Source organism: Mycobacterium asiaticum (assembly GCF_001673635.1).
Taxonomy (GTDB): domain Bacteria; phylum Actinomycetota; class Actinomycetes; order Mycobacteriales; family Mycobacteriaceae; genus Mycobacterium; species Mycobacterium asiaticum_C.
This window is the reverse complement of the sequence record NZ_LZMH01000025.1, coordinates 1-55,539: the sequence shown is the minus strand read 5'-3', so window position 1 is coordinate 55,539 and position 55,539 is coordinate 1. Positions and strand designations below refer to the sequence as shown.

Below are 55,539 nucleotides of genomic sequence, written 5' to 3'. Positions count from 1 at the left end.
TCGGTGCCGGTCTTCGCCGGGCTGTCGTCGAACACCAGCGGCGCCGAGGGCAACCCGGGGACCGCCAGGATCGCGATGTCCACCGCGGGGTCGTAGGACACCACGGTGGCTTCGAACTGCTTGCCGCTGGACTGGATTGAGACACTGCTGGAACCCGCGACCACGTGGGCGTTGGTCATCACCCGCTCCGGCGAGATCACGAAGCCGCTGCCTTCGAGCACTTTCTGGCAGCTCGGCGCCAGGCTGCGGATCTTAACGACGCTGGGCGCGGCTGCCGCGACCACCGGGTTGTTGGCCAGCGCCGGGTCCGGCGAGGCGACCGGAATGACCGGGGTGCGGCTGAACGGCTCCAGCACCGCCGGCAGGCCGGACGTGTTCAGCAGCGCCGAAAGCCGTTTGGGTACCGACTTCAGCCAGGTGGGCGCCACCTCGTTCACCTCGGCCAGCACCCGTGAGCCGCGGACGGCGGCGGCCAGTTCGGGCTGGTCCTTGGACTGGGTCAGTGGCGTCGCCAGCAGCCACGCCGCGGTCAGCACCACCATCAGCTGTACACCGACGCCGATGATCGAGTCGACCATTCGGATCGGGCGGTTACGGATCGCCCCACGTACCGCCCGCCCCAGCACCACGCCGGCGACCTCGCCGACCACCACCAGCGCGAGGATCAGGAACAGCGCCGCGAACAGCTTGGCCCGGGGCGCGGCGATCTGGCTGACGATGTGCGGGGCCAGCAATACCCCGGCAACCGCGCCCAGCAGCACGCCGGCGAACGACAGCATCGAGCCCAGGGCGCCAGAACGCCAGCCGGAGATCGCGGCGATGAAGGCAACCGCCAATACGGCGATGTCCAGCCACTGCGACGGGTTCATCGAGTTCACAGCCCGCCCCGCAATCCGTCCGCGCTGCCCACGCGCACCATCGCGTCGTCCAGTTCACGGATGTCGTCGGTGTCCCAGGGCTGCGCCCAGCCGGCGACGTCGAGAACCGCAGAGATCACCTGGCCAGTGAAGCCCCACACCAGCATCTGGTTCAACAGAAACGCCGGTCCGGCCCAGCGGCGCCCCAGGGTGCCGCGGTACACCATCAGCCGATTGGCCGGGTTGATGAACGCGCGAACCGGAACGCGCGCCACCAGCGCCGTTTCGGCGTCGTTGACGACGTCCACCGGTCCGGGATCCGGCGAGTAGGCCAACACCGGCACCACGTGGAAGCGTGACGGCGCGATGAAGGTGCGTTCCATGGTCGCCAGCGGATGCAGCCTGGTCACGTCGATGCCGGTCTCCTCGCGCGCCTCGCGGAGGGCGGTCGCGACGGGGCCGGCGTCGCCCGGATCGGAGGCGCCGCCAGGGAAGGCGGCCTGGCCGGCGTGGTGGCGCAGGGTAGAGGCTCGCACCGTGAGTAGCAGGTCGGCGTCGTCGGGGACGCCGCCGCCGGCCGGCCCGGATTGTGGACCCGAGAAAAGCACCAGCACCGCGGCCTCGCGGCTGCCCTTGCTCAGCGCCGACACCGATTTCGCGGCGGTCACCATCGCCAGCACATCCGCCGGCAGTCGGCGCCGGTACGCATCGGGAATCTGGTCGAGGTTGTCGACGAGCGGGCGCAACCAGGCCGGGCCGGCGTCAGGCGTCAACGCGAACGTGTCCCGTTCGCGCGCGGCGCCCCCAGCACTCACCGGTACCTCACTTGCATGCATCGGCCCATCGACCGCCCCGATCGCTCACCCCGCCCCGTTTCCGACCGCCTCGGCGATCTCGTCGGCGCTGCCGAACGCCCGCGGCAGGGTCTGCGCAACGCTACCGTCCGGCCGCAGTACCACCGTCGCGGGCATCACGTTAACCACTCGCAGGGCGCCGGCGATTCGACGCCGGCCGTCCTGCAGCGTGGGTAACCGGACTCCGAGGTCGGCCAACCGCAGCAATGCGGCCGTCTCGTTCTCGTCCTGATGCACCGTCACCACCGTCACGTCGGATCCCACCCGACGTTGATACTCGGCCATCGCCGGCAGTTCGGCAGCGCAAGGCGCGCACCAATACGCCCAGAAGTTGAGCAGGACCCTGCGTCCGGCCAGCGCCCTGGCCACGTCGACCGGCGTGCCGTCCGCCGCACATTCCACGACGAGCCCCTGCAGGGCCGCCGCGCCCGGCAGCGCGCCCGCGCCGGGGCAGGGCGGCAGGCCGGCCCGCTGCCGGGGTGCGGCCAGCGCCTGCGGGGTGTCGGCGTCGCGGTGTTCGCGCGGCAACGGCGACTGGTTCGTCGTCTGAGGGGCCGCGTCGTCGTCGCGCAGTTGTGCTACCAGCGCCACGATCAGCGCGAGCACCACCGCCAGGACCGCAATGGTCCAGCGGGCCGTGCCGGAGAGCGCCTTCATCGCCGGCGCGGCTAGGCCTGTGGTTCGAGGCCGGCCAGCGCGAGCAGGTGATCGGTTTCCGGGCCCTGGACCAGGGCGGCGGCCAGCATCGGTTCGGTTGGACCCAGGCCGAAGGAGGGGCAGTCCTTCGCAAGCACGCAGACCCCGCAGGCCGGCTTGCGGGCGTGGCAGACCCGGCGGCCGTGGAAGATCACCCGGTGGCTGAGCAGCGTCCACTCCTTGCGCTCGATCAGTTCGCCGACGGCGTGCTCGACCTTGACCGGGTCCTCCTCGGCCGTCCAGCGCCAGCGTCGCACCAGCCGCCCGAAATGGGTGTCGACCGTGATGCCGGGGATGTCGAAGGCGTTGCCGAGGATGACGTTGGCGGTCTTGCGGCCGACGCCGGGCAGTGTCACCAGTTCGTCCATGGTTTTGGGCACCTCGCCGCCGAACCGCTCGACCAGCGCCTGCCCGAGGCCGATAAGCGAGGACGCCTTGTTGCGGTAGAAGCCGGTGGGCCGGATCAGGGCTTCCAGCTCTTCACGATCGGCCTGCGCGTAATCCAGTGCCGTGCGGTACTTCACGAACAACGCCGGCGTGGTCAGGTTCACCCGTTTGTCGGTGCTCTGCGCCGAGAGGATGGTGGCGACCGCGAGTTCGAGCGGCGTGGTGAAGTCCAGTTCGCAGTAGACGTGCGGAAACGCCTGCGCCAGTAGGCGGTTCATTCTGCGCGCCCGACGCACCAGACCGGTGCGGGTCTCGCCGGCGAAACGCTTGGCGACGGCACTCGCGACAGGGGTTTCAGCTGGTACCGGCTTCGATTTCGCACGTCCGGACGACTTGGCCGCTGTCACCTACGACAGAGTACTGATTTCGTGATCTGGCTGAGACCTTGTCCATGTTTACTCTTTCTGTGTTGTGGTTGCTGGTGGCCTGCATTCCCGGGTTGCTGATGCTGGCGACGCTCGGGCTCGGGCGGCTGGAAACGGCGCTTGCCTACGACACGGTGACGGCCGGCGACGTCGCGGAGTTTTTGGAGCAGGCCGGGCCGGTAGACGTTCGCACGCTGGCGCGCGAGGGCATGCCCGAGGCGCTGGAATATCTACACCGTCGCCAGGCCCAGGAATTGGCGGCCGTCCCGCCGCCCAAGGAGCTGACCGGCCGGCACCACGCCGATACGGTCTTTGCCACTGATGTGGTCGGCCGAATGGAAAAAGGTTTGCCGACCCGCGTCCGAATGCGGTCCCGCTCCAACACGCAATTTACGGTGACTCGACACATCAATCGTGTGTAGCGTTGGCAGGTCGCACCGATTGGCCTACCTTTAGACTCGTGTCGGCCGTCACACCTGACTGCCGGTAATCCTTCTTTGGAAAGTTGAAGAGGCAACGTGGACGAGATCCTGGCAAGGGCAGGAATCTTCCAAGGGGTTGAGCCTAGTGCCGTCGCCGCGCTGACCAAGCAATTACAGCCCGTCGATTTTCCCCGCGGTCATACAGTTTTTGCCGAAGGCGAACCGGGTGACCGGCTTTACATCATCGTCGCCGGCAAGGTGAAGATCGGCCGCCGGTCCCCGGACGGCCGGGAGAACCTGCTGACGATCATGGGTCCGTCGGACATGTTCGGCGAGCTGTCGATCTTCGACCCGGGCCCGCGCACGTCCAGCGCGACCACGATCACCGAGGTCAGAGCGGTTTCGATGGACCGCGATGCGCTGCGTGCGTGGATCGCCGACCGTCCGGAGATCGCCGAGCAGTTGCTGCGGGTGCTCGCCCGACGACTGCGCCGCACCAACAACAACCTGGCCGACCTGATCTTCACCGACGTGCCCGGCCGGGTGGCCAAGCAGCTGCTTCAGCTCGCTCAGCGGTTCGGCACCCAGGAGGGCGGGGCGATGCGGGTCACCCACGACCTGACCCAGGAGGAGATCGCTCAGCTGGTCGGCGCGTCCCGGGAGACGGTGAACAAGGCCCTGGCCGACTTTGCCCACCGCGGCTGGATCCGGCTCGAGGGCAAGAGTGTGCTGATCTCGGACTCCGAACGCTTGGCGCGCCGCGCGAGGTAAGCGCGGCTTGACGCCGACCTTCACGAACCGAACGTGGCTGCGGTTTTTGGCCGGAGATTTCGCGGTGTGGTTTGGTTCGGGGAGGTATACGCGAAGCGCGGGCGACGTCTCCAACATCTGAGTTCGCCGAATCCACGCCTACTGTGGCTGCAGAGCGGGTACCGACAGGTGGAAACCTCGAAGGCAGCTTGCAGAAGGTGGCTTACGTAGCGAATGAATGTCCCCACCTGGGTTTGGGCCCTGACCATGCTCGCCATCGCGGGCCTGCTGGCGTTCGATTTCTTCTTTCATGTCCGCAAGGCGCATACCCCCAAACTGCGGGAGGCCGCCGTCTGGTCGGCGCTGTACGTCGGCATCGCCTTGCTGTTCGGCGTCGGCGTACTGGTATTCGCCGGTAGTGACGTCGGCTCGGAGTATTTCGCCGGATACGTCACCGAGAAGGCGCTGTCCGTCGACAACTTGTTCGTCTTCCTGGTGATCATCGCCAGCTTCCGGGTACCGCGCGAAGACCAGCAGAAAGTGCTGTTGTTCGGCATCACGTTCGCGCTGATCGCCCGCACCGGCTTCATCTTCCTCGGTGCCGCCCTGATCAACGCGTTCGCCTGGATCTTCTACCTGTTCGGATTGATCCTGTTGCTTACGGCCGGGAGCATCCTCAAGAAGGACGACGACGACTCCCGCAAAGCCGACAACTTCGTGATCCGGGGGGCGAAAAAGGTCATCCGCACCACCGAGCACTACGACGGGGACAAGCTGTTCACCAAGGTCGACGGCAAGCGGGCGATGACACCGATGCTGTTGGTGATGGTCGCCCTCGGCGGCACCGACATCCTGTTCGCGCTCGACTCGATTCCCGCGATCTTCGGTCTCACCCAGCACGTCTACATCGTCTTCACCGCCACGGCGTTCTCGCTGCTGGGCCTACGGCAGCTGTACTTCCTGATCGACGGTTTGCTGGACCGGCTCGTTTACCTGTCCTACGGATTGGCGACCATCCTGGGCTTCATCGGTGTGAAGCTGATCCTGCATGCCCTGCACGAGAACAACGTTCCGTTCGTCAATGACGGGGAGCCGGTGCGGGTGGCCGAGATCAGCACCACGCTCTCGCTGGTGGTGATCATCGGTGTGTTGCTGGTGACGGTCATCGCGTCGCTGCTCAGCAAGCGCGGCAAGGCGGAGACGGCGATCGCCAATGCCCGCCGGCACGCAACCGCCTACCTGGACTCGGAATACACCCATGACCCCGACGAACGCGAACGCATCTTCAAGAAGCTGCTCGCCGAACGCGACCAGATCATGGCGCTCGGCCCCAAGTATCAGCAGAAGGTCCGCGGTGAGCCGGCCCTGATCGAGTTGCTCGAACGCGCCGCGGACAGCCACGACGAGGCGGTGGATCGCGGGGAAGCCGAGCAGTTCACCCGCAAGGGGCTGACCTAGTGAGCCCGGTGATGCGCCGTGTTTGATTCGCTGCTCGACGCGCTCGGGCACTCTTGGTGGGCGTATCCGCTTATCTTCGGGTTCTGCACCCTCGACGCCGTCCTGCCGATGTTGCCGAGCGAGACGATACTGCTCACGGGCGGCATCTTGGCCGCCGACCACTCGATGATCTTGGCCGGGGTGATCGCGATGGGCGCGCTCGGCGGGTTCGCCGGCGACAACATCGCCTACCGCATCGGCCATTCCGCCGAGGACTGGGCCCGGCGCTGGATCACCCGGGGCGAACGAGGTCAGCGCGGCCTGGCCTGGGCGGAGCGACAGTTGGAGCGGCACGGCGGCTCCGTGGTGGTCGTGGCGAGATTCCTCCCCGGCGGGCGCACGGCGACCACCATCGCCTGTGGGGTGCTGGAATTTCCGTATCGCCAGTTCGTGATGTACGACGCGATCGGCGCTTTGCTGTGGGCGACCGTCAACACCCTGATCGGCTTCGTCGGCGGGCACGCCTTCGAAGACCGACCGCTGCTGGCGTTCGCAGTCTCGTTCTTCGTGGCGCTGGCGATGGGCGGAGGCATCGAACTGGTCCGGTGGCTGCGCAGACGAGCGAAGGAGCGGCAAGCCGCGGACACTCCGGTCGGTACTTAGCCGGCTACCCTTCGCGCTCTTCCGGCGTGTCGTCCGGGGGACGAACGTCCCCGCTTCGCCGGCGCACCGACTTGGCGATGGCGTGCCCCGACGACGGCGAGCTCAGCACCATAAAAACGATGCCCAGCGCAGCGAAGGTGATGATGGTCGCGTTCTCGGTGGCGATCGAGGAAGCGAGCACGGCGATCACTCCGGGGCCGGTGGCCAGCCCCTGAGCGTGTAGCTGGCTGTTGGTGTCAGGCAGGCGCAGGACCCCGTAAACACTGATCGTGAATAGCACCAGGCCCGTGACCAGCAGAACGCCGCCCAAAACGTCAAGCACCACAGAAATCACTCGAACGGCCCTCCCGAGCCCAGATAGCGGGCGGCCGCGACCGTGGCGACGAAGGACAGCAGCGCCAGCGCCACCGCCGCATCCAGGTAATAGGGCTGGTGGTGGTAGTAGCTCAGCAACGCCAGCAACGACACCACCAGTGCGGCCAGCAGATCCAACGCGAGAACGCGCTGGACCACGTCGCGTGCGCGCAGCAGCACCAATCCGCCGGCCACCAGCAGCAGCGTGTTCCAGATCAGGCCGGTGACGAACAGGAAATTCAGGATGCCGGTCACGGGAACACGCTCCGCTGTGCGCGCCGGTATGAGGCGGCTTGGGCACGTCGTACGGCGTCCGGATCGCGTGCATCGAGAACGTGCAGGAGCAATTCACCCGTCTTGTCGTCGACGTCGACGACGACGCTGTCCGGTGACAGCCCGACCCGGATCGCCCACGCCGTGGCCGAGGTGGGGATATTCGGCTCGATCGGTACGGTGACCAGGCCGGGCGTCATTGGCCGCAGACCAAGGCAGTATTGGGCCACGTGCCAACTCCCCCGGCCCATGTCGACCGCGGTGAAGAAGATGAGCCCGGGCAGCCCGGCGAGCCGGCGCAGTACCGACGTTCCCGGCGGGCGCCCCGGACGCGCATCGCGGCCGCCGATGGCGCCGCCGAGCCCGAGGATCAGCGACGCCAGTACCAATCCGAGGACGATGTCGCCTGGCTTCAGGCTCGTCAGTGCCAGCAGGTATACGGCGGTGAGGGTGGCCACGCGGGCCAGTGCGGCGGTCATCCCAACCTCCCGGTGAGCGCATTGGCGGCGTCCTGGCTAAGCACCAACAATGGCTCGGCCCACACCCCGATGGACAGGACCAGCACCGCAAGGGCCCCGACGAACAGTCGCGGCGGCAGCGGGCTGAGGCCGGCAACGGCGTGACCATCGGTCCGGACTTCGGAGACCCAGAACTTGCGCTGATAGATCTGAAACATGTAGACCAGCGATAACACGCTGCCCACCACCAGCACCACCAGCAACGCAGGGTCGTGGACGGCGATGGCGGCCCGGAACAGCTCGAGCTTGGCGATGAAACCTGCGGCCGGCGGTACGCCGGCGACACTGAACGCCCCGATCACGAAGGCCGCGGCCACCAGGGGTCCACGCAGCCCCGCGGCCAGGAACAGCAATCCCTTGTTCAGCGCGTTGACCACGCTGTAGACCACCGCCGCGGACAACCCGATCGGGCCACCGACGCTGAGGGCGACGAGCACATAACCGACCTGTCCGATGGCCGAGTACGCCAGCGTCTCGGCATCGTCCCCCCGGGATACCGCGAGCACGCCGCCGTACAGGATCGACGCCACCCCTAGCAGCACCAAAGCTGTTGCAGCAAAACGTAATTCGTCGGAGAACAGCCCGGCACCGAAACGCAACAGGCCGTAACTGCCGATGTTGGCCACCGCGCCGCTGAGGATCGCGGCCACGGCGGGACGGGTTCCGGCGTAGACCGTTGGCAACCAGAAGTGGAACGGGAACAGCCCGAGTTTGACGCTGAACGCGACGAAGAATCCGACGGCCACCAGCATCGCCGCGTTGGCACCGACCGCGTTGATTCGCTCCGCGACATCAGCCATCGCCAAAGCGCCGGTGATCCGGTAGGTGCCGGCCACGGACAGCAGGAAGACGAACGAGCCGAGCAGGTTGACCGAGGCGAAGATCAGCGCCGCCCGCAGTTGTCGGGGTCGTTGACCGTAGGTGGTCAGCGCATAGGAGGCCGTCATCGCTATCTCGAAGAAGACGTAGAAATTGAACACGTCACCGGTCAAAAACAGCCCATTCAGTCCCGCGGCGAGCAGCACCACCAGGCCGGGGAAGGTACGGGTATGCGTGCCGCACACGGCCTCGTTGGCCAGGGCCGCGATGAGCACCACCAGCGATACCAGCCCGAAAACGCCACCTAGCGCGTCGGCGTGCAGCACGATGCCGATCCCGGCCGGCCAGCCACCGGTCACCACCTGCTGCGGGCCCTCGCGCACCACCTGAATGGTGAGGACCAGCAACACCACGAGGGTCGCGATCAGCGCTGTCACACCAAGCCAGGCGACCCCTCGCCGCCGGCCGTCGAGGGCGATCAGCACCGCGCCGGCAGCCCAGGGCACCAGCAGCGCCAGCGACAAGGCCATCACGTCATCTCGTTTCGGTCCAGCTGCTCGTCGTGCTTGAGGCTCTCCTCGTGCTCGGCCTCCTGCGCGGCCAACTCACTGCGCCGCACGGTGCCGAACACCACGACCACGCGATGCACCAGGGCAAGCAACAGCGCCAGCGTGGCCAGGCCGATGACCAGCGCGGTCAGAACCAGCGCCTGAGGCACCGGGTCGCTGACCGGGCCACCCGTCCCCGGGCCGATCGGTGCTTTCCCTCGCGTCATGCTGGCCCCGATCAGCGCAACGACGGCGCACTGCGAGATCAACGCGACACCGACCACAATGCGGATCAAGTCGTGCTGCAACAGCAAATAGGCGCCGGCACCGAACAAGACGGCCGCGGTGACCGCGAAGGCGAGGTTCACCGCGCATCCTGATTCTCGGTGCGGTCGACGTCGCGCTCCTCGATCTCTCGGTCGGGGTCAGGGTCGGGGTCGGGGTCCGGATCGGCGAGCTGATGCAACAGCATGGTCAGCACCCCGATGACCAGCAGGAAAATCCCGATGTCGAACAGCAGGGGGGTGAACAACTCCAGCGAACCGAAGTGCGCGACCGGCTCGCCGGCCGCCGGGCGATGGCTGAACAATGGTTCGTTCCACAGCAAGGGGAAGAAGCCTACCGCCAATGACAGCAGCAAACCGCCGACCGCGAGCCACGGCGAGTACCGAAGAATCGGCAGGGTCCGCTCGGCGGTTCGGGCACCAAGGCCGATGTAGCGCAGCGCGATAGCGAGGGCAACGACAACGCCCGCACCGAAGCCGTCCCCGGTGTCCCGGTAGCCCTTGACGATCAACGCCGCCGCCACCATCAGGCTCGGGCCCAACAACACCTGGGAGACGACCCGCACCACCAGGTCGCGACGCCTCACCACAGCTTGCCCTTACGTAGCAGTGCAGCCACGCCGACGACCGCGACCAGCAGGACGGTGATCTCGGCGAGGGTGTCCAGGCCGCGGAAGTCGGTGATGATCACCGTGACCGCGTCCTGGCCGTGCGCGCTGGGGGTACGGCGCAGGTACTCCTCGGATACGCTCGGCGCCGCGCTCGGGGCCGACAGGAACCCCCAGACCGTGACGAAGGCCGCCAGCCCGGCCAGGCCTCCGGCGGCCAGGTTGCGCTGGTGGCGCCGCGGCCTACCCGGCTCCGGGCCGCCCGCGCGGACTTCGAGCTCTCCGGCCGGTCCAGGCCGCGGCAGCCGTGCCAGCGCGCCGATGAAGACCAGGGTGATCATCGTCTCGACCACCACGGCCACCAGCGCAATGTCCGGCGCACCGAACAGCGCGTACACGCCGGCCAGACCGAAGCCGACCACCGACAGCGCCAGCACCATGCCCACCCGTGCCGAGGCCCGGGCAACGGCCAGTGTCGCGATGATGACCAGGCCCAGCAGCGGCAGGATCAGCCAATCCACATCGCCGATCGAGCCGATGGAATATGCCCCCCGGATCGGCGTGAGGACGAACACCAGCCCGGTCAACAGCCCGGCCGGAACCAGCACCGCGGCGACACTGCTACGCAGGTCACGTACCTCGCGGTCGTGGATTGCCGCCGACAGCCGGGACAGTGCCCGCAGGCTCCTGGTGTAGATCCGCAGCGGTCCGAACCGGTCGCCCACCCGCATCCATGCCCGGGACAAGACGTCGCGCACCCGCGGCAACGCCAGCAGCGCCGCACCCAGCGTCCACGCGCACAACGCCATCACGTTGCCCGCGCGCACGTCGAAGTGATAGCCGGGCGTCAGACTCATCGGTGAGGCGTTGGTGACGCTGCCCGCGTCGGCGGCGAGCCGGCTGAACAGCTGCGGCATCAGGCCACCTGCTACGCCGACTCCGGCCAGCACCACCACGGGCCAGGTCAGGACGCGAGGGATCCGATGCGGCTCGGTGCGCGTCGGCCCCAGAAACAGCAACACCCAAAAGCGTCCGATGTAGGCCAGGGTCAGGGCGGCGGCCACCACCGCACCCACGGTGAGCAACCCCCCGGCACCGGCCGCCGCTTCGAAGTAGAGCTCGTCCTTGAAGAATCCCACCGTCAGCGGCAATCCGGCGAGGTTGGCCGCGGCAAGCGCGGCGGCCACCGCCAGCACCGGTCGGCGCCGGCCCAGCCCGCCGAGGCGGGACAACCGGTCCTCACCGGTCGCCATGGTGGCCGCACCCGCCGTCATGAACAGCGCGCTCTTGGCCACCCCGTGCGCCAGGACGTAGAACGCCGCCGCACCCGCCGCCAGTCGTCCGCCGATGCCGTAAAGCATCACCACGTAGCCGTACTGGGAGATCGTCGAGTAGGCGAGCACCTGCTTCAGCACGTCCTGGCCCAGCGCGCTGATGCCGCCGACGACGACCGAAGCCGCCCCGATGACCAGCACCGCGGTCAGCACGGGCCGGCTGTGCATCAACAACGGGTGTACCCGGCCGAGGACCAGCACGCCCGCGGCGACCATGGCCGCCGAGTGCAGGTACGCCGAAACCGGGGTCGGTGCCGCCATCGCCTTGGGCAGCCAGAAATGTAACGGCACTTGCGCGCTCTTGGCCAGCGCTGCCACCGCGATCAGTGCCGCCGCGGCCGTCGTCGTGGGACCCGAATCGACCCGCTCGATCAGCACCGGCAGCGAGAACGTGTGGTAGTGCGCGTACAGCAACAGGGCCCCGATGAGCAGGGCGACAGCGCTGGCCACCGTGATCAGCAACGCCATCAGCGCCGCCCGGCGCGCGGGCGCCTCGTCCTTGTCGAAGGCGATCAAAAAGTACGAGCAGATCGCGGTGACGTCGAAGAAGACAAAAAGCAGAATCAGATCCTGGGCCGTCGCCAGCCCCACCATCGACGCCGCGAACAACACCATCCACGGCCAGAACCGCCACCGCTGCCGCGCCGGCCGATGCTGATGGGCGAGGTGCAGCGAGAGGTAGCCGGTGCCGTACGCGAATACCAGCGCGCCGATGCCACACGCCAGCATCGAGTACAGAGCGGCCAGCCCGTCGTAGGTGAAACGCAGGTGCATGTCCAGGCTGGGCACCCAGGGCAGCGTCGCGCTGCCGCCTCCGCTGCGCCAGCCCGCCCAACACACCCCGAAGCCGACCAGCGCAAACGCGGCCGACGACCAGCCCTGCCAGTCCGCGGACAGCCTTCGGCTCGGCTCGCCGGAAACGTCGGCGTCGGAGATTTTGGCCACGAAGACTCCTCGTCGGGGTGCGGTGTCCGCACGCTCCAACGTATGTGGTTACCGACGTGCGTTTAGCTGGTGGGGTGTTCGGCCGGGTCGGGGGCCGAATCGTCGGCGATGGCCAGCAACCGATCCAGGTCTGCCGAATGGGCGTTGCAGGAGTTGTCCAAGCACCACAATCGACCGTCGCGGCGTTGTCGCGCCAGCGCAATCGCCCGCACTCCCGTTGACCGACAATGGAATCAACGACCGCACAGTCGGTCAACATCAGGAGGTAGTACGAAAATGACTGCAGTTGAACACGTTCCGATGACTCGCCCCAAGTACAACCGCCTGCAGAACGAACTCACCGCGTTGCGCTCCCGACCCAGCGTCGAAGTCGCCGACGACTTGGTGGATACCGGCGAAGACTTGCTCGGGTATCGAGCGCGGCGCGCCCGCATCCGCCACCTCGAGCGTCTGCTGGCTCGCGCGAAACACCCTAAGCGAGACGCTGTCGCCGAACCGGGGAAGCTGGTCACCGTCCGCTATGACGACAGCGGCCGTACCGAGACATTCATGCTGGGCGGATACGGCGCCTGCGACACCGACAAGAAGATCTACCCCCTTCGGTCGCCGATCGGTCGGGCCGTTGTCGGGGCACGTGTCGGAGAACGGCGGCAGGTGCTGACGCCGGAGGGTGCGGCTGTGCCAGTGACCCTGATCGACATCGACGCGGGAGGCCGCTAGGCGCGCAGATAATCGAGTTGCACCTGCACCGACCACTCGGCGGCGTCCCAGAGCTTCTCATCGACATCGGTGTAGACGTGCTCGACGATCTGCCGGGCACCGGCATCCTCACCGAGTTCACGCAGCGCGGCGCGCACCTGCTCCAGCCGCTCCTGCCGATGGACGAGGTATCCCTGGGCCACCCTTTCCAGATCGCCGAGGTCGGGCCCGTGGCCAGGCAACACCGTGCGGCGTCCGAGCCCCCGGAGCCGCTGCAGCGACTCCATGTAGTCAGTGAGTTTGCCGTCTTCCTTGTCCATCACGGTGGTGCCGCGACCGAGCACCGTGTCGGCGGTCAATACCGCGTCGTCAAGCACGAAGCTCAACGAATCGGCGGTGTGGCCGGGGGTGGCCATCACCTTGATCTTCAGGCCGGCGGCGTCGATGACCTCGCCGTCGATGAGATGGCCACCGAAGCCGCGCAGGAACCCACTGCCGGCGGACCGGACGGTGGCCCCGGTCAGTTCGACCAGCTTGTCGATGCCATCGGTGTGGTCCGAGTGCCGGTGACTGATCAACACCAGGGTGACGCGGCCCAGCGCGGCCACCCGTGCGATGTGCTCGTCGTCGTCCGGCCCGGGGTCCACGATCACCAGCTCGTCACTGCGCGGGCCGCGCAACACCCAGGTGTTGGTGCCTTCCAGCGTCATCAAACCGGGATTGTCGGCGAGCAGTACCGATGCCGTGTCGGTGACCGGCCGCAGCTGGCCGTAGGCGGGATGCGTCAGCGTCTCGACTGCCTCGGCCACAGCTGCTAACCGACCTCGACGATCAGCTCGACCTCCACCGGCGCGTCCAGCGGGAGCTCGGAGACCCCGACGGCGGAACGTGCGTGCGCGCCGCTGTCGCCGAACACCTCGGCGAGCAAGTTGGATGCGCCGTTGACGACGCCCGGCTGCCCGTGAAATCCGGGGGCCGAGGCGACGAAACCGACGACCTTTATCACCTGGGTCACCGAGTCGAGCCCCACCAGTGAATCCACCGCGGCCAACGCGTTGAGCGCACAGATCCGCGCCAGCGCTTTGCCTTGTTCCGGGGTGACCTCACCCCCGACCTTTCCGGTGTGCGTCAATTTGCCGGCCTCCAACGGCAGCTGGCCGGCGGTGTAGACGAGGTTGCCGGTGCGCACCGCGGGCACGTAGGCGGCCAGCGGCGACGCCACCTCCGGCAGTGCGATGCCGAGCTGCTGGAGGCGAGCTTTCGCGCTCATCGTCCCGCCGCCTTACTTGGGTCGTTTCAGGTAGGCGACGTGCTGCTCACCGGTGGGCCCGGGCAACACCGAGACCAGCTCCCAGCCGTCAGCGCCCCACTGGTCGAGGATCTGCTTGGTCGCGTGGGTGAGTAGCGGAACCGTCGCGTACTCCCATGTGGTGGGTTGGGTCATGCCGCGAGCTTATCGGCCAAACCGCAACGGCTAGCATGCGATGGTGGCAAACACTTCTAGCGGCGGTAGTTCCGTCGGGTGGCCGTCGCGCCTATCGAAGGCCCGCCTGCACTTCGTCACCGGAAAAGGCGGTACCGGGAAGTCGACCATCGCCGCAGCCCTGGCGCTGACCCTGGCCGCCGGCGGACGAAAGGTCCTGCTGGTCGAAGTCGAAGGGCGGCAAGGGATTGCGCAGCTCTTCGATGTCCCGCCACTGCCCTACCAGGAAGTCAAGATCGCGACGGCCGAACGCGGCGGCCAGGTCAATGCCCTGGCGATCGACATCGAGGCCGCATTCCTGGAATACCTCGACATGTTCTACAACCTCGGCATCGCGGGCCGCGCAATGCGGCGCATCGGCGCGATCGAGTTCGCCACCACGATCGCGCCGGGCCTACGCGACGTGCTGCTCACCGGCAAGATCAAGGAGACCGTGATCCGGGTCGACAAGAACCGGCTACCGCTTTACGACGCGATCGTGGTCGACGCTCCCCCGACCGGCCGCATCGCCCGCTTCCTGGACGTCACCAAGGCGGTCTCGGATCTGGCCAAGGGCGGGCCGGTGCACTCCCAGGCCGAGGGTGTGGTGAAGCTGCTGCATTCCGATCAGACCGCAATCCACCTCGTCACGCTGCTGGAAGCGTTGCCGGTTCAGGAAACGATGGAGGCCATCGAGGAACTGGCCGAGATGAAACTGCCGATCGGCAGCGTGATCGTCAATCGCAATATCCCCGCGTACCTGGAACCCGGAGATCTCACCAAGGCCGCCGAGGGTGTGGTCGACGCCGACTCGGTGCGCTCCGGTTTGGCGATGGCCGGGGTCGAACTGGACGAGGCGGATTTTGCCGGACTGCTCACCGAGACCATCCAGCACGCCACCCGGATCGCGGCCCGTTCCGAGACGGCTCAACAACTCGACGCCCTACGCGTTCCGCGACTCGAGTTACCCACCATCTCCGACGGCGTCGACCTCGGCAGTCTGTATGAGCTCTCGGAAGTACTTGCACAGCAGGGGGTTCGATGACCACGCCGCCGCCACACAAGCCGACGCCCCTGGACATGGCGGCCATCTTGGCCGACACCAGCAACCGCGTCGTGGTCTGCTGCGGGGCGGGCGGGGTCGGCAAGACCACCACCGCCGCGGCGATTGCGCTGCGCGCCGCCGAATATGGGCGCACCGTAGTGGTTTTGACCATCGACCCGGCCAAGCGACTCGCACAAGCGTTGGGCGTCAACGATCTTGGCAACACACCACAGCGCGTGCCCCTCGCACCCGAAGTGCCCGGCGAGCTGCACGCGATGATGCTGGACATGCGGCGCACCTTCGACGAGATGGTGGTGCAGTACTCGGGATCGGCTCGCGCACAGTCGATTCTGGACAACCAGTTCTATCAGACCGTCGCCACGTCGCTGGCCGGCACGCAAGAGTACATGGCCATGGAGAAGCTCGGGCAGTTGCTGGCGCAGGACCGTTGGGACCTGATCGTGGTCGACACCCCACCCTCGCGCAACGCACTGGATTTCCTGGACGCGCCCAAACGGCTGGGCAGTTTCATGGACAGTCGCCTGTGGCGGTTGCTGCTGGCGCCCGGACGCGGCATCGGCAGGCTGGTGACCGGAGCGATGGGCCTGGCCATGAAGGCGATGTCGACGATCCTCGGTTCCCAGATGCTGGGCGATGCCGCAGCGTTCGTGCAGTCACTGGACGCGACGTTCGGCGGCTTCCGGGAGAAGGCCGACCGCACCTATGCGTTGCTGAAGCGGCGCGGCACCCAGTTCGTCGTCGTCTCGGCTGCCGAACCTGACGCGCTGCGGGAGGCGTCGTTCTTCGTCGACCGGCTCTCCCAGGAGGGGATGCCGCTGGCGGGACTGGTGCTGAACCGCACCCACCCGATGTTGTGCTCGTTGCCCGTCGAGCGGGCCATCGATGCGGCCGAGAAACTCGACACCGAGGGGGCCGACTCGGAAGCGGCGGCGCTGGCGTCGGCGGTCCTGCACATCCATGCCGATCGGGCGCAGACCGCCAAGCGGGAGATCCGGTTGCTGTCCCGCTTCACCGGGGCCAACCCGCACGTGCCGGTAGTCGGAGTGCCGTCGCTCCCGTTCGACGTCTCGGACCTCGAAGCGCTGCGCGCCCTCGCCGACCAGATCACCGCCACCTAGCGCGCTGATCTGCGGTTATGCGCAATCATCCCGGTGATATTCGACGGCGATTCAAGATCACATTGAGCGCTTAATCACCGAATTAACGCTGGAAATCGCTTTGAGCAGGGCAAACAGGCCACACATAGTATTACGCTCGGCTAAGCTGTAACAGAAAAGTAATGACATAGCGCCCAATGGCGGTGCGCCCACTGCCCCTGTATCACCCACCGATCCACGCCTGAACCGGTTCAGTGCCATCGCCACCGGCTCGCCACCGGGAATGCGCGAGAAGGCGGCCAGCGATCGGGCTGCCACCAGCGACGATGCCGTCCGCACGGCGCTTATTAAACGCCGATCTAACGGCGATTCGATCTGGACAGCTGTTCGGTAATCGAAAAACGCCCTCTGAGCTGCCAAAACAGCCTTTCCGCGATGATACGGCCAGCTAACTTGTAACACATTCGCAATGACAAGCGGACGCCCCCGCCGGTTCGGCAGGGGCGTCTTCCGGTGGATCAGATGATGTTGCGACGCTTGCGCTTGTCCAGGTAGTCCGACCAGGAAACCACCTCAGGGTGCTGCTTGAGCAGGGCGCGACGCTGGCGCTCCGTCATGCCGCCCCATACGCCGAACTCCACCTTGTTATCCAGGGCGTCTGCGGCACATTCCTGCATTACCGGGCAGTGGCGGCAGATCACGGCGGCCTTGCGCTGCGCGGCGCCGCGTACGAAGAGTTCGTCGGGATCGGTTGCCCGGCAGAGCGCCTGCGATACCCAGGTGATGCGCTCCTCAGCCTCGACGCTGCGGAGAAGGTTACCCGTGGACGTGAGGTTGGTCCTCCGTGCGCCCGGACGTGTTCCTGACACGAGCTGTTCCCTTCCTCCCGGCCGCTGTCGCGACCGCCCAACCCGGTTCCAGCCGATGGAGCGATTTGGCCCACACTGCGCGCATCGGTGTTACCTGAATCTCACTGCAGATATAAGTTAGGTGGTCAGGTGGCAATTACGCAACAGTCCGATAACGCTTTTTCTGGGACGATCGTCCCGTCTCGTACCGGGCGGCCGGGGAAAGCAGGGTCTGCCTGTCCCATTTTGGGCCTCTGACCAGTGACGTCGCCGTAAGTTTAGCCCCAAACGGGGGTAGCGGAACAGTGGGACACCTGCTAAAGAATTTTTTCCCACCCGCGCGGCGCGGCAGCGTCGCAGGGGGTCGCTACTGTAGTACGCATGTCCGAGCGTCCCCCGGTCGCACTCACGCTGTTGAAGTTGGCCGGCTTCTGCTTGCTGGCCAGCGTCGTGGCCACTGCGTTGATGTTCCCCTTCGCCGGCGGCGTCGGACTGATGTCCAACCGCGCCTCGGAGGTTGTGGCCAACGGCTCGGCCCAGCTGCTGGAGGGGCAGGTCCCCGCGGTGTCGACGATGGTCGACGCGAAGGGCAACACCATCGCGTGGCTTTACTCTCAGCGCCGCTTCGAGGTTCCCTCCGACAAGATCGCCAACACGATGAAGCTGGCGATCGTCTCGATCGAGGACAAGCGGTTCGCCGATCACAACGGCGTGGACTGGAAGGGCACACTGACCGGCCTGGCCGGTTACGCCTCGGGTGACATCGACACCCGGGGCGGCTCGACCATCGAACAGCAGTACGTCAAGAACTACCAGCTGCTGGTCACCGCTCAGACCGACGCGGAGAAGCGCGCCGCCGTGGAAACCACTCCGGCACGCAAGCTGCGTGAAATCCGGATGGCCCTCACGCTGGACAAGACCTTCACCAAGCCCGAGATCCTGACCCGCTACCTGAACCTGGTGTCGTTCGGGAACAACTCCTTTGGAGTGCAGGACGCCGCGCAAACCTATTTCGGCGTGAACGCGATCGACCTGAACTGGCAGCAGGCGGCGCTGCTGGCCGGCATGGTGCAGTCGACCAGCGCGCTGAACCCCTACACCAACCCCGAAGGTGCGCTGGCCCGACGGAACCTGGTGCTGGACACCATGATCGAGAACATCCCGTCCGAGGCGGAAGCGCTGCGGGCGGCCAAGGCCCAGCCGCTGGGCATCCTGCCGCAACCCAACGAGTTGCCCCGGGGCTGCATCGCCGCCGGTGACCGGGCTTTCTTCTGCGACTACGTCCAGGAATACCTCTCGCGCGCCGGTATAAGTAAGGAACAGGTGGCCAGGGGTGGCTACCTGATCCGCACCACGCTGGCCCCGGACGTGCAGGTCCCGGTGAAGGCGGCCATCGACAAGTTCGCTCCCCCGACGCTGTCCGGCATCTCGAGCGTGATGAGCGTGATCCTGCCGGGCAAGACATCTCACAAAGTCGTGGCAATGGCCAGCAACCGTAAGTACGGGCTGGACACCGAGGCCGGTGAGACCATGCGCCCGCAACCGTTCTCCCTGGTCGGCGACGGCGCCGGGTCGATCTTCAAGCTCTTCACCACCGCCGCCGCCATGGACATGGGCATGGGCATCAACGCCAACCTGGACGTGCCGCCTCGCTTCCAGGCGAAGGGCCTGGGCAGCGGCGGTGCGAAAGGGTGTCCGAAGGACACCTGGTGCGTCGTCAACGCCGGGAACTACCGCGGATCGATGAATGTGACCGACGCGCTGGCAACCTCACCCAACACCGCATTCGCCAAGCTGATCTCGCAGATCGGTGTCTCCCGCGCGGTCGACATGGCCATCAAGCTCGGTCTGCGCTCCTACGCCAATCCCGGTACCGCCCGCGACTACAACCCGGACAGCAACGAGAGCCTGGCCGACTTCGTCAAACGGCAGAACATCGGCTCGTTCACGCTGGGCCCGATTGAGGTCAACGCGCTGGAGCTGTCCAATGTGGCGGCCACGCTCGCCTCGGGCGGCATGTGGTGCCCGCCGAACCCGATCGACAAGCTGATCGACCGCAACGGCAACGAGGTCTCGGTCACCACCGAAACCTGCGAGCAAGTGGTTCCCGAAGGGCTGGCCAACACCCTCGCCAACGCGATGAGCAAGGACGCGGTGGGCAGTGGCACGGCGGCGGGTTCGGCTGGGGCGGCAGGCTGGAACCTGCCGGTGTCCGGTAAGACCGGTACCACCGAGGCGCACCGCTCCTCCGGTTTCGTGGGCTTCACCAACCGCTACGCCGCGGCCAACTACATCTACGACGACTCGCCCTCCCCGACCGACCTGTGTTCGGGTCCGCTTCGGCACTGCGGCAGCGGCGACCTCTACGGCGGTAACGAGCCCGCTCGCACCTGGTTCACCGCGCTGCAGCCGATCGCGAACAATTTCGGCGAGGTGCACCTGCCGCCCACCGATCCGCGTTATGTAGACGGCTCGCCTGCCGGGCGGGTGCCCAGCGTGGCCGGCCTCGACATCGATCAGGCCCGACAGCGCCTGCGCGACGCCGGGTTCCAGGTAGCCGACCAGCCCAACTCGGTCAACAGTTCCGCCAAGTACGGCGAGGTGGTCGGAACTTCGCCCACCGGGCAGACGATTCCGGGTTCGATCGTGACCATCCAGATCAGTAACGGGATCCCGCCGCCACCTCCGCCGCCGCCGGACGGTGGTCTGCCGCCGGAGGTCGTCGGATCCCAGGTGGTCGAGATACCTGGGCTGCCGCCGATCACGATTCCACTGCTGGCACCACCACCTCCACCGCCACCGGGAGGGCCGCCGCCACCCCCGTAGGAGTGGTTGGCGCAAGACACGCGCGTCAAGCGACATACCGGCAGTAAACTTGCCGTCATGCCTGAAGTGTTGCCCGTGTTGCTACGAACCGGTGCCGCCGCCCTGGGCTCGGCGGTCGCGGGGGTGGGTTACGCCGCGCTGGTAGAGCGGAACGCCTTCGTGCTGCGCGAGGTGACGATTCCCGTCCTGAGTCCGGGTTCCACGCCCCTGCGGGTGCTGCACATCAGTGACCTGCACATGACGCCCAACCAGCGGCGCAAGCAGGCCTGGCTGCGTGAGTTGGCCAGCTGGGATCCCGATCTCGTGGTCAACACCGGCGACAACCTGGCACACCCCAAGGCCGTGCCGGCCGTCGTCCAGTCGCTGGGCGACTTGCTGTCCCGGCCCGGGGTTTTCGTCTTCGGCAGCAACGACTATTTCGGTCCTCGCCCCAAGAACCCGGTGAACTATCTGAGCAACCCGGGTCACCGGGTGCGCGGCGAACCGCTGCCCTGGCAGGATCTGCGTGCGGCCTTCACCGAACGCGGCTGGCTGGACATGACCCACACTCGCCGCGAGTTCGAGGTTGCCGGTCTGCACGTTGCCGCCGCGGGCGTCGACGACCCGCACATCGACCGGGACCGCTACGACACCATCGCCGGGCCGGCCAGCCCGGCGGCCAACCTGCGGCTGGGCCTGACCCACTCGCCCGAACCGCGGGTGCTGGACCGCTTCGCCGCCGACGGCTACCAACTGGTGATGGCCGGACACACGCACGGTGGCCAGCTGTGCCTGCCGTTCTATGGAGCCATCGTGACCAACTGCGGTCTGGACCGCTCCCGGGCCAAGGGAACGTCCCGGTGGGGCGCGAACATGCTGTTGCACGTCTCGGCGGGCATCGGGACCTCACCGTTCGCGCCGGTGCGGTTCTGCTGCCGGCCCGAAGCCACTCTGTTGACCCTGATCGCCACTCCGATGGGTGACCGGGACGCGACCAGCAACCTCGGTCGCTCGCAGCCAACCGTTTCGGTGCGTTGACCGAGCGGACCCGCATCGCGGTCCGCAGTCAGCCCCGCGCCTGGGCCGACAACGCCATCCGGCTGATCGAGGCCGATGCACGTCGCAGCGCCGACACACATTTGCTGCGCTATCCCCTGCCGTCGGCCTGGTCGGGTGAGGGCCCCGGAGCCCGGGTGGCGCTCTACCTCAAAGACGAGACGACGCACATCACCGGAAGCCTCAAGCACCGGTTGGCTCGGTCGCTGTTTCTGTACGCGTTGTGCAACGGATGGATCGATGAGGGAACCACGGTGGTCGAGGCCTCGTCGGGCTCCACGGCAGTGTCCGAGGCCTACTTCGCCGCGCTGCTGGCGTTACCCTTCGTTGCCGTGATGCCCGCGGTCACCAGTGCGGCCAAGATCGCGTTGATCGAATCACACGGGGGCCGTTGCCATTTCGTCGAAAAATCCAGTGAGGTCTATGCCGAGGCGGCACGGGTGGCCGCAGAGACGGGCGGTCATTACCTGGATCAGTTCACCAACGCGGAGCGCGCCACGGATTGGCGGGGCAACAACAACATCGCGGAGTCGATCTATCAGCAGATGGCCGACGAATCACACCCGATACCCAGCTGGATCGTGGTGGGCGCCGGCACCGGGGGCACCAGCGCGACGATCGGCCGCTACATCCGGTACCGGCGACACGCTACCCGGTTGTGCGTCGTCGACCCGGAGAATTCCGCATTCTTCCCCGCCTATGCCGAAGGACGGCCAGACGCCACCACGGGTGCGTCGTCGCGGATCGAGGGCATCGGCAGACCCCGGGTAGAACCGTCGTTTCTACCCTCGGTCGTCGACCGGATGGTCTCGGTGCCCGATGCGGCGTCAATCGCGGCTTCTCGTCACGTGAGCGCCGTGTTAGGCCGTCGGGTGGGGCCCTCGACGGGCACCAATCTGTGGGGCGCCTTCGGACTGCTGGCCGAGATGGTCGCCGAGGGGCGCGGTGGCTCGGTGGTCACCTTGCTGGCCGACAGCGGTGACCGTTATTCGGACACGTACTTCAGTGACGAGTGGGTGGCCGCGCAGGGACTGGATCCGACCGCGCCCGCCCAGGCCCTGATCGAGTTCGAGCGGAGCTGTCGGTGGAACTGAGGCGCCGACCTGCCGTTTGGGAGGTCGCTGCCTCGGTGCGATAGGCTGTCGAGGCTTCATGCGGGGTGTGGCGCAGCTTGGTAGCGCGCTTCGTTCGGGACGAAGAGGTCGTGGGTTCGAATCCCGCCACCCCGACTTTGATGTCTCAAGACATCGGAATAGATCCGGACCTTCAATCAGGGTTCGGATTTTTTCTTTTCTTCTGCCAGTAGGAACGTTGCGGGCTGACAGTCCACGCTCCCGTCGAGGGTTAGCTGGCGTGGGTCCAGATGATGATTCGGATGCCCGGGGGGCCAGGCAGGAGCAAACACTCCAAAATCATTCGTACTCACATTTTTTTCTCGATCACAAGCGTCGGGAATCGTGCCATGATGGGCATCGTCACATCGTCCGTTGGCATAGTTGCCAGGCAGGAGGACCCTGATGCCGTACCTGATCGCTACCCCGGACGTGATGACCACCGCAGCGGCGCAGGCCGCGGGCATAGCCAACTGGACGAAAGCGGCGAACCTGGCGGCGTTGGCCCCGACCGGCACGCTGATTGCCGCCGCGAGCGATGAGGTGTCGACGGCGATCGCATCGCTGTTCTCCGGCTACGCCCAGGAATATCAGACGCTCAGCGCTCAGGTGGCCGGACTGCAAGACCAATTCGCGCAGGCATTGCGGGCCGCCGGCGGGGCTTATGCGGCCGCCGAGACGGCCAACCTCGGCGCGCTGCAGCCTGTCGCCGACCAGATTCTGGGTGCGATCAATGCCCCGACGAACCTGTTGTTGGGCCGTCCGCTGATCGGTGACGGCGCCAACGGTGTCGCCGGGACGGGTCAGGCCGGTGGGGACGGCGGCCTTTTGTGGGGCAATGGCGGCATGGGTGGGTCGGGCGCAGCGGGTCAGGCCGGTGGGCGCGGGGGCAATGCCGGTTTGATCGGCAATGGTGGCATCGGTGGCACCGGTGGTATCAACCGCGGAATCGGTGGCAACGGCGGCACCGGCGGCCTGCTGTGGGGTAACGGCGGGGCCGGCGGCACCGGAGGGGTCGGCACGATTACCTACGGGTTCGGTGGCCTCGGTGGGAGCGCCCTGTCCCCGTTCGGCTCTCCGGGCGCCAACGGCGCAGGCGGGTTCGGCATGGGGAACACGCTGTTCGTGCCGTCCGACGCCAATGCGCTCGCGGCCCTCTTGGCGACCGCGCCGGACGAAAACTTCTTGTTGATCGGCACGGACGGCACCAATCTGAGCAGAATCCTGGCGCTCGGCGCCGGCCCTGACGGCACCCCCAACTTCCACCAGTTCATGCTGCAGAGCACTACCGCCGCATCAACAATCGTCGGACACACGAGCGTCTCCAACCCCTCGTGGACGACCATTCAAACCGGTGTGTGGAGCGAGACGGCGGGCGTCACCAACAATGTCTTCACCCCGTGGACCTATGACAACTGGCCGACGGTGTACAACCACCTCGAAGGCACCTTCGGCGACAACATCAACACCACGGTGATCGGCAACTGGCCCGTCATCACCGACATCGCCGGCGCTGGCGCGTTCCCAGCCGACAACGTCCACTTCGTCGGGCACTCCGCGGATGACCCGTATTGGTTTGCATCCCAAGCCCAGGTCACCCAGTTGACCCGGGAGGCGATCATGACCGCGAATCCCGACAAGGGCAATCTCATCTTCTCCTACTTCGTCGGTGTCGACGAAATGGGCCATGCATACGGCGGCGCCTCCCCCGAGTACACAGCGGCCCTACGAAACATGGACATGCAGCTTGGCCAGCAAACGGTAGGTGGCAGCGGGGTTTTGGGAGCGGTAGCCGACTGGGAGCAGATGTGGCAGCCAACCCATCCCGGCGAGGAGTGGACCACCCTCATCGTCACCGACCATGGCCACATCGACCCCAACCAGTTCGGCCGCGGTCACGGCTTCCAATCACCTTTAGAGACAGCGACATTCCTCATGTGGGATCCGGCCGGCAACAACACCTTCGACGGTTGGATCAACAACTCCTGGCAGATCGTCGATACGACGCCGACGATCCTGGATCAATTCGGCCTGCAGACGCCCGGGTACATGCAGGGCACTCCTCTTACGGACGCCAGCTTCGCCGGCACCTACGTGAATCCCGCGTTGCCGCCACCAGCCACCGGCACCAACTTGTTCAGCGTGCTCAGTGCCGACTTCGCCGCGCAGGGTTACCCCGATATTGCAACGAACTTGATCCTGGATTCGCGCACGGTCGCTGCCACAATTCCGTACCTGGTCTACTCCCCGATCCAAGGCATCGTCGACGCCGTGCCCAGCTTCCTGCAGCTACCGGTGTCTTGGCTCGGCGCCGGCGTCTACCAGGCCCTGAACATCCCCGCACAGATCTTTGTCCGATTCACTGGCGTGACCGGCAACCAGATCATCCCGCCGGTGCTGAACCCGTTCATTTAACGCCCAATACGCGCTACCGCATGGTGGCGAAGTTTCGCCACAGGTTGCGCAGGCTTTCGGTGCCGCCGAACAGCGTGGTGAAGTGGGTGGAGTCGATCAGCACGATGTCGCCGGCCCGTGTCCCCTCGGGCGGTAGCCAGATCAGGGCATTGAACTCGGTGTTGCCCGCTGCGGTAAAGGGGTGCGGTCGCACCGGGTCGATCTGCTGCCGGCCCAGCACTCGCACCGAGGCATCCTCTGGCTGGGTCAACTCGTAATGCGGCAAGTGCTGATGGAAATTCAGCGTCGTCACGTCCCGTAACAAACCCAGCTCGTCGAGATCACGAAACCCGTTCAACGGCACGATTTCTCGAGTCCCATCGATCAGCGCGGGTCGTAATCCCCAAGTGTTGTGCACCGGTACGCCTAGCGCCGCCATCAACGATCGCGTGTACGCGGTGAATCGTTGTTGGCGGGGCACCAGGGGGTCGCCGTGATGTTCGTATTCCACCTGCCGCTGGGCCAGGTCGTCGGTGAAACCGACGTCATGATGAGGCGCCAGCACGAGGCAGGTGCCGTCCCGTTTCAGCCAGTGCTTGATGGCCTCGACTTCAGCGGAGTCGGCGCTCTGCGCGGACGCGAGGTGATCGAGTCCGAACACCATGAGTGTGTCAGTGTCGGCCAGTATCCGGTCATCGATGGGTAGCCGATATCCCGCCTGGTCGACACGCTGAAAAACCGCCACCGGGTGCCCGGTGATCTCGCCGACCAACTGCTGGAAGTCCAGCGTCGAGCGGTGGAACAGTTCGAGGGTGCCGGCGACCCCTTGCAGGAAATTCGCCGCGTCGTACTCCGCAGTTTCGTAGGCCGGCCACGCGACATTCCGGACTTCGGTGATGGTGGAGAACCGGTTCTCCATTGCCGCCGGGTCACGTTGGGCTTCCCAGGGATAGCTCCAGGTCCAGTAGATGCTGACGCGCCGATGCCAGTCGCGTGCCCTCGGCACGTGAGTTTGGTTATAGGTGCGTGCGGGTCGGGCCATGCTGCGACCCCCTATCCGGCGAGTTCGGCGAGATAGCGCAGGGCGTTGAGTCCCGGCAGGAAGAAATAGGCACCGCCGCGCAAGGTGGTGAACGCCGGAAGTCCTTTGTGTACCTTACGGATCGGGCGCTTGGGCACCGTGAAATCCAGCGTGCCGTCCTGTGTCCCGCAAATCGGATCGTGTTCGTTGCCGAGCTCGTGGAACGTCTTGTCGTTGATCCACACGTTCTGCGCGAACTCAAACTGCCGCACCAGGTTTGCGCAGATGATGAAGGCCGCGATTCCCCGGTCCACCCCATCGTCGGGTGCGCCGTCGGGGAGGTCCGGCCCGTAAGTGGCGCCGCGGCGAATCATCCGCCGGCGGTTCATGTTGTGCGCGGTGTCGCGCGGATTGAGACGGCGAGCGTGCGCACCGAGCGGGCAGGCGTATCCGAAGGGGTCCATCCTCCCGTAATCAAAATTGTTGTTGCGCATCGGGTCTGAGCCCAGCACCGGATCGTCATGGGTGGGGGCGAGCACCAGCGGAGCACCGCTGCGCCACCGGCCCATGAACTTCGCCGCCAGCAGTTCCTGATCCTCGGGTGTCGCGGCATTGGCTCCGAGGTATTCCCGGAACAATCCGACGTGCTCCTGCAGTCTGCGGTAGGCCATGAAGCTGCCGTTACGCGACAAGGTCTGCGGCTCAGGGAGATTGACGAGACCCTCTTCGTCTGGATAGCCCAGGATGAACTCACCCGGTTCCAGGGGGCCGCCGGATCCGGGAGTCGGCTCCTCACCCGAGCCCTTGATCACTGGCTGAGAGAGGCGGTCGCGGAACCCGAAATGGTCGTGGGCGTAGTCGAACGGCGGTGTGGCGTTGAGTTCCAGGTGTGACAGCGAACGGACCCCGGAGCATCGGCCGAGCAGGGCGTCGTGTTCATCGATGCAGCGTCGCGACTCGGCGTCGTCGCGGGCGAAGAGAATGGCGATCGCGTGCAGATCCGCACCGGCCAGTCCGCCGACCCAGTGGCGGGGATGGTTGGCGCCCGTGTCGCCGAGGATGTCGGCTCGCGCCGCCATGCCCTCACGGAACGCATCAGGGAAGGTGTCGAGTGCATCCTGCTCAACCCCGAGCGCCCGCAGCCCGGTCCAGGTGAACGCGAGGGTTACCCATCGTTGCGAGTTGTCCACGGTGGCCCGCACGTCAGCCGCCGATTGAACGACGTCGAGCAGTTCGGTCAACCACGCCCGTCCTGAACTCGGGTCGTCGAAGGTGAGGAACTCGTACCGCCCGGTCAGCGCCGGCGTGCGGGTTAGCAGTATGTGCTGAATGTCGTCCAGTTCCAGCATGTCCGCTCTCCTCCGGCGTACCTCACTGCATCTGGTCGAGCATGGTGGAGAAGGCGTCCTTGAGACGTAGCGCCTTCTTGATCTCGTCGGCGGTGACATACGGATACTCGCCGTACTCCAAGAAGCTGGGGAAGTGGTGCTCGCGCACGAATTGCACAAAGGATTCCGGGTTTTCCTTCCAGTCCTCGGGAAATCCTTCGAGGTTGGTGAAGACGGTGTTGATGCCCGATTGGCCGAACAGCATGACAGCGTCTTCGGTGTATTTGTCGAAATCGGTGTCGAAGATTCCTTGATACTGGAAATGCAAACCGCCGCCCACGTCGAAAAGCAGCCAGCGCAGGTAATGCAGCCGCAGCGGCGCAAGAAATCCGGGGTTGGCAGTGATCGCTTCTTCGATGGTTTTGCCGTGCCGCCGGATGGCGTCCTCGCGTCCCTCTTTGACTTTCGCGATGATGGAGAATCCGTAGCAGGCCGGCGTTCGGGGGAACGTTGGACCGTACCGGCCCCGCTCGGCCACGAAATACCCACCCTTGGGAAGGGCGAGTGCGGCAGGTTGGTCCCAACGGGCGTTCGCCATGTCGGCCTCTTCCCTAGTACCGATAGGCGCCCAAAATAGCACTAGGAGAGCGCATCACCTAGCGATCGCCGAACATGCCAGTATCCAGTTGCCGCATCGACCCCGTTGTCACGGCAACTGGATACTGGACGTCCAGTGCAGCTAAAACCAGACCCTTCGGCCACCCACCGGGCGCCCAACGGCTCCCAGGATCCACAACACGACACCGACGAGCACGAGGATGCCGCCAATCGTGTAAAGGATGCTAATCCCGGTGAAATAGCCGACGAGCAACAGGATGATCCCCAGAATAATCATGTCGCGCCCCTTCTGTTGAACGCTGTGTAATAGCGATCCACCCGTGGATTACCCAGCTATGGGGGGGTCCAATCACAATGCAAAACAACAGTTCGGTAACCCTAGCGGGGGCGGTAACGGACCCTGGTGCCGTGCCTCGGCGCGAGCATGATGGAACGTCGCACGATCGTCTCGGGCACAGCGTCGACGGCGGTGAATTCGCCTTCGCGCACCAGCACGTGCAGCACCGTGATCAGCTCGCGCATCGAAAACGCTGCGCCCAGACACCTTTTGACGCCGCCCCCGAACGGGACCCACGCGTACGTCTGCGGGCGCACACCCAAAAACCTCTCCGGGCGGAACTCGTTCGGGTGATCGTAGACCGCGGGATTGCGGTTGATGGCGATGATGTGGACGACGATCCGCGTTCCGGCGTCGACCAGATAACCCCCGATGGGATACGGCTGCGCGGCAACCCGCGCCGTCAACGGTGCCGGCGGACGGACCCGCAGTGTCTCGTCGATCACCGCCGTCGTGAACGCCTCCCCGCCCTCGCGGGCTTCTTCCTGCACCCGTCGCATCGCGTCCGGATGATGCAGCAACAGGTCGAACGCCCATGCCAGCGCCGTAGCGGTGGTTTCGTGTCCGGCAAGCATCAAGGTGATCAGGTCGTCCCGAATCTCACTGTCGGACAGCGACTTTCCGTCATCCCCCCGCGTGCACATGAGCAGCGCCAGAATGTCGTGTTGCTCGGCCAGCTGCGGATCGCCGCGGCGCGCAGCGATCAACGGCATGACGACGTCGTCGATCTCACGGTTGGCCCGGGCCCGGCTGGGCCACACCCGCAGGGTGCCCAACCGGCGCAGGGCGTAGCGGACGGTCAATTGCTCGGAGACACCAAGATTCAGCAGCCGCTCGAACGGTTGCCCCAGGCGGCGCACTTCGTCGGGATCGTCGACGCCGAAGATCACCTTGACGATCACGTCGAGCATCAGGGCACGCGCCGCGTGCAACATCTCGAAAGGCTGGTCCACCGGCCAGTCGCACATCGCCGCTCGGGTGGACGCTTCGATGATCGGCACGTAGCTGCTGAGCGCGGCACCGTGCAACGGCGGGGCCAGCAGCCGGCGCCGGCGCTGATGTTCCGGCTCTTCTTGCACGAACATCGATCCGGCGCCGTAGATGGCCGCGGCGGGACCGACACCTTCGCCCCCCAGCAAAACGTCGGTCGGCGCAGTGAAGACTTCCTTGGCCAGAGCGGGATCGGACACGATCGCGACGTCGCCCAGGCTCAGAATGGGCATCGTCATGATCGGCCCGTAGCGGCGGATCAGCCGCAGCATCCGGCGCTCGCCGCCGACGAGATATGCCACTGCGTAGGCTGCCGCTGCGGCGCTTCGGACCCCGCGTGGTGCGGGTAGGCCCGGCGGTGGGCTCAGGGGCGCTGCCACGACTGTCGACACAACACGGTGCCAGCGCCTAGGTCAATGACGACCTCAGATGCAATCCGCGCAGATCTGCCGTCCACCGCTGGACATCCGCAGCCGGTTGCGGTGCTGAACCAAGAAGCAACTCGAGCAAGTGAACTCGTCGGAGCGCTGCGGGATCACTACCACCGACAGTTCTTCACCGGAGAGGTCCGCGCCCGGAAGTTCAAAGAAGGGAGCGTCATTGAGGTCGTCGTCGACGACGGCCGTGGCGAGCTTCGGCATCGGGCCGAGCTCGCCCAGCGGGGATCCGTCGGCTGCGTCAGCCTCGGTCACGCGGCGTGCGTCATAATCGCTGATAATAGGCATGGCATTCCCTCCTGTGACCGGGCTCGCGACCCCGTGGCGGTCGCCCGTTGGCACAGGCAGTACCCAATTCGAAACCCGCTCACACCCGCGCGCGGGAAAATCTACGCATCTGCTAATAGCGGCCCGGCCAACCGCCCGCGTACGGGGCTACCGCCGTGGCCGGCGCGGCACTGCGCTGGCGTCGAAAAGCGTTCCGCTGATTGTGTGAAACCCAAGCCAAGCCGAACCAGGGCGATGCAATGGCAAGCACCAGGGCTACTCCGGCCAGCAGGTCGTGCCCCGTGGCCATCGCCATCAGCCCGATGGTCAGTCCGACCGTCCACACAGCCGCGGACAGCACGCCCGGCACGCTGACCGTCCGTTCATCCTCAACGTCTGCCACCGCGGAGCCGGCAGCCACGACGTCTGTTCCGATGTAAACCATGCCCGCTCCCGGTGCTCGCAATAACAAATTATGGTTACTATATCCTATAGCTACAGTTGCTACGACATCTCTTTCGTCGGGTTTGGCTGAGGCCTGTTGAGTTGCCGCAGAGCGGGTACTAGTCGTCTGTGAGTAAAACCGCTGTCTTGGTCATCGACATGTTCAACGACTACGACCACCCCGACGCAGAACCGTTGGCGGACAACGTCGCCAGCATCATCGACCCCCTGGTCGGGCTGGTCGACCAAGCGAAATCCCACGAGGGCGTCGATCTCATCTACGTCAACGACAACCACGGCGATTTCACCGCCGACCACCGCGCGATCATCAACAGCGCCCTGGAAGGCAAGCGGCCCGAGCTGGTCAAGCCCTTGGTTCCTGAGCCCGGCGCCAGGGTCGTCACCAAGGTGCGCCACAGCGTGTTCTACTCGACCGCGCTGGACTACCTGCTGCACCGGCTCGAGACGGAACGCATCGTGCTGGCGGGCCAAGTCACCGAGCAGTGCATTCTCTATAGCGCCCTCGACGGTTACCTCCGCCACTACGACGTTGTGGTTCCGCGCGACGCGGTCGCCCACATCGACGAGGAGTTAGGTGCGGCGGCGCTGAGAATGATGGAAAGCAACATGAGTGCCGAACTGTTGCCCGCCGACCGCTGCCTGCCGTAACACACACAGCCCGACGACCTGATCCAGGGAAGGTATCCATGAGTGGCCCCAACGCCGAAAAGGCCGAGTCCGACGTCGAATCCGAGGACCACGAGTCCAAATCGCGCGCCGGACGCGAGTCTGACGGCAACTACGTCGGGCGTACCGCCTCCGATGACGACTTCGACGCCGGGGAGACCGGCGCGGAAGCACGCAGCCAGGACGGCTGAGTCACCGGTGCAGATCCACCACGAGCGGTCGGTGGTCGGAAATGGGCATCAGGTCCGCGGTTGCGGCAGACGCGCGGAGTTCATGGTCGTCGGTGAGAATGTGGTCGAGCTGACGATCGGGCTCGGGCGCGGGAAACGTCGTCGCCGACGCCAGGGGGCGCATCCCCGACCAGCGGTGTACGACTGACGGCGGAAGATTGAGATCGCCCATCAGCAGCCGTGGACCGGGTAGGCCGCGCAGGTCTCGAACGAGCCGCCGTAGTTGCCGACGGTTCCACCCCGGCACAAACGAGAGGTGGGTATTGGCCACGGTCATCACGCCCAAAGGAGTCCGCAGCCGAGCGATGACCGCCGCGCGCGGTTCCTCGTTGACGACCATCACTTTGTTGGGCCCAGGCAGGTACATCGGGAAGCGGACCGGAATGCGCGGGAACCGCACGACCTGCCAGCTGGTCGCGGGGTACCGGGACAGCAGCGCGATTCCGTATGCGGCGGTGCCGGGTTGTTCCCGGCCGGTGGCGGCCATCCATGTCGCGCCGGGCGTTCCGGCGATGGCCGCTACGAACCGGTGCTCGACGGCGTTCATCGCCTCGGCCGCCGCGGCGGTGAGGTCCGCCCTCCCGGATCGGGGCTGGTCGAAGTCGACTTCTTGCAAGGCCAGCACATCGGGATCGAGGCGACGCACGCACTCCCGCAACTTCTCCAGGTCCACCCCATTGCCGACCGTGCGGCCGTGCAGGATGTTGAAGGTAGCGACCCTCAAGTGCTGCGCCGCCCGGCCAGCCGTCCGAGTTCAGCCAGGTCACGCTCGGCGTGACTTTGTCGTATGTAGATGGTCAGATCGGCGACCCGTTGTGCGTGCCGCCCGTCCTCGCAAAGGGGTCCCGGTCCCAGCGCGCGACCGGTGCGGGTGATCGCTTCGTCGACCGCGTGTTCCACCACCGCCCGCACTCGCCGGGCCAGCAGTTGGGCGGTACCCGCGCGGTCGAACGGGTCCGCGTCGACGTGCGCGGCCGCAACGGCCAGCATCGCGTCGCCGGCGGCCAGCGCGGCATCCACCGCACCCAGGTGCGCCAGCGCGTACGCGTCGGCCGATTCAGTACTGGCGCAGCGGTACAGCGGATCGGCGACCCTCCGGGCACCACCCAACCAACAGGCGGCCACGCCGATCGCGCCGTGCCAGAAACCGGCGCGAGTCAGGTAATCGCCCGGCTCGCCGACCAGGATGGCGTGCACGTTGTTGAACTGCACCGACCGAGTGTCACTACCGGCCATGCCGGGGTTCCACCAGGTGCTGGGCAGCGGTTTGACCCCTGGATCGGTCAGGGTGACTGCGAACAGTCCGACTTCGCCGTCTTCGATGACGGCTGTCACCAGGGCGTTCGAGCAGAAGCCGGCGCCGGAGCACCATAGTTTGACGCCGTTGAGCACGAATTCGTCACCGGCGATGTTGACCGCGTTGAGCACCGCGTCCGGAGCCTCGGCCGCCCAGACGCTCCACAATTGGTTGGGTTCCGGTGGCTTGCCACCCAGCTCGTGCAGGATCGCGACCGCGTCGACGTGCGCTTCGGCGATGCGGGCGGCCGCGATGTCGTCCTCGGCCAGGCGCGCGAGGCGCTGCCAGCGTTCTGCGGTGTAGCCGGACGCCGGCAGCGGCAATTCCAGCCGCCCGGACTCCAGCCAGTGCTGCACCAGCCCTGCAGTCATCGTCGCGGCCTCGCATCACGCGACGTTTCGGTTGACATACCTGAAAAATTTCCCGTTCAACGTCCGATTAAACGGTTGTAGAGGACACAGCGGTCGACAGGTTGCACCCGGAATCAGCGGGGTATGCCCTAGCAACCATGACCTCTACCACGGATCCGCACTGCATCGAGCTGCGCGAGGCGCTGCGCTCGGCGGCGTCGGCCCTCAAGGAGCACGGCCCGCCGTTCGCTCTTGCCGGCAGCTACGCCCTGTGGGCCTACGGCGCACCGGAGCCCACCCACGACGTGGACTTCGTTGTCACGGAGTCCGATGTATCGGCCGCCGCCACCGTGCTGGGTAAGGCCGGGTTCACGATCGAGCGGCCTCCGGAGGACTGGCTGTTCAAGGCTCATATCGGTGAAACCGTGGTTGACGTATTGCATCGGGTCAACGGTCAGGTGGTCGAGCCGGCGACGCTGGACGTCGCCGAAGAGCGCGTGGTGCTTGCCGTGCGCATGCCGGTGCTGCCGCCGACGACGGTGTTCATCCAGAAGCTGCGCGCGTTGACCGAGCATTACTGCGACTTCACGAAGCTGATTCCGGCCGCACGGGCGATCCGTGAGCAACTGGACTGGGACCGGATCGAGGAGGACACCGCGGACAACGATTTCGCGGCCGCGTTCTTGGTGCTGGCGAGTCGCTTAGGTCTGCGCGAGTAAAACCGGCCGACCAGGGGTACCTCAGAGAACCATGGATTCACTGCCAAGCCGGGACGATGACCTCGAAGAGGTCGTCGACCAGATGCAGAAAAACGTGACCGACGAACGCCGGGAGGAGAACGTGCCCGGCAACGCCACCGAGCGTGAACAAGCTCCGGTCCGTGACCCCGAACCGGAGCAGGAACCGCCCGACTGACTCCCGATTAGTGGTTACGCAGCTTGGCGACCAGCTTGTCCTTGGTGAGGCTTGAATAGCCGGACATACCAAGCTCTTTGGCGCGCTTCTTCAGGTCCGCGACCGTCCAGTCGTCATACGATCCGGACTTGCCACCCTTGCGGCCGACCTTTGACTTGCCTTGGCCCGCGGCCGCGTTGGAGATCCGCGCAGCTTTCTCCTTGGAGTCACCCTTTTTCCGCAGGTCCTTGTAGAGCTTTTCGTTCTTGATCGACGAATTCGGCACGACGCCACCTCCTATGCGTGATTGACGCTGCGACTTGAGTGCCCCGATCGGCGCACGTCAAACGCGCGAGCGCAACCTAAACGGCCTCGCCGGTCGGTGAAACGATCTGACGGACAGGGCCTTTGATGCGATCGGCGATAAAGCGTCCGGCCAGCGTGGTCACCGCATCGGTCGCCCGCGCGGCGAAGCCAGACCTGCCATCGCAATTCAGTGCCGCGAGCGCGTGCCGCGCGACCTCGGCGGGAAGGTTGCACCGGCTTCCGCCCCCGCCCCGCGGCAACGACGTAATGACCTTCACACCGGAGTCGCGAACATCCTGCTGCAACATGTTGCCGAACGCCTGCAGGAAGGCCGAACTCGCCGAGTAAACCGCGGTCCCCAGCCCGGGACCGCCGTCATCCGGCGCCGCGGTCAGCAGGACGCCGCCACGGCCGTACGTTGCCATGCGCTCAGCTTGCAATCGCGCTAGCGACATCGTGCCGCGCACGCTGCTGTCCACCAGATCCAACGCACCGTCCAGGCTGTCGTCCGGGCACATTGCATCGTTCACCGAGACCGTCAGTGCCGCCACGGTCACCTGGCGGCCATCGGACACCACCCGACGATGCAGCCACTGCGCGTTGTCCGCGCAGCACAACGAGACTTGCTGGGCCTGCACATCGGTGCCAAAAACCGTGAGCGCTGCTGCTGCAGTGTGGATTTCGTCATACCCGTCGGCAATGATCAAGTCGTAACCACGTCTGGCGAACTGTTTCGCTAAAGCAAATCCCACGCCGCAACTGGCACCGGTGATCAAAGCCAACTCGCCTGTCATACATATGTTCCTTTTCACTTGGCCCGCAGACGCGCGCTACCCGATGCCCCGCACCGCCAAACAATCTCTTCGCTCAACGGCTATTGCAAGCAACGGCTGCAGATCGAGCCGACTGACCGTTTTATCCCTCATCAACCGGGAACACGTTCAACGCGATGCGCTGCGGCCGGCTCGGCCGCAGCGTGGAAGTGATGAGAAACGGATGGGAAAAGCGATGAGCGACAGCAATAGTGGACCCGAAGCAGGTGCGAAGGGCGTCGCCGAGGGTGTGAAGGGCAAGGCCAAGGAGGCGTTCGGCACCGTCACCGGCAGCGACGACATGAAGAACGAGGGCCGGGCGCAACAGGACAAGGCGGACGCCCAGCGTGATGTCGCCAAGAAGGAGGCGGAAGCCGAATCCGCTCGTGGCGGCGCGGAGGCGGCCGAAGAACGGCAAAAAGAAAACCAGTAGATGATCCCCGTTCCTGCGCCGCGGTCCCAGCCATTCGGTTGGGACCGCGGTTTTTGCTTGACTCAGCGCGCCGCAGCGCACCAGACCTCGCGATAGCGCTAAAAACCGAAATTTCTCGGACTTTGGCGGTGCGGTTGCTTGCGCTTGAAGAGGGTATGCGAAGTGGTGATGCAGGCGACGAACGGGCAGAGTGACCTCGGCGGTGTAGTGGCGATCGGCGCTTCCGCGGGGGGAGTTGAGGCGCTGTCGAATCTGGTTCCGGGCCTTTCCGCGGACTCGCCCTACGCCTACCTCGTTGCGTTGCATATGCCTCCCAGCGCTCCCAGCGTGCTGGCGCGAATCATCGATCGCAAGGGTGCGCTACCCGCAAGGACCGCCGAGCACGGAACGAAACTGGAACCCGGGCACATCTACGTGGCCCGACCTGACCACCACCTGTTGGTTGCCGACCACCAGGTGGTGCTCTCCCAAGGACCCACCGAGAACGGCCACCGCCCGGCAATCAACGCGTTATTCCGGTCGGTCGCAGTCGCTTTCGGCCCGCGCGCCATCGGGGTGTTGTTGTCCGGCGTGCTGGACGACGGGGTATTGGGGTTAGAGGCGATCCGCTCGCGCGGCGGCATCACCATCGGCCAGACGCTCGACGACGCGCTGTTCTCCACAATGCCGGCCAGTGCCGAAGCCGCCGGGGTACTGGATCGACAGGCCCGGGCGGCAGACATCGGCGCCGTGCTCAAGGAGCTGGCCGAACGTGATATCAAGGAACCGCAAATGGAACCGGACGACTCCCTGGAGTTTGAAAACCGCATCGCCATGACGGCACGCTTCGCCACCGTCGACAGCCAGGAGTTAGGTCCCGCATCCGGATACACCTGCCCGGACTGCAACGGCTCGCTGGCGAAGGTCGGCGAGGACAACTACCGGTGCCGGGTCGGACACGCCTGGTCCCCGGATTCGCTACTCGCCGCGCGCGACGACGAAATCGAGAACGCACTCTGGATCGCGCTGCGCAGCCTGCAGGAGAAAGCCAAACTCGCCAGGCAACTGGCCGATAAGGCCGGACACGGTCTGCTCTTCCAGCGCTACACCGCATCGGCCGAGGAGACCGAACGCGCGCTGGCGGTGCTCAGCGAGCGGCTTTCGGCCGCCGGTCCGCGTGCCGGAGACGTCGGTGAGTAAACCCAGCGCAGCCCTCATCGGCGTGGACCGACAGCGCGACGTCGCCATCGTCGTCACCGACGGGGTGTTGAACAGCCTCACGTATCGGAGTGTTCGGGACACCGTGATCAAAGCCGCCCTGGACGAACCCCGGGCGGTGATCGTCGATGTCAACCGGTTGTCGGTTCCGTCTCCCTCGGCCTGGTCGGTGTTCACCAGCGCACGCTGGCATGTCAGCACCTGGCCGAATGTGCCGATCCTGTTGGCATGCAGCGATATTGAGCGAAGACGTGCAATCGCCGCGAGCGCAGTGACGAGGTATGTGCCTGTGCACACGTCGATGGAAGCCGCGCTGGATGCCGTCGACGACCTGGCCTCGCACGGGCGGCGCCGAGCACGTGCTGCGCTGCCGCGCTCGCGCGCGAGCATGTGGCTTGCCCGTTCCATGATCCACGAATGGCTCACCACCTGGTCAGTGAACCAGTTGATTCCGGTCGCTGGAACGGTAGCCACTGTGTTTGTCGAGAACGTGCTCGAACACACCGAAAGCGCCCCGGTGCTGGTCGTGGAGAACTGCAAAGACACGCTCACCGTCGCCATGAAGGATTGCAGCCATCAACCCGTGAACCGCCGCGAGTATGCCGCCGGCGGCATCGACGCCGTATCGGGCCTGGCGATCGTCGGAGCCTTGTGCCGAGCGTGGGGTAGCACGCCGACATCCTCCGGGAAAACCGTGTGGGCGGTGATCGGCTCCGAGAACAGGCTCTGACTCCGCGAGTAGTGTCAAGTGCTACGACGGCGTTAGGCGGACGGCACCCAATGAGCGGCACCACGGACGAGTCCTTCGAAGCTCTGTTGCGGTACCTGCGGGATTCCCGCGGCTTTGATTTCACCGGTTACAAGCGAACGTCGTTGATGCGCCGCGTCCGCCGTCGGATGGATCAGGCCAAATATCCCAGTTTCGAAGAGTACCTGGACGTTCTACAGGCCAGCTCGGACGAGTTCGCGGCACTCTTCAACACCATCTTGATCAATGTCACCGCTTTCTTTCGCGACCCCGAGGCGTGGGATTTCCTCAACGAAGCCGTCGTCCCGCGGCTGTTGGCCGAGCGTGGGCCCAACGATCCGATTCGGGTATGGAGCGCCGGCTGCGCCTCCGGACAGGAGGCGTACACCCTGGCCATCCTGTTGACCGAGGCGATGGGACCCGACTCGTTCCGTCAGCGCGTGAAGATCTACGCGACTGACATCGACGAGGAGGCGCTGGCCGAGGCGCGCGCCGCTTCGTTCGATGCCCGGGCCGCCGAATCGGTACCGCAGGAACTGCTCGGTCGTTATTTCGAGCAAGTCAACGGGCGCTACCTGTTTCGTAAGGACCTGCGCCGGGCGGTCATCTTCGGCCGCAATGATCTGGTCAAGGACGCTCCGATTTCTCGCGTCGACCTACTGGTCTGCCGCAACACGCTGATGTACCTCAATGCGGAAACGCAGCGGAATGTGTTGAGCCGGCTGCATTTTGCGCTTGCACCGCAAGGGACATTGTTCCTTGGGCATGCCGAGATGCTGTTGAGCCACAGCGACCGGTTCACTCCCCTGAGCCTGCCGAATCGGATATTCCGGAAGGCCGCCGGTTCACACCTGGGTGTCGACCGCTATGACCCGGGAGCATCCTTCTACGAGCGGCAGGGCGAGCTGGCCGGCCTCACCACCGTGCGCGACCTGGCGTTTCGCGCCAGCCCGGTGGCGCAGATCGTGGTGACCGGGGACGACACCGTCGCGATGATCAATCAGCAGGCGGAGACCATCTTCGGTCTCTCCGCCCGCGACATCGGCCGGCTGCTGCGTGACCTGGAGGTATCCTACCGCCCCGTCGAACTGCGCGCCTACCTGGAACAGGCGAAGGTGGAGCGGCGCTCGGCCCGCATCCAGGACGTGCGGTGGCAACGTCCCGGCGTCGACACGGTGTGGTTCGAGATCCACGTCAACCCTCTGGTCGATGCGGAAAACGGCCTGCTCGGCGTATCGATCGTATTCTTCGACGTCAGCGCCACGCGTGCGCTACTCGACAAAGTCGTCCAGACCAATCGGCAGCTCGAGACCGCGTACGAGGAACTGCAATCCACCAACGAAGAACTCGAGACCACCAACGAGGAGCTGCAATCCACGGTGGAGGAACTCGAGACCACCAACGAGGAGTTGCAGTCCACCAACGAAGAGCTCGAGACGATGAACGAGGAGCTGCAGTCCACCAACGAAGAGCTCCACACAATCAACCAGACGCTGCGCGAGCGCAGCCTCGAGCTCGACAGCGCCAAAGATTTCCTGAGCTCGCTGACCAATTCGGTGCAACTGGGCATGGTCGTGGTCGACCGGGAGATGCGGGTGGTGGTGTGGAACCGCGCCTGTGAAGAGTTATGGGGGCTGCGGACCGACGAGACGACCGGCGCGCCGTTGACTTCGCTGGACATCGGCCTGCCGGTCGACGGCGTGCGGCCCCTGATCGGACACGCCTTCGTCGACACCGACGGTGCCGGCGAGGCGGTCGTCGATGCGATCAACCGGCGCGGACGCCCGACCCGGGTACGCGTCACCTGTGCTTCACTTCGCACCACGGTCGGCAGCATCGGTGGTGCGCTGCTGCTCATGGAGGTAGTCGGTTAACGCCTCAGGCCCGAACGCCACCGTTGGCTGCGAACCCCACCGGGTGCCGACTATCCGTTAAGCGAACCTCTCGGCCGGCACCGTTTCCCCCGAAGCGGCCCGGGTAACTCCACCCATGTTATCGAGCGGGTTAGGAGGAACCGCGGGAGTGAAGATTGCGATTGTCTGCGGAGACGACGTATTTGCCGAGTACGACGAGCTTGCGGGGGACCACGTCGGGGAATGGCACCTACAGTTCTGCGCTGCACTCGCCGAGCACGGACATGCGGTCACCGCCTATCCGCGGCGCCGGCTCGGGAACGCGGCCGACATCGCTGATCGCGCCTTCCGGACCCAGGCAATCAATGCCGGACCGACGGCCACGCTCCGACCGCAGGACGTACTACCGTTCGTCGGAGAGTGGGCGGGCGAATTGCACCGACTCTGGGCAGCCGATCCGCCGGACGTCGTGCATGCGTTCGGCTGGATCGGTGGACTGGCGGCGCAGCTGGCCGCGCGGCGGCTGTCACTACCCACCGTGCAGAGCTGTCACGGGCTGGCTCCGGCGGACCTGGCCGACGACCCGGAACGTAGCCGTGTCGAGCCGCTGTTGATCCGCGGCGCTACGTGGATGACGGGCGGCAGCAGCGAGGAACTCGACGTGCTGACCAGGCTCCGGCGCCACCGATCCCGCTTGGCGGTCCTGTCGACCGGTGTCGACATCGAACGCTTTGCCTCAACCGGACCGAAGTCGTCCGGGAGCGGCATGCACCGCATCCTGCAGGTTGAAGCAAGTTCGTTGCCGTGCAACGGTTTCGACAGAACTATCCAACTTCTGCCGAAAATTCCCGACGCGGAGCTGATACTCGTGCGGACCGGCGCCGCGCCCGGAGACCGTCTCGAAGTCGAGCGGCTGGCCGCCCGAGTGGGTGTGAGCGATCGAGTTCATTTCGAAGACAAGGTGATTCCGGCAGAACTGCCCTCGTTGATGAGGTCGGCCGATGTGGTGGCTTGCACTGCTCGCGAGGTGCCGCAGGCCGCCACGGCGTTGCAAGCCATGGCCAGCGGCGTGGTCGTCGTCGGGGTGGCGGTCGGTGCGCTGGTCGACACCGTGATCAACGGTGTGACCGGGCTGCTGGTATCACCGACGAAGCCATTTGAGTTGCTGTCAGCGCTGAAAAGCCTACAGGCAGAGCACTTCACAAGGCAGAGCATGGGTTCGGCCGGACGGTCGCGTGCGTTGTCACGATTCAGCTGGGACCGAATTGCCCTGGACGCACTCAACATTTATCAGCAGGCCAGTTCGCCGGAACTGCCGCATCGACGACGTACCGCACGCCATCGACAGAGTCACATCAACGTTTAGGTGGACCCGTGTCTACAGCCATCAGTCAAAACGGCCACCGGGTCACCGATAGCCCGTCCGAGACGCGTCACGCCGGCGCGTTGCAGCACGACCACTTCCACACGACCGATGCTGAAGCGGCCATGCGCTTCTTCGAACGTGCCTACAAGCCGGGCTGGCGGGTCAGCGGTCTACCGACGGGTTCGGCTCTTACTCATCGGCGCTTTGAGGCGGAGTCGATCACGCTCGACGAGTTGGAACTGAAGGGCCGGGCCGGCTACGAGATCCGCACCGACGAATCGCTGCTGGTGATCCAACCGCGATCGGGCAAGCTGACCATTGCCGGTGAGCAGGCCACCAGTGTGAGCACTGCGGTTGTCGCCGCGGCGGGCATGCCGTGCGTGCTGTGGGCCGACAACGCGCGCTTCCACGTGGCGAGTCTGGATTTCCGACTGCTGAGCAAGGTCGCCGCCGACCGAAACGGTCCGCTACCCCAACAGGTGCAGTTCACGGACTGGCGGCCGCGATCCGAGCATGCGGCACGCAGCTGGCTCCGCGCGCTGGACTACGTGGCCGCCACCTTCGAATGCGCCGACACCGCCCAACGGCCACTGATCGTTTCCGCGGCGGGCCACCTGCTGGCTGCGGCAACGCTGGAATGCTTTCCGTCCAATGTCAACGCCGAACAGGCGCTGCTGAGCAGCTCGGCGGTCCCGCCGGTGCTCAAGAGCGCGGTGTCGTTCATCCATCGCCATGCCGGACACGGCATCGGGATCAACGACGTTGCGACTGCGGTACGGCTGACCCCCCGGGCGGTGCAGTACCTGTTCCGCCAGCACCTGGACACCACTCCGACCGAGTTCCTCCGTCGAGTGCGCCTACACCACGCCCACCAGGATCTGATCTCCAGCGACCGGACCACCAACACGGTCAGCGAGGTCGCCCAACGCTGGGGCTTCGCCCATACCGGCCGGTTCGCGGCGCTGTACCGCCGCACCTACGGCCAGAGCCCGCACACCACGCTCCAGCAGTAGGTGGTCACTCGCCGCGAGCGCCGATATCGGCGACGAGGCTTTCGGCGATGTCCCGCAGCTTGATGTTGGACTCTTGCGATTCCTTGACCAGCAGGTCGAATGCCGAGTCGGCGTCGACTCCATATCGGAGCATCAACACGCCCATGGCTTGATTGATCACCGCGCGGCGCGAATCGACAGCAAGCAATGCGTCGCTGAGGTGCCGTTGCAGGTCGGCGTCGAACTGATCGGTGATGTCGACGTAGAACCCGCCGATGCCCAGTAGCCTGCCGTCGGACCCGGTGATGCGGTCCCCAACCACGACGACGACGTGCACGTTTCCGCTGGTGTCAACGATCCGGTGCCGGCTGCTGAATGGGGCGCTGTGCCTTCGCACCTGGTCGATCAGCTCGGCAACCGTCGGCTTGTCGTCGGGATGCTTGTGCTCAAGAAGCAGCTGGGTGGTCGGTTTGATAGTGCCGGGTTCGTAACCGTGCATCCGAGCGACCTCGTCCGACCACTCCCAGCGGTCCTCCCGGGCCAGGTAACGGAATTTCCCCACCGGCGGCCACCGGCGGACCTTCTTCCGCCGAGAATCTGCACACACCAGCCCAATGTAATGCCGATCTGCCGGACTGAAGCGCTCCCCGGCACTATCAGGCCGTCTTGGCCAGCTCCGTCGAGCCCGGCCCACCGTCGCTCTTGGCGACCCGACGAATGAGCGAGCGCGTCGCCTTTTCCAATATCAGCTGCGCTTGCGGTCGCGGGCTGCGTTCGGCCCGCCGCGTTGCCGAAGCGATCGTCAGTCCCTGGCGATAACCGGTGACCACCCGCGGATCGACATAGGAACCGCGCGCCACCGCGGGGGTATTACCCAACTCTTCGGCGACTTCGCGCATCACCGCGGCCTCCACGCGCTTGGCGACCCGCTGCGATACCGCCGGGTCGGCATCGGCGAACGCCACCGCGGCCAGCACGGTGCCATGCCAGGTCCTTAGGTCTTTAAGACTGTATTCGTCGCCGACCAGTTCCTTGAATCGCGCGCGAAGGTCGTCCGCATGCACCTCCGCCCAGCCGGATGTATTGCGGCACACCAATAATCTCTCGATCGGCTCGGTTCTGCGCAGCAGCGCACGCACCGCGCGCACCACCTCGGGATCCTCGACCTCATAGGTGCGCCGCACCCCGCTCTTGGCCGGGTAGTCGAACGCCACGGCGTCACGGCGCACCGTTACGTGCTCGCACAGCAGGGTGGCCAAACCGTAGGACTCGTTCTCCTCGGCGTACTGCTCGCCGCCGGCGCGAAAGTAGCCGAGGTCGACGAGATGCAGCCCCAGCGCCAGCACCCGATCCCGCTTCAGTCCCCGTCCGGCCAGGTCACGCGCGATCCGCTCGCGATATGCCGGCAACTCCTTGGACAGCTCGAGCACCCGATCGAACTTCTCCTCGGCCCGCTCCTGCTGCCAATTCACGTGGTAGAGGTACTGGCGGCGACCCGCGGCGTCGGTGCCCACCGCCTGAATGTGGCCGTTGGGATACGGCGAGATCCACACCTTCTTCCACGCCGGTGGAATCACCAGGTCCTTGATCCGCTGCAATGTCGCCGCATCGGTCACGAGTTCGCCGTCGGGACCGTAGTAGGCGAAGCCTTTACCCCGGCGCTTGCGGGTGAGTCCCGGCTTGTCCAATACGCTGCGCCGCAGCCGCATCTCACTCCTAGACGTGTCCCCCGACTCGAGTTCGGCTGGAAGCTGAATTACCCGTGCCGCGAGCCGCTACACCTGCCGGCTGCGAAGCAGCAGTGGCACCAACAGCCAAGAGACGGCAAACAGCGCAAGCGCGCACGCACCCGCGATGACGCCTGCGGCAACGCCGGCCACCGCGTCGAAAATGATCACCGTCACCCCGGTCAACGCCAGCCCCAGCAGCAGCAAGCCGCCATACGCGCATCGGTGCGCCGCAGCGACCAGCACCGAAAGCCGATGCCGCCGGAACAGCAACCGGTGCATGCCCACCGGCGCGATGAGAAACACGGTGGCGGCCACCGAACAACCGACCGTCACCAGATAGACCACCCGGATCGGCTGGCTCATGACGTCGAAGCGGGTTTGAAAGGGCAGCGTCAGCAGAAAGCCCGTCAGCAACTGCACACCGGTCTGCACCACCCGCAGTTCCTGCAGCAGGCTGGCCCAGTTTCGGTCCAGCCGTTCTATTTCAGTCTCGCCGCGCTCGCGGCGATTCCACTGCTGATCCCGTTCGGGATGGTCGACCTCCACGACGTGATCATCCCCCTAATGCCAAACGACCCGCCACCTCGCTGTGACGGGTCGTTTGCCGATCATGAAGGGAATCAGCCGGCCATGAACTCGTGGTAGGCCGATGCCAGGTTCGGCGGAAGCACCGAGACGTTGCACTGCCGCTCGGTGTCGCCGATCGGCGCCAGGATCCCGCGCAGGTCGTAGTACTCGTTGGGATGCGCGGTGAAGTAGCTGCGAATGTTGGCAGCGGCCTCTCCGCGGGGCTGCCCGTAAGCTGCCGAGACGACCTCATTTGCGCCCGGGTGCCCGGACAGGTACTGCTGCGCGTCGCCGGTCACCGAGGAAACGGTGGCCCGGACGCCCTCCGGACTGCAGTCGGGCGCGGCCGCGGCCGACGGCGCACCGGCAATACCCAGAGCGATTCCCCCGAGCAGACAACCGGCGCTGACGCCGGCAACTCGCCGACGCGCGACGTTACTGCTGAATTTCATAATGAATGTTCCTCCGAATGAGTGAACCGATCGATGAGGTCCCGAAACCCCGAATTCCAAAGTAGCGGAAGCAAAAAGGTGCGTTCATTGCTGTTCGCGCACAACGAACATGCGGATCCGGCGCATGGGAGATAAATGTGTGACGCGAGCAACTCCCGTTGCGTATTTAGCTAAGCAAACGACCAAGCAAGCCAACGATCAATGAGATTTCTCAGAAAACTGCGCAACTTCTTAACGAATCGTGATCTGGATTCGTGATGCAACCGTTATCTCAGCTCGGGCCATCACAGCGGGCCACTTCGTTTATTGGATACCATTGCGCCGCAATGGATCCCGGCGCTAACGGTTGAGCTTGCCGTCCCGCACACCGGTCAGTGCGTCGTCCAGCGTCGGGTAGAGCGGAAACGTCTTGTCCAGCCCGGTCAGGTGAATCGGCCGCCGGGTGGCCGGCCCGCGAGCCACCACACCGAACTCCGCGGAATCGCCCAACTTCTCATAGGTCGCAGCCAGAATTTTGAGGCCCACCGAGCCGAGAAACTCCACCCCGGACAGATCGATAATCAGCGCCTGCGGGTTATCTGTGATGACACCACCAATGGCCTCCTCGAGTGCCGGCGCGGTGACCAAGTCGATTTCGCCGCCGATGCTGAGCACAACGACGCCGTCGTGGTCGGAGACCGTGGCGGTGATCGAATCGGGAGCTGACAACGGCGATCCTTTGTCCGGGCCTTCGGTGTGCTGCAAGCCTAACCCGCCGTGCAGACCGCGAGAAGAAGAAGACCTCAACACGCCCGACGGCATCGCCCAAGCTACTCTCCCCATAGCACCTGCGCCCTGCGGATGCGCGAGTCGGTGGGAGGGCATCTATGTCTGATTCGGCGGCAGATTCCAGCGGCACCGGCACCGGCGTCTCCAGTGAAGGTTTGTTGCCGCAGCTGGTTCAGCACCTGCGGCGGAACAGGACCGCCCTGCGCGAGGAGTGGGCACGCCGGATCACCGAAGCGGAGTTGCTCACCGCGATGACGCCCGAGGAGATCTTCTCCGAGGCAACGGCGGTCTACGACAACTACGTCGAGGTGCTGGAGACCGGTAGCGTCGAAGCCCTGCAGGACTACGCACGCGACCTCTCCGAGCGCATCATCCCCCGAGGGGTGGAGACCGACGAGGTGCTGGGCATCGTGTTGCTGCTGCGCGACGTGCTCGCGCGCTCGTTGTTCGAGAAGTACCAAGCCGAGTTCGACATGCTCAACCGGGTGCTGGACGCCTACGAGCCGGCCGCCAACCGCATCGCCAATACCGTGGGCGTCAGCTTCGTGCAGGAACGCGAACGCATCATCCGTCAGCAGCAGGAAGCGATCCGCGAGCTGTCGACGCCGGTGCTGCAGGTACGCGAGCAACTCCTGATTCTGCCGATCATCGGCGTGCTGGACAGCCAGCGTGCCCGGCAGGTCACCGAGCAACTGCTGCGGGCGATCCGGGCAAACCGAGCAAAGGTCGTCGTCATCGACATCACTGGTGTGCCGACCATCGACTCCACCGTGGCCAACCACCTGGTGCAGACGGTCGACGCGTCGGGACTGATGGGTGCAAGCGTGATCATCACCGGCCTGTCCTCCGAGATCGCGCTCACGCTGGTCACCATCGGGCTGGACCTGTCGAAGATGAACGCCGTCGGCGACCTGCAGGGCGGTATTGAAGAAGCCGAACGTCTGCTGGGTTACGAAGTCACCCGCACCGGCGAGTAAGCCGGCTCCGCATGCCAGTACCGATCTTGAAGCAGGGCGCGATACTGATCGCGACCGTGCAGGCCGCCTTGACCGACTCCGACACCGAGCGGCTGCGCGAAGACCTAATGGAGCGGGTCAGCCGGTTCCGCGCGCAGGGCATCGTCGTCGACGTCACCGCTATCGATGTCATGGATTCCTTCGCGGCCCGGTCCCTGCGGACGATCGCGCACATGACCCGGCTGCGGGGGGCCACCACGGTGATCGTTGGCCTGCAGCCGGAAGTGGCCTTCGCGATGGTGCAACTGGGGCTGGCTTTCGACGACATGAGCACCGCGCTGGACCTGGAAGAGGGCATTGCCCTGCTCAACAAGCAGCTTGGACTGGCCAGATGGACGATCGGGCGCGACGGTGGCGGGTGAGACGGTGGTCGCCATCAACACCTCCGACGACATCGTCGCCGCCCGTAAGGCCGGCCACCAGCTCGCCCTGGACCTCGGGTTCTCCCTGACCGACGTCACCATGATCGCGACGGCGATCTCCGAGATCGCCCGCAACATCACCAGCTATGCCGGCCGAGGCGAGGTCCGGGTCGGCGTCGCCGACCGCGAAGGCCGTACGGCGCTGGTGGTCCGCGCTGAGGACGACGGCCCCGGCATCGCCGATATCGACCGCGCGATGGAAGACGGCTACACCACCGGACGCGGTCTGGGCATGGGGTTACCCGGTGCCCGCCGACTGATGGATCGACTGATCGTGGAGTCGGCGCTCGGCCGCGGCACCGTCGTCGAGATGTGGAAATGGGTTCCCGCCCGTGCCTGACCGTTGGCGATCGGGGGGGCGGTTCGGGCCGATCGAATGGGCGACGGCGAGCCGGTCACGCCCGGGCGAGTCGGAGTGCGGCGACCAGACGCTCGCGCTCGACGTCGACGGGCACGTCGCACTGTTCGGCCTGCTGGACGGTCTGGGCCACGGTCCGGCCGCCGCGGACGCAGCGCTCGCGGCGGTCGATGCGTTGACGGCAGCGCGAACGGAGCGCCTCGAGGTGCTCATCGCGCTCTGCCACCGCGTGCTGGCCGGCACCAGGGGCGCGGCGATGACCCTGGCGCAGATCGATACGCAGACCCACAAGCTGAGCTGGACCGGAATCGGCAATGTTACCGCCCATCTGGTCGCCAAGAGCATCAGCGGTGTGCAGGTCCGATCCAGTGCGCGGCTGGTCGGCGGGATCGTCGGTTTCCGCATCCCGGAAACCCGTCCGGCGCAAGTGGTTCCGATGCGTACCGGGGATCTGCTGGTGATGGTCAGCGACGGCATAGCCCCGGATTACTTGGACAACATCGATTTCGCGGCCTCGGCCGCCGACATCGCCGAGCAGATCCTGACCAAGCACGGCAAGGAAACCGACGACGCGACGGTGCTCGCGGCCCGTCACCGGGGCATTTCGTCATGACTTATACCGCCGACTTCCACAACCAGTACGTCGCCGCCCTGCACAGTTACGTGCGCACTCGCGATGAGGACAGCTTGGCTGTCGGATACGACCTCGGCAGGCGTGCCCTGCAGGAACAGGTCAGCATGCTCGACATCATCGAGAACCACTTCCGGCAGGTCGACGAGCTGTCCAAAAAGTCAGGCGTCGACGCCGCCACCGCGCTGCAGTTCCTGCTGCAGACGCTGGCCGCGCTCGACGTTGCGACCCGCGGATTTCTCGACGGCACAAAGCGATACGCGGAGCAACGGGCCCGTGCCGAAGACCTGGCCGATCGCGAGCAGTTCCGGGCCGCGTTGGTGAATTCCCTGCAGGAAGGCTTCTTCGTCGCGGACAAAGACGGCGCGATAGTGGAGATGAACAACGCGTTCGCCGAGATCCTCGGCTACCCGCCGGAAGGCATGCCGTACCGATGGCCGCAACCCTGGCTGATCGACAAGCGAATCGCGGCCGAGCACCAGGAACGGGTCCGTGCGGAGGGCAGTGCCCAGTACGAGATTCCCGTGCGGCACCAGGATGGTCACCTGGCCTGGGCAGCGGTGAGCATCAACGCGGTTCGGGGACCCGCTGGTGAGCATGACGTCTATGTGGGAACCGTCCGCGACGTCACCGCCGAACGTGCCTTCGCCGCGCGGGAAAGCGCCGTGATGCGGTTGGCCACCTCGGTCAGTGTGGCCAAGAGCGTGGCCGAGGTGCTGGCGATCACCCTGGAGGAATGCCGGACAGCGCTTGACGTGAGCCGTGTCGTCGCGGTGATGTGGCCGCCCGCTGACGGGGAGCCGACAGTCGTGGTAGCCGGTGACCCGCCCGAAACCAGCTGGCGCACAATGGATCCCCAGCTACGTCAGACGTTCCAGGATGCTCGTCACCAGTTACCATTGACCGCCAAGACGGTAAGCAGACCAGAGGCGGACGGCAGGACGCACGGATTGGTCGTGATGCTGTCCGGCGCCGCGGACGTGGCGTTATGGCTGGAACTACGAGTCCCACGGTGGGTTTCGGCCGAAGACCGGTTGCTGATCACGGTCCTCATCGGTCACCTCAGTCTGTCCATTCAGCATGTCCGCCAATTCGAAAGCGCCCGCGTCACATCGCTCACCCTGCAGCGCGCGATGCTGCCGCCGCTGAAGCCACCGCCCGGTTTCGCCGTTCGCTACGAACCGGCGGTGCCGCCGCTGGAAATTGGTGGTGACTGGTATGACGTCCTCCCGATCGACGACGACCGCATCGGGATCGTCGTAGGAGATTGCGTCGGGCGCGGACTGCCCGCCGCGGCGATCATGGGTCAGCTGCGCAGTTCGGCACGAGCACTGTTGCTCACCGGCGCGAAGCCGGCGATATTGCTCGAGCAACTCGACGCGGCGGCCTCACTTATCCCCGATGCCTACTGCACCACAGTGTTTTTGGCGATTCTGGACACGGCCACCAGCGTGCTCGAGTACAGCAACGCCGGGCACATGCCGGCCGTGCTCGCCCAACCCGGCTCGGGTGAAACGATGATGCTTACCGATGCGAGTTCGGTGCCACTAGCGGTGCGTCGCAACGAGACTCGTCCACAAGCTGCCAAAGTACTGCTCCCCGGCGCGACGCTAATGCTGTTCACCGACGGCTTGGTCGAGCGCAAGTACGAATCGATCGACGAGGGACTCGCGCGCGTCGCCGCGGTGCTGGCCGGCTCCGCTGATTTGCCGGTCGACGCTGTCGCCGACACGGTGCTGGAGCAATTGGCTCCGGCGGCGGGGTACGACGACGACGTCGCGATGGTGGTGTACCGCCATGCGCTGGCGCCGCTGCACATCCAGACCCACGCCGTGCCAGAAGAATTGGCCCCCATCCGGCGGCGACTGACTTCGTGGCTCCGAGCGGCCGGTGTCTCGGATGAGCAAGCCGGTGACGTCGTGCTGGTGCTCAGCGAAGCCTGTACCAACTGTGTCGAACACGCCTATGCGGGCCGAGATGCCGCAGACATGTCGCTCGAGGCAGAGCTGGCGGGCGACGAGATACACGCCCGGATAGCGGATTCCGGCCGTTGGCAGCCACCGGCGGAGAATCCGGGCAACAGCGGCCGGGGATTGCTGTTGATGCGGGCGATGAGCGCGTCGATGCAGGTCACCGAGGGGCCCGACGGCACAGTCATCGACCTGGTCTTTCGGGTCGGCCGGCCAAGTCCCGATGAGCAGGGTCACTGAACGGCGCCGTTTGTATGTGTGCCATGCGGGTAAACAATCGTGTGACCTACGCGTCGATCATCGCTGAGCCCGCCCTGCCTGCGGCCCACGGTCCGTTGTCGACCGCGGTGCGCCGCACCCTGAGCGCGCCCGCTTCCCGCGAGCTGTCCGGGCGCATCAGCGCCTCGGTCCGTGACGCGGACCCGTATGGCTTGGATCTTCAGCTGGCCCTATACATGTGCTACGAGCTGCATTACCGGGGCTTCGCCTCGGTAGACCCCGAATGGGAATGGAATCCCTCGTTGCTGGCCCTGCGGTCGGAACTGGAGCGAGTTTTCCTGGCCGGTGTGCGCCGCGACGTCGGCCCGATCGATGCCGACCACACCGCCGCGGCCGAAATGGACGCCATCACAATCGAACCGGCCGACGGGACGGGGCCGTCGTACTATCTGCGGGACACCGGGACGTGGGAGCAGATGCGCGAGTACTTCGTGCACCGGTCGCTCTATCACCTCAAAGAGGCGGACCCGCATGCGTTCGCCATTCCCCGGCTGAGCGGCACCGCCAAGGCCGCGTTCGTCGCGGTCGAATTCGACGAGTACGGCGCGGGCAGCGGCACGCGGATGCATCAACAACTCTTTGCTGACCTGCTCGAAGCAGCCGACCTCGACTCGACCTACCTCGCTTATCTGGACGCAGTGCCCGCCGAATCATTGGCCGTGGTGAATCTCATGTCGCTGTTCGGGTTGCACCGGCGCTGGCGCGGCGCGGCCGTCGGGCACTTCGCGTCGACGGAGATCACCTCGCCGCCCGGCTCCCGCCGCATGGTTCAGGCCCTGCAGCGCCTGCAGGCGGCGCCGGCCTGCGTCGAGTTCTACCGCGAGCACGTCGAAGCCGACGCGGTCCACGAACACGTGGTGCGACAGTCGGTGGTCGGCGACTTGGTGGCGCGTGAACCGAACCTCGACGCCGACGTGGTGTTCGGGATCCGCGCGCACGCCGCCGTGGAGAATCGTCTGGCGGATGTGGTGATGGCCGCGTGGCAGCGGGGTGAGTCCTCGCTGCGCCGGCCGCTCAGCTGAGCTTGGCTTTGACTTTGGTGCTCCGGCATCGCCGGTGGCTGGTGTCGCACAGCGGGTAGTCCTGGCTGCGCCGGCACGTGCAGATGGCGACCATGAACCGGTCCGATTCGATCACGGCGCCGTCGGGCATCTCGATGGAGACCGGGCCGGACACCAACACCGGCCCGTTGGGCACCACCTGAACGCGCGTCGTGCTCACGACTTGTCTGCCCGGATCACCACAAGTTCCTCTTCTCGGCACCCTGGCGCGATTTGGCCGGTCTCCTCCAGCCAGTCGGCCCGTGCCGTCAACACCGGTCCGAACGGAATGAACTTTCTGGCAACAACATACGCATCCAGCCCCGCTGCGCGCAATGCGTCCAGTGTCTGCCGGGTGCCGGCGAGACCCGAGTGCACCAGTAGCAACGAACCGCGATCCGACAACAGCTTTGACGCTGATGCGCACAGCGGATCAAGCACCAGGCGTCCGTCGAGGCCGGCGTTCCACGCCCATGACGGACCGGCGGTGGACGGAATCACGTCTGTGTCGTCGACGGCAGGGGTGGGAACGTATGGCGGGTTTGACACCACCACATCGAAGGGACCGTAGTCCAAGGCGTTGGCCCAAGAGCCCTGCCGCACATCGACTTCAACGCCCGCGTTGGCCGCGTTGCCGCGCGTGTACTGAACGGCATGCGGACAAATATCGAAGGCAGTCACGCTGGCGCAACCCATTTCGGCGGCATTGATGGCGATGAACCCGGTGCCGGTACATAGGTCGAGCACTCGGCGCCCTGGAATCAGACCGGTCCGCCGCATGGTGTCGACAAGCAGGAAAGAATCGGATTGCGGCTGGTACACCCTTTCGGCGACCAGAGAATCACCCGGTGCTGGGTATGTGGTCGTCACGGCAAGCCTTTCTCGACCTTTGGAGCTCGGCCGTGACGGTCACGGCTCGGCGTGTTAATGCCCGCAAACAACTGGGTTAAAACCGAATCACCCGGCATGTTCGGGCTTTTAGGCCGAGCCGGCCGGTGTCTGGGCCAATTGCTTGAGGAGCGTCGAGCAGAACGCGGACAGGTCTTTGGGTGAGCGGCTGGTGATTATGTTCCCGTCGACCACGACCTCTTCGTCGACCACACGAGCGCCCGCATTGCGCAAGTCGGTACGGATACTCGGGTAGGAGGTCATCTTTCGCCCCGCCACCACGCCGGCTTCCACCAATGTCCACGGGCCGTGACATATTGCGGCAACCGGCTTTCCGGAATCGACGAATTCACGCACGAATGAAACGGCCGTGTCATCCAGTCGGAGTTTGTCCGGATTGACCGTCCCGCCGGGCAATACCAGCCCGTCGTAGTCGGTCACCGACGCGTCCGATACCGGTCGGTCGACTGTGAACTGGCCGGCGGGCTCCAAATCGTGGTTGCGCGCTTCGATTTCCCCGTCCTTCAGCGACAGCAGCTCTACCCGCGCGCCAGCGTCCTGCAGCGCGTCGCGGGGCTGCTCGAGTTCGACTTTTTCCACGCCGTCGGCAGCCAAGATCGCAATCTTCCTGCCCTCCAACTCGTTTGACATCAGTCCAGCTCCTTTACGGATTGAGGACAACCTTGGTGCAGCTGTCCTGCTTGTGTTTGAAGATCTCGTAGCCATGGGGCGCCTGATCGAGATTCAGGTGGTGGGTGATGATCATCGTCGGGTCGATCTCGCCCTTGCGGATTCGCTCGAGCAATGGACGCATGTAGCGCTGCACGTGGCACTGGCCGGTCTTGATGGTCAACGATCGGTTCATCACCGCACCGATCGGGAACTTGTCCATCATGCCGCCGTAGACGCCGACGATCGAGATGGTGCCACCATTGCGGCAACTCATGGCAGCTTCCCGAAGTGCATGCGGGCGTTCGGTTTCCAGACGCATCGCCTGCTTGACCCGATCGTAGGCATCCACCACGGTGGTGCTGTTGCGAGCCTCCATGCCGACCGCGTCTATGCAATGGTCGGGACCGCGGCCGGCAGTCATGTCCTGCAACTCGCCCAGCACCGACGTTTCCTCGAAGTTCAGTGGCGTGGCGCCGAGGCGCTGGGCCAATTCGAGGCGATACGGCACGCGGTCGATGGCGATGACTTGGGAAGCGCCCAGCAAGATGGCACTGATCATCGCGAACAGACCGACCGGCCCGGCACCCCACACCGCTACGACATCACCGTGCTTGATGTCGCACATCTCGGCACCCATGTAACCGGTCGGCAAAATGTCGGACAGGAACAGCACCTGGTCGTCGGTGAGATCGTCCTCGACCTTGAGTGGCCCGATGTCGGCGAACGGCACCCGAGCATATTCGGCTTGGCCACCGGCGAATCCGCCCAACATGTGCGAGTAGCCGAACAGACCGGCGGGTGAGTGGCCCATCAGCTTCTCGGCGATTCCCGCGTTGGGGTTGGAATTCTCGCACAGCGAATACAGGTCGCGGTCGCACGCCGAGCACGCTCCACAGGCGATCGGAAATGGCACCACGACACGGTCGCCGACAGCTAGGTTGTCAACGCCTTTGCCGACTTCCACTACCTCGCCCATGAATTCGTGGCCCAGCACGTCACCGTGCTTGACGGTGGGAATGTAACCGTCGTAGAGGTGCAGATCGGATCCGCAGATTGCGGTCGAGGTGACCCGCACGATCGCGTCACGGTCGTTCAGGATCTTGGGATCCGGAACCGTTTGCACCTCAACGCTATTGCGCCCCGCCCAAACTGTGGCTCTCATGCTATGCCCCCTTGCTTACCGGCTGGGCGGCCTGTTGATGCATCTGACGGAAGGAGACCGGTCCTTCCGGCGATCCGTCGGAGCGCAGTACCTGCCCGGTCTCTAAGATCTGCTTAGATCGGCGGAGATCGTCGTTGACTTGCTGATCGGGCGATTCGCCGAACAGGGTCGCCACTGCCTTTCCGATGGCGCCGCCGGGCATTTCATAGGCGATGGTGACCCGAACTTCGGTGCCCTTACCGGAGTTGTCGGGGTTGAATTCCACACAACCGCTGTTCGAGATGCCGGAACCCGGCACCGATTGCCAGGCGATGCGTTTGCCCGGCTGGTCTTCGACGATCTCGGCATCCCACTGCACGGGCTGTCCGATTGGGGCGTTGGCGACCCAGTGTGACCGGCCGTTCTCGTCCGAGGTGACCGTTTTGAGGTGATACATGAATTCCGGCAGGTTTTCCAGATTGCGCCAGAAGCCGTAAACGTACTCCGGCGAGCGCTGTACGGTAACCGCCGCGCGCACGGTCTGATGCTTGTGTTCTCCGCCGTGACGTGCGTGTTCGGTGCGGGTGGTACGCAGCGCGGCATACAGATCGGCCGCACCGATCACCGAAAGGGCCGCGGCGGAGGCGATGCCGCGCCGTCGCCGGCCCGGACCCCGGCGGGCCACGCCCGCTGCCAGGACCGCGATGTCCAGCACATCGCCGGCCACTCGCGTCCACACCAGCTTCTCCGGTCCCAGCAAAAGCGCTGCGGCATGGCCGCATTCGCGCAATCCCAGGGCGCGGATGGCGGTCCGTGACCGCCGCGTCTCGTCCACGCCGGCGAGTGCCGCCACTCCCCCGGGCGCCAGCACTTCGGACAGGCCGAGGCCCAGACTGGCCACGCCGAGCCCCTTGACCAAGGTCGTGGTGGTACTTGCTGCGGAATCATTCATCGCCAAACTCCTCGCACTGCCAGACGGCAGATTCCTGCGGTCGATGCTTACCGACCCATACCCGCGCGACAGTCACCCAAACTCGTCGACCGTCAATTCGCTGCGGCGCGCAACGCCTCCAGCAGGGGTTCTGCGGCTTCCTTCAAGAACTGTTCCTGGGACTGGCCGCCGATCTGAATCAGCGCGATATCACTGAACCCGGCTTCCCAGAACGGCCGCACCGCCTCCACGATCGCGTCCAGGTCCGGCCCACACGGGATGCTGTCCGCGACGTCTTCGGGCCGCACGAATTGGGTGGCCCCGGCGAAGCCGGCCGGGGTCGGCAGGTCCGCATTGACCGTCCAGCCGCCGGCGAACCAGCGGAATTGGTCGTGCGCGCGTGCGATCGCGGCGTCCCGGTCGGGGTCCCAGCAGATCGGGATCTGTCCGATCACCCGGCCGGCGCCGGGCCAGCCGCCGACCTGGCGGGCGGCGTGCCACGCGTCGACCAGTTCCTTATCGGGTTCGACGGCGACGAGATGGTCGGCGAGTTTGCCGAGCTTCTCGACGCCCTTGTCACCCGACATGGCCACCGCGATGCCGGGGGGTATCTCGGGCGCGTCCCAGAGGCGCGCGGAGTCCACCTGGAAGTATTCGCCGCTCCAGTTCACCAGTTCACCGCCGAACAGGTCGCGGATGATTTTGATCGCCTCGCGCAGCATGTCCTGGCGGCGTTCGATGGTGGGCCAGCCCTTGCCGACGACATGCTCGTTCAGGTTTTCGCCGCTGCCCACGCCCAGCGTGAACCGGCCGCCGGAAAGGATCTGCACGGTAGCGGCCTGCTGCGCCACGATCGCGGGGTGATAGCGCATCGTGGGACAGGTGACGTAGGAGTAGAGGTCGACCCGTTCGGTAGCGTGCGCGACCGCGCCCAAAACCGCCCAGGCATTGGGGGCGTGTCCTTGCGACGCCAGCCACGGTGAGAAGTGGTCGCTACAGACCTCGAAATCGAATCCCCGCTGCTCGGCCGAAACGGCATCGCGCACAAGCTCTTTGGGGCCCGTCTGTTCAGTCATCAGGGTATAGCCAAACCTCGCCATACCGGACGGGTACCCGGACGCTCGGATGGCAAACGGCACCGGGTGGCACCACCGCTAGAAGGGTGGTGGGTCGTGGTCGGGGTTGGGTGGTGCTTTGCCCTCGGGGTGGTTGTAGCGGGCTTGGCGGGTGGTTTGGCGGGTGTGGTGGTTGTGGTTGCGTTCGGTGGCGATGCGGTAGGCGCGGTCTTGGGCGCGGGTGCGGGCGCGTTTGGGCATCATGGCGGTGCGCGGGGCGCAGTAGTCCTGCGGGGGGC

64 protein-coding genes, 1 tRNA gene and 2 pseudogenes (1 of these 67 only partly in view) are annotated in these 55,539 nt (G+C 65.6%); 28 read left to right on the top strand and 39 right to left on the bottom strand.

The genetic code is table 11. The annotated features are described in order from the left end of the window. The 4 genes in view from marP to nth are tightly spaced (at most 24 nt apart) and all read right to left on the bottom strand, a layout consistent with a single transcriptional unit that may run on beyond the window. A protein-coding gene (marP, locus tag A5645_RS06750; RefSeq protein ID WP_065036337.1) for an acid resistance serine protease MarP crosses the window boundary here: on the bottom strand, positions 1-869 show its 5' portion. Its footprint begins 325 nt before the window's first position; only the first 869 of its 1,194 coding nucleotides appear in the window; its start codon is at positions 867-869; its stop codon lies beyond the left edge, outside the window. A gap of 5 nt (positions 870-874) precedes the next feature. Then, complete coding sequence (locus A5645_RS06745) at positions 875-1,693, bottom strand: NUDIX hydrolase (protein WP_065036338.1); 819 nt, start codon at positions 1,691-1,693, stop codon at positions 875-877. Between the two features lie 24 nt (positions 1,694-1,717). Beyond that, positions 1,718-2,368, bottom strand: coding sequence for a TlpA family protein disulfide reductase (locus tag A5645_RS06740; RefSeq protein WP_065036339.1), 651 nt, complete (start codon positions 2,366-2,368; stop codon positions 1,718-1,720). An 11-nt stretch (positions 2,369-2,379) separates the two neighbouring features. Beyond that, complete coding sequence (nth, locus tag A5645_RS06735) at positions 2,380-3,072, bottom strand: endonuclease III (RefSeq protein ID WP_155767882.1); 693 nt, start codon at positions 3,070-3,072, stop codon at positions 2,380-2,382. Positions 3,073-3,245: 173 nt separating this feature from the next. Here nth and A5645_RS06730 point away from each other — a divergent pair, with 173 nt between their 5' ends. The 4 genes from A5645_RS06730 (at position 3,246) to A5645_RS06715 (ending at position 6,491) form a co-directional block, all read left to right on the top strand. Further along, positions 3,246-3,641: a hypothetical protein gene (locus A5645_RS06730; RefSeq protein WP_081288202.1), complete on the top strand. Its 396-nt coding sequence runs from the start codon at positions 3,246-3,248 to the stop codon at positions 3,639-3,641. Between the two features lie 96 nt (positions 3,642-3,737). Further along, positions 3,738-4,412: a cAMP-activated global transcriptional regulator CRP gene (gene crp / locus A5645_RS06725; RefSeq protein WP_036362963.1), complete on the top strand. Its 675-nt coding sequence runs from the start codon at positions 3,738-3,740 to the stop codon at positions 4,410-4,412. 213 nt (positions 4,413-4,625) lie between these two features. Continuing rightward, positions 4,626-5,849 (top strand): TerC family protein, encoded by a 1,224-nt coding sequence (locus A5645_RS06720; RefSeq protein ID WP_065128985.1) that lies wholly within the window; start codon positions 4,626-4,628, stop codon positions 5,847-5,849. A gap of 18 nt (positions 5,850-5,867) precedes the next feature. Further along, on the top strand, positions 5,868-6,491 hold the full coding sequence (locus tag A5645_RS06715) for a DedA family protein (RefSeq protein ID WP_065036343.1): 624 nt from the start codon (positions 5,868-5,870) through the stop codon (positions 6,489-6,491). 4 nt (positions 6,492-6,495) lie between these two features. Here the strand turns inward: A5645_RS06715 and A5645_RS06710 are convergent, their stop codons facing one another. From A5645_RS06710 to A5645_RS27590, 8 genes are all read right to left on the bottom strand, one after another. After that, entirely contained in the window at positions 6,496-6,816 is a 321-nt protein-coding gene (locus A5645_RS06710; protein ID WP_216638292.1) for a cation:proton antiporter, read from the bottom strand. 5 nt (positions 6,817-6,821) lie between these two features. Continuing rightward, positions 6,822-7,100: a monovalent cation/H+ antiporter complex subunit F gene (locus tag A5645_RS06705; RefSeq protein ID WP_196773049.1), complete on the bottom strand. Its 279-nt coding sequence runs from the start codon at positions 7,098-7,100 to the stop codon at positions 6,822-6,824. Beyond that, positions 7,097-7,597, bottom strand: coding sequence for a Na+/H+ antiporter subunit E (locus A5645_RS06700; RefSeq protein ID WP_065128984.1), 501 nt, complete (start codon positions 7,595-7,597; stop codon positions 7,097-7,099). The genes A5645_RS06705 and A5645_RS06700 overlap by 4 nt, the downstream gene beginning before the upstream one ends. Further along, complete coding sequence (locus A5645_RS06695) at positions 7,594-8,985, bottom strand: complex I subunit 5 family protein (protein ID WP_065128983.1); 1,392 nt, start codon at positions 8,983-8,985, stop codon at positions 7,594-7,596. Before A5645_RS06695 ends, A5645_RS06700 begins: the two co-directional genes overlap by 4 nt. Further along, the gene (locus A5645_RS06690; RefSeq protein ID WP_065036347.1) at positions 8,985-9,371 is read right to left on the bottom strand and encodes a sodium:proton antiporter; all 387 of its coding nucleotides are present in this window, start codon (positions 9,369-9,371) and stop codon (positions 8,985-8,987) included. Before A5645_RS06690 ends, A5645_RS06695 begins: the two co-directional genes overlap by 1 nt. Beyond that, complete coding sequence (locus A5645_RS06685; RefSeq protein ID WP_155767878.1) at positions 9,368-9,874, bottom strand: MnhB domain-containing protein; 507 nt, start codon at positions 9,872-9,874, stop codon at positions 9,368-9,370. The genes A5645_RS06690 and A5645_RS06685 overlap by 4 nt, the downstream gene beginning before the upstream one ends. Further along, entirely contained in the window at positions 9,871-12,174 is a 2,304-nt protein-coding gene (mbhE, locus tag A5645_RS06680; protein WP_065128982.1) for a hydrogen gas-evolving membrane-bound hydrogenase subunit E, read from the bottom strand. Before mbhE ends, A5645_RS06685 begins: the two co-directional genes overlap by 4 nt. 62 nt (positions 12,175-12,236) lie before the next feature. Then, complete coding sequence (locus A5645_RS27590) at positions 12,237-12,386, bottom strand: hypothetical protein (RefSeq protein WP_155767877.1); 150 nt, start codon at positions 12,384-12,386, stop codon at positions 12,237-12,239. Positions 12,387-12,450: 64 nt separating this feature from the next. Between A5645_RS27590 and A5645_RS06675 the strand changes: the two genes are divergently transcribed. Continuing rightward, entirely contained in the window at positions 12,451-12,894 is a 444-nt protein-coding gene (locus A5645_RS06675) for a GreA/GreB family elongation factor (protein ID WP_065034131.1), read from the top strand. On the opposite strand, the gene A5645_RS06670 is transcribed toward A5645_RS06675, so the two are convergent. From A5645_RS06670 to sp36, 3 genes are read right to left on the bottom strand one after another with little or no spacing between them, the layout of a single operon-like run. Then, a complete protein-coding gene (locus A5645_RS06670) occupies positions 12,891-13,682 on the bottom strand; it encodes an MBL fold metallo-hydrolase (RefSeq protein WP_065034130.1) in 792 nt (263 codons plus the stop codon). The two genes, A5645_RS06675 and A5645_RS06670, sit on opposite strands and share 4 nt — an antisense overlap. 5 nt (positions 13,683-13,687) lie before the next feature. Further along, entirely contained in the window at positions 13,688-14,143 is a 456-nt protein-coding gene (locus tag A5645_RS06665) for a RidA family protein (RefSeq protein WP_065128981.1), read from the bottom strand. 12 nt (positions 14,144-14,155) lie between these two features. After that, positions 14,156-14,317: a Sp36 family protein gene (gene sp36 / locus A5645_RS27585; protein WP_099051178.1), complete on the bottom strand. Its 162-nt coding sequence runs from the start codon at positions 14,315-14,317 to the stop codon at positions 14,156-14,158. A gap of 40 nt (positions 14,318-14,357) precedes the next feature. Here sp36 and bagA point away from each other — a divergent pair, with 40 nt between their 5' ends. Together bagA and bagB are read left to right on the top strand one after the other, a co-directional pair. Further along, positions 14,358-15,380 carry an ATPase BagA gene (gene bagA, locus A5645_RS06660; protein WP_065128980.1) on the top strand — a complete coding sequence of 341 codons (1,023 nt, stop codon included), beginning with the start codon at positions 14,358-14,360 and terminating at the stop codon, positions 15,378-15,380. Then, entirely contained in the window at positions 15,377-16,519 is a 1,143-nt protein-coding gene (gene bagB / locus A5645_RS06655) for an ATPase BagB (RefSeq protein ID WP_065128979.1), read from the top strand. Before bagA ends, bagB begins: the two co-directional genes overlap by 4 nt. Before the next feature lie 497 nt (positions 16,520-17,016). Here the strand turns inward: bagB and A5645_RS06650 are convergent, their stop codons facing one another. After that, complete coding sequence (locus A5645_RS06650; protein WP_036362926.1) at positions 17,017-17,367, bottom strand: WhiB family transcriptional regulator; 351 nt, start codon at positions 17,365-17,367, stop codon at positions 17,017-17,019. A 360-nt stretch (positions 17,368-17,727) separates the two neighbouring features. On the opposite strand from A5645_RS06650, the gene ponA2 reads away from it, so the two are divergent. From ponA2 to A5645_RS06625, 5 genes are all read left to right on the top strand, one after another. Then, positions 17,728-20,172 (top strand): transglycosylase/D,D-transpeptidase PonA2, encoded by a 2,445-nt coding sequence (gene ponA2, locus A5645_RS06645; protein WP_065128978.1) that lies wholly within the window; start codon positions 17,728-17,730, stop codon positions 20,170-20,172. Between the two features lie 57 nt (positions 20,173-20,229). Continuing rightward, positions 20,230-21,189 (top strand): metallophosphoesterase, encoded by a 960-nt coding sequence (locus tag A5645_RS06640; RefSeq protein WP_065034125.1) that lies wholly within the window; start codon positions 20,230-20,232, stop codon positions 21,187-21,189. Next, positions 21,186-22,301 (top strand): L-cysteine desulfhydrase Cds1, encoded by a 1,116-nt coding sequence (gene cds1 / locus A5645_RS06635; protein ID WP_065034124.1) that lies wholly within the window; start codon positions 21,186-21,188, stop codon positions 22,299-22,301. Before A5645_RS06640 ends, cds1 begins: the two co-directional genes overlap by 4 nt. Before the next feature lie 61 nt (positions 22,302-22,362). Beyond that, positions 22,363-22,436, top strand: a tRNA-Pro gene (locus A5645_RS06630). Positions 22,437-22,724: 288 nt separating this feature from the next. Continuing rightward, positions 22,725-24,734, top strand: a complete 2,010-nt coding sequence (locus tag A5645_RS06625; protein ID WP_065128977.1) for a PE domain-containing protein — start codon at positions 22,725-22,727, stop codon at positions 24,732-24,734. Between the two features lie 13 nt (positions 24,735-24,747). Here the strand turns inward: A5645_RS06625 and A5645_RS06620 are convergent, their stop codons facing one another. The 7 genes from A5645_RS06620 to A5645_RS06595 form a co-directional block, all read right to left on the bottom strand. Next, positions 24,748-25,755 (bottom strand): hypothetical protein, encoded by a 1,008-nt coding sequence (locus A5645_RS06620; RefSeq protein WP_065128976.1) that lies wholly within the window; start codon positions 25,753-25,755, stop codon positions 24,748-24,750. 11 nt (positions 25,756-25,766) lie between these two features. Continuing rightward, a complete protein-coding gene (locus A5645_RS06615) occupies positions 25,767-27,083 on the bottom strand; it encodes a Dyp-type peroxidase (protein ID WP_065034121.1) in 1,317 nt (438 codons plus the stop codon). Positions 27,084-27,105: 22 nt separating this feature from the next. Continuing rightward, entirely contained in the window at positions 27,106-27,660 is a 555-nt protein-coding gene (locus A5645_RS06610) for a hypothetical protein (RefSeq protein WP_065034120.1), read from the bottom strand. 141 nt (positions 27,661-27,801) lie between these two features. Further along, positions 27,802-27,957 carry a hypothetical protein gene (locus A5645_RS27580; RefSeq protein ID WP_099051209.1) on the bottom strand — a complete coding sequence of 52 codons (156 nt, stop codon included), beginning with the start codon at positions 27,955-27,957 and terminating at the stop codon, positions 27,802-27,804. A gap of 101 nt (positions 27,958-28,058) precedes the next feature. Then, positions 28,059-29,399 carry a cytochrome P450 gene (locus A5645_RS06605; protein ID WP_155767876.1) on the bottom strand — a complete coding sequence of 447 codons (1,341 nt, stop codon included), beginning with the start codon at positions 29,397-29,399 and terminating at the stop codon, positions 28,059-28,061. A 33-nt stretch (positions 29,400-29,432) separates the two neighbouring features. Beyond that, the gene (locus A5645_RS06600) at positions 29,433-29,732 is read right to left on the bottom strand and encodes a DUF4193 domain-containing protein (RefSeq protein ID WP_065128975.1); all 300 of its coding nucleotides are present in this window, start codon (positions 29,730-29,732) and stop codon (positions 29,433-29,435) included. 112 nt (positions 29,733-29,844) lie between these two features. Beyond that, positions 29,845-30,156: a hypothetical protein gene (locus tag A5645_RS06595; RefSeq protein ID WP_065034118.1), complete on the bottom strand. Its 312-nt coding sequence runs from the start codon at positions 30,154-30,156 to the stop codon at positions 29,845-29,847. A 128-nt stretch (positions 30,157-30,284) separates the two neighbouring features. Between A5645_RS06595 and A5645_RS06590 the strand changes: the two genes are divergently transcribed. Beyond that, positions 30,285-30,824 (top strand): cysteine hydrolase family protein, encoded by a 540-nt coding sequence (locus A5645_RS06590; RefSeq protein ID WP_065034117.1) that lies wholly within the window; start codon positions 30,285-30,287, stop codon positions 30,822-30,824. Positions 30,825-30,862: 38 nt separating this feature from the next. Next, positions 30,863-31,033, top strand: a complete 171-nt coding sequence (locus tag A5645_RS28080) for a hypothetical protein (protein WP_172830481.1) — start codon at positions 30,863-30,865, stop codon at positions 31,031-31,033. Between the two features lies 1 nt (position 31,034). Here A5645_RS28080 and A5645_RS06585 read toward each other — a convergent pair whose 3' ends face one another. Continuing rightward, on the bottom strand, positions 31,035-31,796 hold the full coding sequence (locus A5645_RS06585; protein WP_065128974.1) for an endonuclease/exonuclease/phosphatase family protein: 762 nt from the start codon (positions 31,794-31,796) through the stop codon (positions 31,035-31,037). After that, on the bottom strand, positions 31,793-32,740 hold the full coding sequence (locus tag A5645_RS06580) for an acyl-CoA dehydrogenase family protein (protein ID WP_065034115.1): 948 nt from the start codon (positions 32,738-32,740) through the stop codon (positions 31,793-31,795). Before A5645_RS06580 ends, A5645_RS06585 begins: the two co-directional genes overlap by 4 nt. Positions 32,741-32,838: 98 nt before the next feature. Here A5645_RS06580 and A5645_RS06575 point away from each other — a divergent pair. Together A5645_RS06575 and A5645_RS28075 are read left to right on the top strand one after the other, a co-directional pair. After that, positions 32,839-33,438 (top strand): annotated as a pseudogene (locus A5645_RS06575) (nucleotidyltransferase); the annotation flags it as partial. A gap of 31 nt (positions 33,439-33,469) precedes the next feature. Next, positions 33,470-33,634, top strand: a complete 165-nt coding sequence (locus A5645_RS28075; protein ID WP_167659595.1) for a hypothetical protein — start codon at positions 33,470-33,472, stop codon at positions 33,632-33,634. A 7-nt stretch (positions 33,635-33,641) separates the two neighbouring features. On the opposite strand, the gene A5645_RS06570 is transcribed toward A5645_RS28075, so the two are convergent. Both A5645_RS06570 and A5645_RS06565 read right to left on the bottom strand, forming a co-directional pair. Next, positions 33,642-33,899: a DUF7218 family protein gene (locus A5645_RS06570; protein ID WP_065034137.1), complete on the bottom strand. Its 258-nt coding sequence runs from the start codon at positions 33,897-33,899 to the stop codon at positions 33,642-33,644. A gap of 76 nt (positions 33,900-33,975) precedes the next feature. Then, entirely contained in the window at positions 33,976-34,701 is a 726-nt protein-coding gene (locus A5645_RS06565) for an SDR family NAD(P)-dependent oxidoreductase (RefSeq protein ID WP_172830480.1), read from the bottom strand. A gap of 226 nt (positions 34,702-34,927) precedes the next feature. Here A5645_RS06565 and mbp1 point away from each other — a divergent pair, with 226 nt between their 5' ends. The 6 genes from mbp1 to A5645_RS06535 all read left to right on the top strand — a co-directional run bounded on the left by mbp1 (position 34,928) and on the right by A5645_RS06535 (position 41,341). Next, positions 34,928-35,164 carry a microaggregate-binding protein 1 gene (gene mbp1 / locus A5645_RS06560; protein ID WP_065128972.1) on the top strand — a complete coding sequence of 79 codons (237 nt, stop codon included), beginning with the start codon at positions 34,928-34,930 and terminating at the stop codon, positions 35,162-35,164. A 168-nt stretch (positions 35,165-35,332) separates the two neighbouring features. After that, positions 35,333-36,343 (top strand): chemotaxis protein CheB, encoded by a 1,011-nt coding sequence (locus tag A5645_RS06555; protein ID WP_436405475.1) that lies wholly within the window; start codon positions 35,333-35,335, stop codon positions 36,341-36,343. Further along, a complete protein-coding gene (locus tag A5645_RS06550; RefSeq protein ID WP_253866864.1) occupies positions 36,321-37,091 on the top strand; it encodes an ATP-binding protein in 771 nt (256 codons plus the stop codon). Before A5645_RS06555 ends, A5645_RS06550 begins: the two co-directional genes overlap by 23 nt. A gap of 50 nt (positions 37,092-37,141) precedes the next feature. Next, positions 37,142-38,983: a CheR family methyltransferase gene (locus tag A5645_RS06545; protein WP_065128970.1), complete on the top strand. Its 1,842-nt coding sequence runs from the start codon at positions 37,142-37,144 to the stop codon at positions 38,981-38,983. A gap of 148 nt (positions 38,984-39,131) precedes the next feature. Continuing rightward, on the top strand, positions 39,132-40,328 hold the full coding sequence (locus A5645_RS06540; RefSeq protein WP_065128969.1) for a glycosyltransferase: 1,197 nt from the start codon (positions 39,132-39,134) through the stop codon (positions 40,326-40,328). Between the two features lie 8 nt (positions 40,329-40,336). Continuing rightward, a complete protein-coding gene (locus A5645_RS06535; protein WP_253866863.1) occupies positions 40,337-41,341 on the top strand; it encodes a helix-turn-helix transcriptional regulator in 1,005 nt (334 codons plus the stop codon). Between the two features lie 4 nt (positions 41,342-41,345). Here A5645_RS06535 and A5645_RS06530 read toward each other — a convergent pair whose 3' ends face one another. The 5 genes from A5645_RS06530 to A5645_RS06510 form a co-directional block, all read right to left on the bottom strand. Then, positions 41,346-41,927 (bottom strand): PAS and ANTAR domain-containing protein, encoded by a 582-nt coding sequence (locus A5645_RS06530; protein ID WP_253866862.1) that lies wholly within the window; start codon positions 41,925-41,927, stop codon positions 41,346-41,348. Between the two features lie 49 nt (positions 41,928-41,976). Then, on the bottom strand, positions 41,977-43,029 hold the full coding sequence (locus tag A5645_RS06525; protein WP_065128967.1) for a DNA topoisomerase IB: 1,053 nt from the start codon (positions 43,027-43,029) through the stop codon (positions 41,977-41,979). Positions 43,030-43,095: 66 nt separating this feature from the next. Continuing rightward, entirely contained in the window at positions 43,096-43,596 is a 501-nt protein-coding gene (locus A5645_RS06520) for a DUF6328 family protein (RefSeq protein WP_065034106.1), read from the bottom strand. A gap of 74 nt (positions 43,597-43,670) precedes the next feature. Further along, complete coding sequence (locus A5645_RS06515) at positions 43,671-44,069, bottom strand: heme-binding protein (protein ID WP_065034105.1); 399 nt, start codon at positions 44,067-44,069, stop codon at positions 43,671-43,673. Between the two features lie 339 nt (positions 44,070-44,408). Then, the gene (locus A5645_RS06510) at positions 44,409-44,777 is read right to left on the bottom strand and encodes an STAS domain-containing protein (protein WP_065034134.1); all 369 of its coding nucleotides are present in this window, start codon (positions 44,775-44,777) and stop codon (positions 44,409-44,411) included. Positions 44,778-44,935: 158 nt separating this feature from the next. Here A5645_RS06510 and A5645_RS06505 point away from each other — a divergent pair, with 158 nt between their 5' ends. From A5645_RS06505 to A5645_RS06480, 6 genes are read left to right on the top strand one after another with little or no spacing between them, the layout of a single operon-like run. Next, complete coding sequence (locus A5645_RS06505) at positions 44,936-45,814, top strand: STAS domain-containing protein (RefSeq protein WP_036362836.1); 879 nt, start codon at positions 44,936-44,938, stop codon at positions 45,812-45,814. 11 nt (positions 45,815-45,825) lie between these two features. Beyond that, a complete protein-coding gene (locus A5645_RS06500; RefSeq protein WP_065034104.1) occupies positions 45,826-46,215 on the top strand; it encodes an STAS domain-containing protein in 390 nt (129 codons plus the stop codon). After that, positions 46,205-46,615: an anti-sigma regulatory factor gene (locus A5645_RS06495; RefSeq protein WP_036362830.1), complete on the top strand. Its 411-nt coding sequence runs from the start codon at positions 46,205-46,207 to the stop codon at positions 46,613-46,615. Before A5645_RS06500 ends, A5645_RS06495 begins: the two co-directional genes overlap by 11 nt. A gap of 31 nt (positions 46,616-46,646) precedes the next feature. Then, complete coding sequence (locus tag A5645_RS06490) at positions 46,647-47,246, top strand: SpoIIE family protein phosphatase (RefSeq protein ID WP_065034133.1); 600 nt, start codon at positions 46,647-46,649, stop codon at positions 47,244-47,246. Continuing rightward, positions 47,243-49,474, top strand: a complete 2,232-nt coding sequence (locus A5645_RS06485; protein WP_065128966.1) for a SpoIIE family protein phosphatase — start codon at positions 47,243-47,245, stop codon at positions 49,472-49,474. Before A5645_RS06490 ends, A5645_RS06485 begins: the two co-directional genes overlap by 4 nt. A gap of 23 nt (positions 49,475-49,497) precedes the next feature. After that, complete coding sequence (locus tag A5645_RS06480) at positions 49,498-50,535, top strand: iron-containing redox enzyme family protein (RefSeq protein WP_414467370.1); 1,038 nt, start codon at positions 49,498-49,500, stop codon at positions 50,533-50,535. Here the strand turns inward: A5645_RS06480 and A5645_RS06475 are convergent. The 7 genes and pseudogenes from A5645_RS06475 to A5645_RS28070 form a co-directional block, all read right to left on the bottom strand. Then, positions 50,528-50,734 (bottom strand): CDGSH iron-sulfur domain-containing protein, encoded by a 207-nt coding sequence (locus A5645_RS06475; protein WP_065034101.1) that lies wholly within the window; start codon positions 50,732-50,734, stop codon positions 50,528-50,530. The two genes, A5645_RS06480 and A5645_RS06475, sit on opposite strands and share 8 nt — an antisense overlap. Next, positions 50,731-51,423 carry a HemK2/MTQ2 family protein methyltransferase gene (locus tag A5645_RS06470; RefSeq protein ID WP_065128965.1) on the bottom strand — a complete coding sequence of 231 codons (693 nt, stop codon included), beginning with the start codon at positions 51,421-51,423 and terminating at the stop codon, positions 50,731-50,733. Before A5645_RS06470 ends, A5645_RS06475 begins: the two co-directional genes overlap by 4 nt. 108 nt (positions 51,424-51,531) lie before the next feature. Further along, positions 51,532-52,092, bottom strand: a complete 561-nt coding sequence (locus A5645_RS06465) for a type 1 glutamine amidotransferase domain-containing protein (RefSeq protein ID WP_065128964.1) — start codon at positions 52,090-52,092, stop codon at positions 51,532-51,534. Between the two features lie 13 nt (positions 52,093-52,105). After that, positions 52,106-53,275 (bottom strand): zinc-dependent alcohol dehydrogenase, encoded by a 1,170-nt coding sequence (locus tag A5645_RS06460; RefSeq protein WP_065034098.1) that lies wholly within the window; start codon positions 53,273-53,275, stop codon positions 52,106-52,108. Position 53,276: 1 nt separating this feature from the next. Continuing rightward, on the bottom strand, positions 53,277-54,206 hold the full coding sequence (locus tag A5645_RS06455) for an SRPBCC family protein (protein WP_065128963.1): 930 nt from the start codon (positions 54,204-54,206) through the stop codon (positions 53,277-53,279). 92 nt (positions 54,207-54,298) lie between these two features. Then, complete coding sequence (locus A5645_RS06450) at positions 54,299-55,285, bottom strand: LLM class F420-dependent oxidoreductase (RefSeq protein ID WP_065128962.1); 987 nt, start codon at positions 55,283-55,285, stop codon at positions 54,299-54,301. Between the two features lie 54 nt (positions 55,286-55,339). Next, a pseudogene (locus A5645_RS28070) lies at positions 55,340-55,539 on the bottom strand (hypothetical protein); the annotation flags it as partial.

Excerpts from the sequence above, each read along its gene's own strand:
- A5645_RS06745 (WP_065036338.1), bottom strand. The coding sequence starts at position 1,693 with ATGCATGCAAGTGAGGTACCGGTGAGTGCTGGGGGCGCCGCGCGCGAA.
- A5645_RS06740 (WP_065036339.1), bottom strand. The coding sequence starts at position 2,368 with ATGAAGGCGCTCTCCGGCACGGCCCGCTGGACCATTGCGGTCCTGGCG.
- nth (WP_155767882.1), bottom strand. The coding sequence starts at position 3,072 with ATGAACCGCCTACTGGCGCAGGCGTTTCCGCACGTCTACTGCGAACTG.
- A5645_RS06730 (WP_081288202.1), top strand. The coding sequence starts at position 3,246 with ATGTTTACTCTTTCTGTGTTGTGGTTGCTGGTGGCCTGCATTCCCGGG.
- A5645_RS06720 (WP_065128985.1), top strand. The coding sequence starts at position 4,626 with ATGAATGTCCCCACCTGGGTTTGGGCCCTGACCATGCTCGCCATCGCG.
- A5645_RS06700 (WP_065128984.1), bottom strand. The coding sequence starts at position 7,597 with ATGACCGCCGCACTGGCCCGCGTGGCCACCCTCACCGCCGTATACCTG.
- A5645_RS06695 (WP_065128983.1), bottom strand. The coding sequence starts at position 8,985 with ATGGCCTTGTCGCTGGCGCTGCTGGTGCCCTGGGCTGCCGGCGCGGTG.
- A5645_RS06675 (WP_065034131.1), top strand. The coding sequence starts at position 12,451 with ATGACTGCAGTTGAACACGTTCCGATGACTCGCCCCAAGTACAACCGC.
- A5645_RS06665 (WP_065128981.1), bottom strand. The coding sequence starts at position 14,143 with ATGAGCGCGAAAGCTCGCCTCCAGCAGCTCGGCATCGCACTGCCGGAG.
- sp36 (WP_099051178.1), bottom strand. The coding sequence starts at position 14,317 with ATGACCCAACCCACCACATGGGAGTACGCGACGGTTCCGCTACTCACC.
- bagA (WP_065128980.1), top strand. The coding sequence starts at position 14,358 with ATGGTGGCAAACACTTCTAGCGGCGGTAGTTCCGTCGGGTGGCCGTCG.
- bagB (WP_065128979.1), top strand. The coding sequence starts at position 15,377 with ATGACCACGCCGCCGCCACACAAGCCGACGCCCCTGGACATGGCGGCC.
- ponA2 (WP_065128978.1), top strand. The coding sequence starts at position 17,728 with ATGTCCGAGCGTCCCCCGGTCGCACTCACGCTGTTGAAGTTGGCCGGC.
- A5645_RS06640 (WP_065034125.1), top strand. The coding sequence starts at position 20,230 with ATGCCTGAAGTGTTGCCCGTGTTGCTACGAACCGGTGCCGCCGCCCTG.
- A5645_RS06625 (WP_065128977.1), top strand. The coding sequence starts at position 22,725 with ATGCCGTACCTGATCGCTACCCCGGACGTGATGACCACCGCAGCGGCG.
- A5645_RS06620 (WP_065128976.1), bottom strand. The coding sequence starts at position 25,755 with ATGGCCCGACCCGCACGCACCTATAACCAAACTCACGTGCCGAGGGCA.
- A5645_RS06615 (WP_065034121.1), bottom strand. The coding sequence starts at position 27,083 with ATGCTGGAACTGGACGACATTCAGCACATACTGCTAACCCGCACGCCG.
- A5645_RS06610 (WP_065034120.1), bottom strand. The coding sequence starts at position 27,660 with ATGGCGAACGCCCGTTGGGACCAACCTGCCGCACTCGCCCTTCCCAAG.
- A5645_RS27580 (WP_099051209.1), bottom strand. The coding sequence starts at position 27,957 with ATGATTATTCTGGGGATCATCCTGTTGCTCGTCGGCTATTTCACCGGG.
- A5645_RS06600 (WP_065128975.1), bottom strand. The coding sequence starts at position 29,732 with ATGCCTATTATCAGCGATTATGACGCACGCCGCGTGACCGAGGCTGAC.
- A5645_RS06595 (WP_065034118.1), bottom strand. The coding sequence starts at position 30,156 with ATGGTTTACATCGGAACAGACGTCGTGGCTGCCGGCTCCGCGGTGGCA.
- A5645_RS28080 (WP_172830481.1), top strand. The coding sequence starts at position 30,863 with ATGAGTGGCCCCAACGCCGAAAAGGCCGAGTCCGACGTCGAATCCGAG.
- A5645_RS06580 (WP_065034115.1), bottom strand. The coding sequence starts at position 32,740 with ATGACTGCAGGGCTGGTGCAGCACTGGCTGGAGTCCGGGCGGCTGGAA.
- A5645_RS28075 (WP_167659595.1), top strand. The coding sequence starts at position 33,470 with ATGGATTCACTGCCAAGCCGGGACGATGACCTCGAAGAGGTCGTCGAC.
- mbp1 (WP_065128972.1), top strand. The coding sequence starts at position 34,928 with ATGAGCGACAGCAATAGTGGACCCGAAGCAGGTGCGAAGGGCGTCGCC.
- A5645_RS06555 (WP_436405475.1), top strand. The coding sequence starts at position 35,333 with ATGCAGGCGACGAACGGGCAGAGTGACCTCGGCGGTGTAGTGGCGATC.
- A5645_RS06545 (WP_065128970.1), top strand. The coding sequence starts at position 37,142 with ATGAGCGGCACCACGGACGAGTCCTTCGAAGCTCTGTTGCGGTACCTG.
- A5645_RS06525 (WP_065128967.1), bottom strand. The coding sequence starts at position 43,029 with ATGCGGCTGCGGCGCAGCGTATTGGACAAGCCGGGACTCACCCGCAAG.
- A5645_RS06515 (WP_065034105.1), bottom strand. The coding sequence starts at position 44,069 with ATGAAATTCAGCAGTAACGTCGCGCGTCGGCGAGTTGCCGGCGTCAGC.
- A5645_RS06505 (WP_036362836.1), top strand. The coding sequence starts at position 44,936 with ATGTCTGATTCGGCGGCAGATTCCAGCGGCACCGGCACCGGCGTCTCC.
- A5645_RS06500 (WP_065034104.1), top strand. The coding sequence starts at position 45,826 with ATGCCAGTACCGATCTTGAAGCAGGGCGCGATACTGATCGCGACCGTG.
- A5645_RS06485 (WP_065128966.1), top strand. The coding sequence starts at position 47,243 with ATGACTTATACCGCCGACTTCCACAACCAGTACGTCGCCGCCCTGCAC.
- A5645_RS06480 (WP_414467370.1), top strand. The coding sequence starts at position 49,498 with ATGCGGGTAAACAATCGTGTGACCTACGCGTCGATCATCGCTGAGCCC.
- A5645_RS06465 (WP_065128964.1), bottom strand. The coding sequence starts at position 52,092 with ATGTCAAACGAGTTGGAGGGCAGGAAGATTGCGATCTTGGCTGCCGAC.
- A5645_RS06460 (WP_065034098.1), bottom strand. The coding sequence starts at position 53,275 with ATGAGAGCCACAGTTTGGGCGGGGCGCAATAGCGTTGAGGTGCAAACG.
- A5645_RS06455 (WP_065128963.1), bottom strand. The coding sequence starts at position 54,206 with ATGAATGATTCCGCAGCAAGTACCACCACGACCTTGGTCAAGGGGCTC.
- A5645_RS06450 (WP_065128962.1), bottom strand. The coding sequence starts at position 55,285 with ATGGCGAGGTTTGGCTATACCCTGATGACTGAACAGACGGGCCCCAAA.